This window comes from Streptococcus orisasini (assembly GCF_001431045.1).
GTDB lineage: Bacteria > Bacillota > Bacilli > Lactobacillales > Streptococcaceae > Streptococcus > Streptococcus orisasini.
Map to the genome: position 1 here is coordinate 1 of NZ_BCLE01000008.1, position 42649 is coordinate 42649.

Consider the following 42649-nt stretch of genomic DNA (forward strand, 5'->3'; position numbering starts at 1 on the left):
AAGCTTTAAGAGCTTGATGGCTTTTGAACTCAAAACTTATTTCAAAATTCTTCTTAAAAAAGAAAAAACTTGGCTGCCTTTGTTTTTTAGGCTCTCAAGCAAATTAAAAAAACCGCTAGAATCGTTGATAAGTCAACATTTCTAACGGTTTTTATTATTTAATCATCATCTAATATATGAGAGATAAGCAGGACTCTTTTATTTTAAGAGCAATTATTCTAAGTTTTCCCACTGCCACTGATTAACTTCTGGAATATCATCGCCATGCTCCCGAATATACTGTCTGTGATAAGAAACTTTCTCATCCATTGCTTGGGCAAATTCAGAAGCCCTATCTCCTAAGGCGGCCAGTGCGGCATCCTGAGCTAAGTGGAAACGGTCCAGTTCGGACAGCACCCGCATATCAAACGGCGTGGTGATATCTCCGTTTTCGCGGTAGCCGTGAACGTGAAGATTATGATTGTGCCGAGTGAAAAAGATATCCCTAATCATACCTTCATAGGCATGGAAAGCGAAAATGACAGGTTTATCTTTGGTAAAGACAGCATCGAATTCTTCATCGCTCAGACCTCTGGAATCTACGCTAGGATGGCGAAGTTTCAGGATATCAACAACATTGACAAAACGAATTTTCAGCTCTGGAAATTCCTTGTGCAGAATGCTGATAGCTGCTAATGCTTCTAGGTTTGGTTCCGTTCCTGCAGCTGCAAAGACCACATCAGGTTCCTGCCCCTTATCGGTAGAGGCCCAGTCAATCACCTTGTAACCTTTTTGAACCAATTCCTCAGCCTCCTGAGCAGAATAGAATTGCGGACGAGGATGCTTAGAAGTCACGACTAAATTAATTTTATCTTCTGATTTCAAGGCCTTGTCCATAACAGCCAGCAAGGAATTGGTATCTGCTGGCAGGTATTCACGGATAAATTCTGGTGTTTTTTCAGACAAGTGCGTTAAAATACCTGGATCCTGATGGGTATAGCCATTGTGATCTTGCTGGAAGACAGTTGAGGTTGAAATTAAATTCAAAGATGGGTAATTTTTGCGCCAAGTAGTGTGCGTTTTGGATTTACGCAACCATTTAAAGTGCTGGGTAATCATTGTATCAACCACACGCAGGAAGGATTCATAGGAAGCAAAGAAGCCGTGGCGTCCTGTTAAAACATAGCCTTCCAAGAAGCCTTCTGCCTGATGTTCTGACAGCTGTGAATCAATCACACGCCCAGCAGGACTGAGCCATTCATCATAGCTTTCATCCCGGCGAGCCAGCCATTGACGGTCAGTCTTTTTAAACACTTCATTGAGACGATTGGATTTGGATTCGTCAGGACCAAAAATACGGAAATTATCAGGATTGGCTTCAACCAAATCAGCCGCATACTTCCCAAATTCTATCATGTCCTGAGCAACTACAGCACCTGGTTTTGTGGTATCTATAGCAAATTTCTTCCAATCGGCAGTGTTCATTGGTTTAAGGACACCTGCATTGGTGATTGGGTTGGTTGACATCCGCCGATCACCTTTTGGCGAAATAGCCGCAATTTCAGGCACTAAACGGCCAGTTTCATCAAACAGCTCTTCGGGCCGGTAAGATTTCAGCCATTTCAAGAGAGCATCGACATGTTCCATGTGATGGGCATCGACCGGAATAGGGACTTGGTGAGCACGGAAACCGCCTTCGATAGGGGCACCTTCCCACTCTTTCGGACCTGTCCAGCCTTTAGGAATGCGAGCAACTAGTACTGGCCATGCTGGCATAGCTGCTTGGTCTGCCCGATTTTTGCGAGCTTTAGCCTGAATAGCTTTGATTTTTTCAACAGCTTCATCCAGTTTTTCAGCCATAAGTCGATGTGATTCAAGAGTTGGCTCCTTGACCTCAACAAAAATTGGATCCCATCCCAGACCTTGGAAGAATTGCTGCAGTTCCTCATCTGTGCGGCGAGACAGAATGGTCGGATTGTGAATTTTTCCGCCGTTGAGATACAGGATCGGCAGAACCGCACCATCATTAACAGGATTGATAAAGGTATTGGACAGCCAGCCGGCCATCAAAGGACCCGTCTCAGCCTCGCCATCACCAACAACCGTCGCAGCGATAACATCAGGATTATCCAGCACCGCACCTGTCGCATGTGACATGGCATAACCCAACTCACCACCTTCATGGATAGAACCCGGTGTTTCAGGAGCTGCGTGCGAAGCAATGCCGCCTGGGAAAGAGAAGATTTTACAAAGTTTAGTGAAACCTTCTTCTGTCTGGGTGATTTCAGGATTTAATTCAGTATAACTGCCATCCAAATAAGAATTAGACACCATGACCTGCCCGCCGTGTCCAGGTCCTTCAATATAAAACATGTCTAAATCATACTTGTTAATGGCACGGTTCAAATGCGCATAGATAAAATTTTGTCCCGGAACAGTGCCCCAGTGCCCGATAGGATGGACTTTGAGGTCATTTTGGGTCAGTTCTCTTTTTAACAGCGAATTATCCTTCAAGTACATCTGAGCTGCTGAGAGATAATTGGCTGCACGCCACCAAGCATCTACTTTCTTTAAATAGTCATCTGATTCAAAATTCATAATCCTTATTCTCCTTGTGATTTTTTGAGCATATATGCCTTTAGAAAAAGGGTCTGGAGTCAGTCGAGTAAGAGGGATTCACCTCACCTTTATAATCTAAGGATAAGTCAAACTGAAATCAGCCAGCCTTAACTCTATTTCCAGACCCTTTTTGACCTTGTTCTCTTCAAAAATCAAAACTATAGCTTGTCGTCTAGTCTATTTTTGATTTTGATTGAGTATTAGTCTAATTCTCCGGGATTAGAAGCAATGAGAACTTTCAGCTCCTTACCGGCCATCATGGCTTCAAAAGCATCCCGCCAATGTTCCAAATCAAAGACCGCAGTTACCATTTTTTCTTCATTAATAGCACCCTTGCTTTCCAAATGAATCGCTATTGGCCAGTCATAAGGATTTTGTGACCGCGATCCTTGATAAGTGATTTCATGCTGAATGATGGTTCTTTCATCAAGTTCATTTAAATCTTTGGCAAAAAGTCCTACTTGCTGCAGTACGCCGCCTTTGCGAATCAGAGGAAGCGCCGCATTGACAGCAGGAATGGCACCTGAGCAGTCATAAACCTTGTCTACTCCCACACCATTAGTAACATCTGCTATAATTTGAGCCAGATCTTCTTCTTGTGTGTTGACAACAATATCGGCACCTAATTCTTTAGCAATTTTCAGCCGGTCGGCATCCTTGGTAACACCTGAAACGATGGTAAAGGCACCGATTTCTTTGGCAATCTGCAAGGACAAAAGTCCCATAGGCCCAGGACCGATGATGAGAATGGTATCGTGGAAGTCAAGCGGCGTCAATTGATACATGGCATGTACGCAGGAAGCCAGCGGTTCTGACATGGCTGCCAATTTATAGCTGACATTATCCGGAAGAATATGCACACTTTCTTCGCGTGTCAGAACATAATTAGCCATGCTGCCAAAAGCTTTTGTACCAATTCCGGAGCGTTTTTCACATAAATTGTATTTTTTCTCTTTGCAGTAAGCACATTCGCCACAGGTATCAAAAGTGGTCTCGCTGGTAACGCGGTCACCCACTTTGACCTTTGTCACATCCTCACCGACAGCCACGACCTGTCCGGAAAATTCATGTCCCAGTACTAAGGGAGTGACAGCATTTTTATATTCGCCTTTGTAGGTATGAATATCTGTCCCGCAAATACCCGTATAGGCTACCTTCATCAAGACACGATCCCCTTTGACCTCTGGAACATCAATTTCTTCCAAAGACATATGATCGAAACCGGGAGCTGATTTTAAAACAGCTTTCATCTTTTTGGGAACACTCATTTAAATCTCCTCCATATCTAATGATTTATAGTAATAATGAAATGACTTTTAAAAAATTGATTTAACTAACTCTGATAGCTTAAGGAAGATCCAGTTAAGCAGATTTCCGCCCGTATCAAAGTTGGAAATTTGCGAAGCGCCTTTAGGGAATTTGACAACCCCTTCTGCCATTTTTGTCATAACAGGTGCATAGTCAGTTGCCATCCACAAAGCAAAGGTAATAACAACAGTCAAGGCAATAACTGAATGCAGGATATTTCCTTTTCGAGTTGGGACAACCAAGGCAGCAAAGAAAGGAATTGTTGCTAAGTCGGCAAAAGGCAGCACGCGGTTACCCGGCAGCAAAACAGCAATAAGCAGTGTAATAGGAACCATCAAGAGACCTGTTGACAGTGCTGCTGGAGAACCTGTTGCAAGAGCTGCATCCATTCCCAAGAAGATTTCACGGTCAGCGTAACGTTTTTGTAGCATTGACTGAGCAGCTTCCTGAATAGGAATGAGTCCTTCCATAAGAATCTTAACCATGCGCGGCAGAATAAACATAACCGCACCCATAGCCATGGCTGTTTGAAGGATTTTGGTAACGTTATAGCCGCCTAGAATTGCGAGCGCTCCGCCAATAATAATTCCCATGATCATTGGTTCACCAAAGATGCCAAAGCGTTTTTGAATGGTTTCGGGTTTGACATCAAGTTTGCCGATACCAGGAATTTTGCTGACAGCCCAGGCAATAGGAATACCAAGAATGGCATAGCCTTGAGCAGAACCTGTTGATATCGAAACCCCTTCAAGTCCATAATATTCCTGAACATAAGGAGCTGTTTTATCGGCAATAATCTGAACAATGATGGTATAGCCAATCCCGCAGACAATGCCCCAGAAAAAGCTCTTAGTCACGATATAACCAGTGGCTGCTGCCGCACTCATATGCCAGTAATTCCAAATATCAATATTGAGTGTTTTGGTCCAATTGAAGGCCAGCATGATGAGGTTGACAAGCAAGATGACCGGTATCATTACCGCCGCAATCGGATGAGCCCAGGTTGCTGCTGAGACTGCTGGCCAGCCGGCATCCACAATGGTAAGTTCCAAGCCAAATCTCTCAACCATGGCCTGCGCTGCAGGACCAACATTGTCGGACAAGAGTCCTAATACCAGACTAATCCCTAACATACCGATCCCTACAGTCAAGCCTGATGTAATAGCATTGCGCACCGGAACTCGAAAGATAACTGCCAAAGTAAAAATGATTATCGGCAGCACTACGCTTGAGCCCATATTCAAAATACCTTGAACAACAGTTGTTAATGTATCCATAATCGTCTCCTTTTAAATAATAATGAAGTACTGCAAATTATTGATTAGCCTGTATTTTAGCCACTTCTTCCAAAATTTGAGCTTCAACCTTATCCTGTCCGATTCCTGTTAAGAAAGCCATTGCTTTGATAGCAGGGATTTTATATTCTGTCGGCAGCATAGTTGTCGTAATCAATAAATCGTTTGAATCCTGCTTAGACGCGGCTTCTGCGATTTTAATCTGCGTGATTTGGGCATCAATATGATTGCGTGTAAACAAATCTTCAATCTTTTTCATAACAACGGTAGAAGTTGCTATTCCTGCACCGCAGGCTACCAATACTTTAATTTTTGACATAATGCGTCTCCTTTAAATGTTATTTGTTTTTACAATAGTTACAATGGCTTCTGCAGAACGAGCCTTCCTTATTTGAGCTAATATTTCTGAATTCTGCAGCAACCCCATCAGCGACTGGAGCATTTCAAGCTGAGCGTGAGGCTCTTTCAGCCCCAAAACAAAGACAATCTCAGCAGCCACCGATTGATTAAAATCTTCCATACTTACAAAAGTAACTGGATGTGTTGTGACAATGGCAACGAATTCTTTTTTGATGCACTCAGCATCGGTATGAGGAATGGCAACGCCCATTTTTTCCAGCTGCAGACCTGTTGGAAAATTCTTTTCCCGTTCTATAATTTTTTCCAGAAAAGTATTATGGACATAACCCAAATCCAAGGATTTTTCATAAATGGTTGCAAACATATCATCGCTTGATTCAAAGTTTTCATTAACAAAAATGAGCTTTGGCGTTATATAATCTTCAAGTTTCATTTTTTCAGTCATTATGTTAACTCCTTTCATTCTTATCGGCTTTTTTACAATAATTCTATAAAGTCAGAGACAGTCGAGGAATGCCACAATTTATCGATATATTCCGAACTGTCTATCTTAGAATAAATGCTTATTAAAGCATCCTTGTAAAAAAATTCATCCTCCTGAGACATCGAAATTAACATAATCACCTTAACCATATTACTTCCCCAGCGAATAGGTTTTTTCAACGTCATCATCACTAACTGAGATTCACTCACAGCAACCGGCAAAGCATGAGGAAGCGCTATTCCGGTATAAACACTAGTGCTTCCTAGATCCTCACGAATCAATATAGATTGGTGATACAGTTGATTCTTGCGGTTCTGATCTGTTGACTTCTCAACAAGAAAATCAATGCAGTCATTGACTGTCCGTTTATCAACTTTTAAAAAGACATTCTTTCCGATCAGCTGATGAATCAGAGATTTGGTATAAACCTCCTTGTTTTCTATAACAGACAGAACCCGTCTGTTGCCCTTTTGAAGCTGTAGATATTGATTTTGTAAATTTTCCAAATCAGCATCGGTTAAGACAGGACTGATAAAAACAACCTTGGATTCATCAACCTCTATATCTGACAGTGAAATGGAACTGATAATCATATCTGCCTGTTTAATCTTGGCCTGTGTCAGTTCACTGGCATCAATTTTTATCAGGTGATCAAAATTTGAGATGACATGCGACAAAGATGTCATAATCAGCTCAGTTGTCGCTAATCCCTGAGGACAGACCACATAAATCATCAAAGGTTTAGCCAGTTTCTCAATAGCTATTTCAAAATGCACCGTCAAAAAGGCCATCTCACCATCTGTAATATCGATAGAAAAGGCATCTGACAATTCACGGCAGGACAGCCAAACGATATTGTAAAGAACACTGTATTTCTTTTTAATTTCCTCAGTGATATCACTGTTGACCATAATCTTATTTTTCAGACGAAAAATCATGGGCTGCACGTGACTGACAAGCATTTTAAAAAGATGGTGATCTCCTCTCAGATCAATACTGAGGAGCTGACTGACGCGATCAATCAGATTGTTGATGATATTATTAATCTGATCGCCGACAATCAAGTCATTGGTCTCATAGCCAACCGAAAGCAAGGTATAGGAGAGATTAATAATCTCTAATAAGGGCATGGACTTATCTTTTAAGCAGACAAATTCTCTGAATAAATCGCCGGCAAAGGTATAGACTTCATAATAAGAAAGGTCATTGACGAAGTGGAGCATCTCGCTTGATACGATTGCATTACCGTTTAGATAGCGCATCTTGGCAATCAGCAAATCAACAATTAAATAAATACTGTACTGCTCACTCAGAATAAAATGATAAGTCGCTGCATAATGATTGACAATTGAAATCACACGCTCTATTTCTTCTTTTGAGAAAAAATAGGTAAACTGACTAGTATGAGTGATGGTATGCCGACTTAAGTGAAACTCTGTTATCAAGTAATTTCTCAGAAACTTTCTTATTTCCTGTTCCTGTCCGACAATTCTATACTTGCCGTTATGGCGCTCCATGTGAATCTTATAAACTGCAAACTTGTTTTCTAATTTATCAATATCCCTCCTTACTGAGGTTTCGCTGACGAAATACTGAACAGACCAATCAACGATGTCTATCTCTTTTTCATCAAAGAAAAGAGATTTTAACAATAGATACTCTCTAGAAATATCATTCATTTCCTCAGTATGAAAATGATTTAGCAACTCTGCCAGATGTTTCTTTTCATTGGCATTAACAGCCAAACGTATCCCGCGCCTAGGAATTTTTTCGATTTTATTAGATAGCTCTTCTATCTCTCTATTTAAGAAAGATAAATCTGAATAAATGGTTTTTGTCGAGACCGAATACTTATTAGCCAGTGTTTTGCCGGCCATAAAATCATCTGTCAGCAGCAAATCTCGTAAAATACTTACCTGTCTGTAATTCACACCTTATCCCCCTTTCTTTGATATTTTCATTATAAATGTTTGCGCTTACAAAACAAAGCCAAATTAGTTCCTCATTAATGTGGAAGCGCTGCTAAATCCATTGTTATTGCTTTATCACCCTATTATCAGATTTTTCATAACTGTTTAATTTAATTAAAGCAGAAAGCTAAAAGCGCTCAAATAAAAAAGACCAAGAACTACTCTCAGTCTCTAAACTTATAAAATTTATTCTTTGCGGATGATAACTTTACCATCATGGCTGTCTTTCCCATGTCTATTCTTTAGGAAATTTGATTGAAATTAAATTTATCTCTATTTTTAGTCAAAGCTAAAATTATTCTCATTTAAAAACGATTGAAATCTAATTTTTTTTCTTTTTTCGCAGTAGTAACGTATTTTTTTCGTTTTTCTAACAATGCCGCTTTGGGGGTTCACAAGCAGATGACAAGATTGTAAAATGACCATGTCAGGCAAAAAACCTGCAATAAAAAAGAAAATAGAAGGGGTATACTATGACAACTCAAGCATTGGAACAATTTGAAAACATGAACGCTCAAGCACTCGCTGCTGTAGAAGGTGGTAATTGGCTTAGTAATGTCGGTCGATGGGCTTATAACAATCCTGGAGAAGCTGCTCTTGTGACTTCTTGGCTCATTAGTCCAGCAACTGGAATAATTGGTACAGGTGTTTACAACGGTTACCATTCAACTCGGTAGATTTAACGACAATTCAAAAAAGATTAATGTGAAAGAAAGAGGTTTATCATATGACAAATGCAATTATGAATTATCCTGAAATGACAAATGAAGAGCTAATGAACGTTGAAGGTGGTGTTCTTCCCCTTGTGTTTGGTGCTATAGGAGCTGTTGGAGCTGTTTATGCAGTATCATACGGTATTGGTCAAGCTATTGGTTATGCAACAAAATAATAATTAGCCATTTGATTGACGGATGAGCATAACTTTATTTTGTACCTTAGAGGCAAATGGACTGTGCAGGAGAAACTCCAAGTTAGCTAAAGCTACTTGGTTACCTCAAAACGTCCACGGGATGTTTTGAGTCCTAACCACTGCATTATGATATTAAAACGAACTCTAATTGAAGAGGTTAGACTTTTGTACTGACCTCTTTTTGTGTGTTATTTTGCGTTTTACAATGACCGTGTTGCTTAAAAGAGCTGCTTGCCAACTGTAGTGGGTGACGAACACGACAAATGCATGAAGAAAAAGTCTGAACCTTTTCTTCAATTTGCAGTTTTTATTTGCAAGTCTGCTGTGTTTCTTTTTTCACAATAAAAAGCATTGAAATGCAGGCTTCACAAAAGCTGGCTGGTCTTTCCAGCTTTTATGAAACTCATACAAAATCAATGCTTCTTCACATTTATATCATGGTATTTAACAATTAATATTAAATATTTGCCCAAACGCTTTCTAAAATATTGGTCTGATCACGATCCGGTCCAACAGAGAAAGTTGAGATGCGGACACCGACAAGCTCGCCGACACGGCGAACATAGTTGCGAGCATTTTCTGGCAGGTCTTCTAGGCTGCGCACCCCTGTAATGTCTTCTGACCAGCCTGGCAGCTCTTCATAAATTGGTTTACAGCGCTTGAGCTGCTCAAGGCTGGCTGGATAGTGGTCAATGCGCTGACCGTCAAGATCGTAGGCTACACAGATTTTAACCGTTTCAAGTCCTGAAAGAACATCGATACAGTTGAGACTGAGATTGGTAATGCCTGACACACGGCGGCTGTGGCGCATAACGACTGAATCAAACCAGCCGACACGACGCGGACGTCCTGTTGTCGTGCCATACTCATGACCGATTTCACGGATACGGTGACCAACCTCATCAAAAAGTTCAGTAGGAAACGGTCCATCACCAACACGGCTAGTATAAGCTTTACAAACACCGACAACCTTGTTGATTTTACTTGGACCCACACCTGAACCAATGGTCACGCCACCCGCAACCGGATTAGATGAGGTTACAAAAGGATAGGTTCCTTGATCAATATCCAGCATGACACCTTGTGCACCTTCGAAAAGAACACGTTTTCCTTTATCTAGAGCATCGTTTAAGATAACGGAAGTATCGGTGACATATTGCTTGATTTCCTGACCGTAGGCATAGTACTCTTCAAAAATATCTTCAAAAGCGATTTCTTCGCATTCGTACATCTTGCTAAAGAGGCGGTTCTTCTCTTTTAGATTAGCTCGCAGGCGCTCTGCAAAGATGTCCTTATCCAGCAAATCCGCAATCCGAATACCGACACGTGCTGCCTTGTCCATATAAGCAGGACCGATTCCCTTATTGGTCGTTCCAATCTTATTGTCGCCTTTGGCCGCTTCCTGCAGCTGATCAAGTTTAATATGATAAGGCAGGATGATATGGGCACGGTCAGAAATACGCAGACTGTCTGTCGCAACACCTTCTTCATGAAGATAGGTCAGCTCCTTAACCAAGGATTTAGGATTGACCACTACGCCATTGCCAATGACTGAAATTTTTTCTGGAAAGAAAATCCCTGACGGAATCAAGTGCAGCTTGAATTTTTTACCATCAATCACGATGGTGTGGCCTGCATTGTCACCACCTTGATAGCGCGCAATCACTTCGGCATCTGCTGACAGAAAATCAGTGATTTTTCCCTTGCCTTCATCTCCCCACTGAGTTCCAACTACTACTACTGATGTCATATACTGATACGAACTCTAATCAAAAGAGTCCTCATCCTTTCTTCAAAACTATAGCCTTTCTAAAAAAGCAGACGCTTGAACTTTTTGTAAATCGCACTGTTCCCAAAAACAAAATGCAATCAGGACAGTAAAAATTCCTGCCAAAAAGCAGTATCTCAACTTTATTTAAATAGCTATAACACGGCAGGAATCTCACCTGCAAGTTTGCCTTACAATTTATTATAAGAAATTTATGATTGTTTTTCAATATTTCGTATCGGAATCCTGCGTTTTTCCGAACATTCTTGTAAACTAGAACTAGATTATCTTTTAGGAGAAAGAATATGGCAAACATTGATCGTATTTTACAAAAAAGTCCACAAAGTCTCCCCATCTTACAAGCCACCTTTGGGTTGGAAAGAGAGAGTCTGCGCATTGATCAAAAAACTAACCGTCTAGCACAGACACCGCATCCTGCAGTGCTCGGTTCCCGTAATTTTCATCCCTATATCCAGACCGATTACAGCGAACCCCAAATAGAGCTCATTACCCCAGTAGCCCAGTCCAGTAAGGAAGTGCTCCGCTTTTTAGGAGCTATCACTGATGTAGCAGGGCGCAGCATAGACAAAGACCAGTACCTTTGGCCCTTGTCCATGCCGCCTAAAATCAGCGAAGACGAAATTGAAATCGCCCGCTTAGATGATTCCTTTGAACTAGCTTACCGTCAGCATTTAGCCGAGAAATACGGCAAGAAACTTCAATCCATGTCGGGTATTCATTACAACATGGAACTAGGCAAGAATTTGATGAGGGAACTTTTTAAGCGCAGCGCTTATCAGTCGTTTATCGCTTTTAAAAACGACCTCTATTTAAAGGTCGCCCAAAATTTCTTAGTCTACCGCTGGTTTTTAACCTATCTCTACGGTGCTAGCCCGCTGGCAGAAAAAGGATTCTTAAATGAAGAACTCAGTCAGCCTGTTCGCTCCATCCGAAACAGTCATTTGGGCTATGTCAATACTGAGGATGTCAGCGTACCTTTTGACAGCCTGGAAAATTATGTCTCAAGCATTGAACATTATGTTAAGACGGGTTCCCTGTCAGCGGAAAAAGAGTTTTATTCAGCCGTCCGCCTGCGCGGCAGCAAGTACAGCCGTGATTACTTGACCAAGGGAATTACCTATTTAGAATTTCGTTGTTTTGATCTGGATCCTTTTGAAAACTGCGGGATTGCTCAAGAAACTATCGACAGCGTCCACCTCTTTATTCTAGCTCTGCTGTGGCTCGATTCACCAAAACAGATTAATCAGGCACTTGAAAAAGCCCACAAGCTAAATGATAAGATAGCACTGTCGCATCCTTTGGAAAAACTTCCTGAAGAAGCTCCCTACCAAGATATTTTGACAGCTATGAAAGAAGTCATCAAGCACTTTCAACTGCCTACCTACTATGAACAGCTTTTGACTGATATCAAAAAACAAATCACCGACCCTCATTTGACCATCTGCGGCCGTCTCTTTGAGCATATCGATAATCTATCTTTAGAAACATTTGGACGCCAAAAAGGACAAAAATACCATGACTACGCCTGGCAGGCTTACTACGCTCTTAAAGGCTATGAAAATATGGAACTGTCAACTCAAATGCTGCTGTTTGATGCCATTCAAAAAGGAGTTCATTTTGATATTTTAGATGAGAACGATCAGTTCCTCAAGCTCTGGCATGGTAGCCATATTGAATATGTCAAAAATGGCAATATGACTTCTAAAGACAACTATGTTATCCCCTTGGCCATGGCTAATAAAGTTGTAACTAAAAAAATCCTAAGAGAGCATGGCTATCCGGTTCCTGCCGGAGCGGAATTTGACAATAAAGACGAGGCACTCCGCTATTATACACAGATCAAAAACAAGGCAATCGTTGTCAAACCCAAGTCTACTAATTTTGGTCTAGGTATTTCAATTTTTGAAACAGCAGCCAGTCAAAAGGATTATGAAAAAGCGCTTGATATTGCCTTTCTTGAAGATTCTTCTGTCCTTGTGGAAGAGTTTGTCTCAGGTACAGAATACCGCTTTTTCGTTCTGGATGGCAAATGCGAAGCTGTTCTCCTACGAGTCGCTGCCAATGTGGTTGGTGATGGCCATCACACTATCCGGCAGCTGGTTGAGCAAAAAAATCAAAATCCACTTCGCGGCCGCGATCATCGTTCTCCTCTTGAAATCATTGACTTAGGTGACATTGAATTACTGATGCTGCAGCAAGAAGGCTATAAGCCCGAAGATGTCTTGCCTAAGGGAGTCAAGGTCAATCTCCGTGGAAATTCCAACATCTCAACTGGCGGTGATTCTATCGATGTCACAGAAACTATGGATTTCAGCTACAAACACTTAGCGGCTGACATGGCGACAGCAATGGGAGCCTGGGCCTGCGGTGTTGATTTGATTATTCCGGATACCCAATTAACAGCCAGTAAAGAGCAGCCAAACTGCACCTGTATTGAGCTTAATTTCAACCCTTCTATGTACATGCACACGTATTGCTATCAAGGACCGGGCCAAATCATAACAGGAAAAATTCTGGCCAAACTTTTCCCTGAAATCATAAGCAATATATAAGCTATTATCGATAGAAAAGAAGCGTGAGACAAAACGAGCATCTCCAACTGCGGAAATGCTCTTTTTTTGTGTACAGAGACCAGTTTTTGCCTAGTCTCCCTTCTTCTTACAGAGCAGCTTTGTTTTTACTGCTGCACCTAAGTTCGTTATTACAACAAGATATTTTAATCAGCTATAACTCGTGTTCCTGCGTTTTCGGAAATAAGACTAGCTACATTTTCTAAAGAAGTAATAATCGCTTTCCCCTTAGGGTGGGACTCAACAAAAGACGCTGCTGCTTCTACTTTTGGCAGCATGCTGCCGGCTGCAAACTGACCCTGTTTTATCAAGTTTCTCAGTTGACTAACTCTTATTTCCTCTAATTTTTCCTGACTAGGCTGGCCATAATTAATATAAACGTACTCAACGCCTGTTAGAATAATGAACAAATCAGCCTCAACTTTTTCAGCCAGTAACTGGCTGGCCAAATCTTTATCAACAACAGCCTCTACACCTTTTAAATCTTTTGTTTTAGGATCCTCAATAACAGGAATCCCACCACCGCCAGCTGTAATAACAACTGTTCCCGAATTAATTAAGGCTTTAATCGTTGCGACTTCCTGAATGGCAATCGGTCTAGGAGAAGCAACGACTTTTCGCCATCCCCTGCCTGCATCTTCCCTGTAAACAGCACCAGTCATCTTTTCTTGCAAATAAGCTTCTTCCTCACTTAGAAAGGGACCGATAGGCTTACTTGGCTTCTTAAATGCTGGATCGTCAGCTGATACAAGTACTTCTGTAACTACCGATACAACTTCTTTATCAATAGCGTTTTTTCGTAATTCATTCAATAAAGCCGTCTGAAGCCAATAGCTAATGGAGCCCTCGGTCATAGCTACCAGAGTGTCTAAGGGAAGGGCTGGATTTTCATAAGAATCGGCAGCTGTTTGCTGCAGCAGCAAATTTCCCACCTGTGGACCATTTCCATGTGTGATGATTAATTCATCACCGTTTTTGATGAACTCAATTAAATATTTGGCTGTCTGTGCCAGTGCAGCTTGCTGTGCCCTTGCAGAAGCGTCTTTCGATATAATTGCATTTCCTCCTAATGCAATGACAATTTTTCTTTTTGCCATACATTTTCTCCCACCAGTTATTAAACTAAACAGCAGGTTCCTGCTGAGTAATACAATGAATATTTCCGCCGCCGTAGGCAATTTCTTCCGTTCTTACGCCGACAATTTTCCTATCTGGAAACATTTCCTGTACCTGTTGTAGGGCTAGCTGATCATTGTCATCACCATATTGAGGCAAAATAATCCCACCATTAACAATTAAAAAATTCAAATAAGAAGCAATCGCTATTTCACCTTCTTCCCGCGGAATGCTGCCCTCACCATAATCAATGGTATCAGCTGCTTTTAGGTAGCAAGGTTCTTTAGTGACACACATTTTATGGACCTTTAAAGGGCGTCCCTTGGCATCTGTCTGCTTAGATAAAAAGTCATAGGCTGCTTGAGCTTCCTTGTAAAAAGGATGATTTTTATCATCTGTATAAATGCAAGCAACTTCTCCCGGCCGGATAAAACAAGCGACATCATCAATATGACCGTTGGTTTCATAAGGATCGATCCCGTCTTTCACCCACAGAACCTTGTCACAATTCAAATAATCTTTTAATTTATTTTCAATGTCTCCTTTAGTCATATGAGGATTACGGCTAGGATGCAAAAGGCACATTTCTGTTACCAAAACCGTTCCTTCGCCATCCACATGGATGGAGCCGCCTTCTAACACAAAATCTTTTGTTTTATAAGAATCCACATTTTCTATTTCACAAACTTTGCGAGCGACTAAGGCATCTTGATCCCAAGGAAAATAGAGGCCATCAACTAAACCGCCCCAAGCATTGAATTCCCAGTCTACTGCCCGCAAATCTCCCCTATCATTAACCAGGAAAGTCGGTCCGCAGTCGCGAATCCACGAATCATCATTGGTCATTTCAAGGACTCGGATATTATCCCTAGCTAGTTCTGATACACGTGCCAAGGCATTTTCATACTGCAGCGGCGGAACGCAGAGGGAAACTTGCTCAAATTCACTGATGGCCTCTGCTACCTCTAAAAACGCCTTTTGGGCAGGCTTTGCTCCCAGTCTCCAATTGTCATTGCGCCAGGGCCAGAGCATCCAAACTTGTTTTTGCTTTTCAAATTCACCCGGCATTCTAAAGCCATCTTGCTTAGGTGTCGTAGCTGTGATACGTTTTGCCATTTGTTTGCCTCATTTCTTTATTTTTTTAATAATGATAATCAGCTCGCCTATTGCTATACAAATAAGAGAACCAATCGTTATGGGTAATTTTGCAGCTAAGGTCTCAGAATCAAATGCCAACGGCAAAGCCGTAAAAATCAAGGAAATCACAATTAAAATCATTGGTAAGACGACAAGCACTTTTAAGAAACCTTCGCTGCCGCTAACCTTAAAAGGGCGTGGTGCTGCAGGATCTATTTTTCTTAATTTGAAAAAAGCTGGAAATACTGGAACATAAGATAATAAGAACATGACTAAATTCAAAGAGAAGAAGGCCCAAAATAAATCCTGATTGGGCAAAAGCGGTGCAATGATAATGACAATACTGGCAACGAGGCCATTAGCAAGAGCTGAACCAATGGGCATATCTCTTTTGTGACTTCTTTTAGCAAAAAACCGAGGCATATCCCCATTTTCTGCCGCATAAGAGGCTGTATTATTGACGCCCAAAGACCAAGAAATCATATTACCAAAGAGGGTCAATAAAAACAGAAAGGCCATAGCCATGATAAACCAGCCGCTGCTAGAGCCTGTCAACAATTTAAAGCTGTCTATCATGCCGCTGCTGGTTGAAATCTTATCTGTCGGAATCGAAACACCAATACCAAAAGCAGAAAAAATATAGATGGCAGCAATGACGAGACCAGCAACAATAATAGATTGAGGAATCTGTCTCTTAGGATTTTCCATGTCTCCTGCAAAGGTACAAATGACTTCAAATCCAAGCAGATTAAAAATAATGACAGAAATATAAGACAGACTGTTCAAATTGAAGGAAGGCAAGAGGGATCTTAAGGTCATTTCATTTGCCATGCCCTTAGTCAGAGCCACATAAAGTCCTAAACCGCCGACCAGCAATGCCAAAAGCATTTTAATAACAGCTGCACCATTTAAAATCCAAATACTGTCACTGACTGGATAAAAGCTGATCCAAACCACCAGCCAAGTAAAAATAAGCTCAATGATGATAGCTTCAAAGGTCGAAAAGGAATGCCCGGTCACCGTTGTCAATAAACCCGGTGTCATAACCGCTAAAGAGGCCAACCAAAGCGGAAAATTGATCCAGTAATACCAGGCCACCCGAGCTCCCCATTTATGGCCAAAAGCCTTAGTCACCCAATCATAAATACCACCATCACCAATATAGGTTGTTCCTAACTCAGAAGAAATCAGACCATACGGCAAGAGAAAGGCAATCAGCAAAAAGAGCCACCAAAAGAACTGCGAGTTGCCAATGGCAGCTACCGGAGCAGCTGCCTCAGCGACAAAAACAACACAAATAACAGAAAGTACTGCGCTAAATAAACTGAATTTTTTCTTTGTTCCCATAGAAACCTTCCTTTCCCTTATAAGCGAAAATAAAGAAAAATCCAAGTTTTTTCTGCACCGCGCCTATAAGTTCAACTGTTCCTTCCCAACTTATTGAAATTAGTACATGCTCATCTTATAGCTTTTGTTTTTCTGCTACTTAGTTTGTCTCTAAAAAGGTTTTTAAATCTTCTCTGGCAGTTTCTTGTTTGATCAGATCATAAGGATTTTTTTCAGCCCAATCTCTCAAAAGATAAACAAGCAGCCCCCTAATAGAAGTCAAGCGATTTTCTGCCTCATCAAAGCAGATAGAATGAGGCCCGTCCATCACGTCATCTGTCACTTCTTCACCGCGAGTTGCTGGCAGACAATGCATGAATTTACAATCAGCACCAACTCTGGCCATCATTTGACTGTTCACTTGGTATTTAGGGAAGAAAATTCGCATCCTCTCCTCCTCAGATAATTCTGCCTCATACAAACCATACCAAACGTCCGTATAAAGAAAATCTGCTCCTTCAACCGCATATTCATCATCTGTAACAGTATATTTTCCACCTGATAATTCACAAATCTTATCCAGTTTTTCCTTATGCATGTCATTTAGCTGAAAGCCCTTAGGACCAAAGTGAACAAATTCCATGCCCATCTTTGTCGTGATTAGAGCCAAGGAGAAACAAACCTGAGTTGCATCACCAACAAAAACTACCTTACAGTCTTCCAATTTTTTACCAATTGGCAGATGTTCTATCATGGTACATAAATCTCCAAGTTCCTGAGTAGGATGGTTATAGTCAGACATCCCATTAATGACTGGCACATCAGCACATCGAGCCAGATCCACCACGCTCTGGTGACGTTCAACACGCGCCATCAAAATATCATCCAATCTGGAAAGAACTTTCGAGGTATCTTCAATGGTTTCATGACCACCGAGCTGAATTTGTCCAGGTGCCAAATACTGAGCATGGCCACCAAGCTGGCTCATAGCCGTTTCAAAGGAAACACGGGTTCGAGTTGACGACTGCTGAAAAATCATCCCTAAATTTTTATGCTCTAATAAAGGCGGATAATAGCCATTTTTGATACAGGCCTTGATTTTTAAAGAGAGATCTGCAATTTTTAGCAATTCTTCTTTAGAAAATTCCTCAGTGGTAATATAGTCTGTTTTAGTCATCATGAAGTCCTCCTTCTTTTTAGCCCTATCATATGTTTTTAAAAGACAGTTGACTATAAACCTTAGGTTGTAAACGTTTTCAAACAAGGTTTAGCTGCCTAAACCTTCTGAAATCTTCCACATTAAAAAAATAAACCCAAGGTTTAGACCTTTTTAACAAAGCCGTTAAAATAAAAGTTTATTTGAATGATATAATTATGATAAATGTTAAAGAGATAATTGAAAGGATGGTTCTTCTATGAAAACTGAACTCATCTATATTTATAATCTGCTGCTAATGATGCTTTATGCTGTTACCATGGCCTTCTCGGTAAGCCTTTTCATAAAAGAAAAAAACAGAAAAAGGAAATCACTTTACTTAGTCATTTCTCTTTATCTGCTCTTTTTTATCCTAGATAATTCCATCATTTCAATGACTGAAATTATTTCAAGTTTTGCTTCTCGTTACAACACTTCCTTTCAGGGAACTTCTTTCATTAAAACAGCTATTTTCCTCGTCAATAATTTTTGTCAGTTATGGATTGTTCGTTTTGTGAGTAAAAAGCAGATGCCTTGGTGGGAATATCTTATTTTACTGGCTGTTTTTCTCTTCATGCTCTTACCATCGCTGCCAAATACGGCCACCAAAGTATATCTGTATTATTTACCCAATCAGCTGTTGCTGTTTTATACAGGTCTCATCGCTCTTTTAAACATTAAGAACAAAAATCTAGCCGCCTTAAATAGGAAATACCTCAAATGGTTAGCTATACTAGCCATAAGCTCCAGTTTGGCTATTTTAATTGAGGACACTTTCGTTATCTTCACTGTTGATCAGTACAATGTTTTCAACACGAAAATTATGAACAGAAATGTTTCAGAGGACCTTTTTTCCATCGCTGTCTGCTGGCTTTTACTCTATTATTTCTTAAAAGATTACCCTATCTTGGAAAGAAGACTTCAGCACCTACAAAGCGATCTTCCATCCAAAAATGCCAGTCAAGCCTTTTTTGACCATTACCATCTCACCGAACGAGAACAGGAAATTTGCCAGCTCTTGCTCGAACACAAACAAAATCAAGAGATTGCTCAGGAACTCTATCTCTCAGTCGGTACAGTCAAAACACATATTCACAATATCTATATCAAGATGGCTGTCAATAAAAGAGAACAATTCTTTTCCTTATACAAGGACTACCTCGCAGATTACTCCTAAAAATGAAGACTTTCATAAAAATCATTAGACTTTTTAAAGTTTGAACCATTAAAAAAGCGCGGGAGTGGGAAAGAACCCAAAAATTGAAAATTTTGGTTCGTCTTCCCACCCCCGCACAGTTGGCTAGGTTTTCCGCTTTGGCCTTGTGGCAAAAGGAAAGCCAGCCAACCACTGCGCCAAGTACTTATCCCAAAACAGGAATACTGGACGAGTTTTTTCCCAGTCTCGGTCTTTTTGTCTTATCTTATTTTAACTTAATAACTAATCACCAAATACTTTAAAGCGATCTTGATCTGCCATGAATTCTTTTTCGCCTGCAGGCGCTTCAATAGAACCAAAAGGTATTTGCGCACGCAGTTTCCAGTTAGCTGGCAAATCATATTTTGCAGCAACCTGAGCATCGACCAGCGGATTATAGTGCTGAACACTCATACCAATATTTTGCTCAGTTAAAGCTAACCAAGTCGCATAAAGAGCAATACCATGAGCTTGTTCAGACCAAGGCTGAAAATTGTCTGCATAAAGAGGGAAGTTTTCTTCCAAGTTTTTGATGACATCTTGGTCTTCAAAAAGCAGAATGGTTCCGACACCAGCTGCAAAACTTGCCAATTTGGCTTTGGTATTCTCAAAAGCCTCTGCCGGAGTTACCTTTTCCAATTCACTATAGGCAATTTTGTTCCAGAAATCATCAGACTCCTGTCCGAAAAGGATTAGAGCACGGCTGCTTTGAGAATTAAAAGCTGATGGTGCCTGCTTAATAGCATTTTGAATCACTTCAGTCAGTTCAGCCTTTGATAAATCAATATTTTTGCCCAAGGCATAAATGCTGCGGCGCTGTGTTTGTAATTCTAAAAAATTTGACATCATAAAATATGTCCTCCATTTATAATTGTGATACCATTATATGTTTATTACTAATTAGTAGCAAATATTTTGCTTATTTCCTTAATGTCAGTAAAAATTTATTGACAAGATCTTTAAATAATCACTTTCTTTAATTTATGTTAAAATAAAAGGTATGGATAAACTTATTAAATCAATTGCAGCATCAGGTTCTTTTCGTGCTTATGTGCTTGACAGCACTGAGACGGTCAGAATAGCTCAGGAAAAACATCAAACTTTGTCAAGTTCAACAGTCGCTTTGGGACGTACACTCATTGCTAACCAAATCTTAGCAGCCAATCAAAAAGGAGACAGTAAGGTCACTGTCAAAGTCATCGGTGACTCCTCCTTTGGCCATGTCATCTCAGTTGCCGATACTAAGGGTAATGTTAAGGGTTATATTCAAAATACCGGTGTTGATGTCAAAAAAACGGCAAGTGGTGAGGTCATGGTAGGACCCTTTATGGGGCAAGGACAGTTTGTTGTCATTACCGACTATGGTACTGGCAATCCTTATACGTCATCAACTCCGCTTGTTTCAGGGGAGATTGGTGAAGATTTGGCCTATTATCTGACCGAAAGCGAACAAACTCCATCTGCTGTCGGACTCAATGTTCTTTTAGACGAAAATGATAAGGTCAAAGTTGCTGGTGGCTTTATGTTGCAAGTGCTTCCCGGAGCTTCTGAAGAAGAAATCGCTCGTTATGAGAAACGCATTCAAGAAATGCCTGCCATCTCAGCTCTGCTAGAATCTACTGACCATGCTGCCGCTCTTTTGAAGGCTATTTATGGCGAGGACGACTACAAAATCTTGGCTGAGGAAAATTTACAGTTTTCCTGCGATTGCTCACGTCAGCGCTTTGAGGCAGCCCTTAGGACACTGGCCAAAACAGATCTAGAGGAAATGAAAGAAGAAGACCATGGCGCAGAGATTGTCTGCCAATTCTGTGGCAAAAAATACCAATTTACAGAAACTGATTTAGAGGAGATGATTCATGACAAAGCTTAACAGCTCATTTATGATTGGTGATGTGGAAATCCCTCACCGCACCGTCTTAGCCCCGATGGCAGGAGTAACGAATTCTGCATTTCGAACTATCGCTAAAGAATTCGGAGCCGGACTCGTTGTGATGGAAATGGTATCAGACAAGGGTATTCAATACAACAACGAGAAAACACTGCACATGCTCCATATTGATGAGGGAGAACACCCTGTTTCCATTCAGCTTTTTGGCAGCGACGGTGACAGCCTGGCACGCGCAGCTGAGTTCATTCAGGCCAACACACAGGCTGATCTCGTGGATATTAACATGGGCTGCCCGGTGAATAAAATCGTTAAAAATGAAGCCGGTGCCATGTGGCTCAAAGACCCTGAAAAGATTTATTCAGTGGTTTCAACTGTTAAATCAGTCCTTGATATTCCCCTGACGGTCAAGATGCGCACTGGCTGGGCTGAGCCTTCCTTGGCTGTTGAAAATGCTTTAGCAGCTGAGGCTGCTGGAGCTGCTGCCCTCGCTATGCACGGGCGCACGCGTGAACAAATGTATACCGGACATTGCGATCATGAAACACTGGCTAAGGTTGCCAAAGCCATCACTAAGATTCCTTTTATCGCTAATGGTGACATCCGTTCTGTCAAGGACGCTCAGTTTATGATTGATGAAGTCGGTGCAGATGCAGTCATGATTGGCCGAGCTGCCAGAAGCAACCCTTATATTTTCACCCAGATAAATCACTATTTTGAAACAGGAGAAATCATAGACAATCTGCCCTTTGCTAAAATGCTGGAAATTGCCCAAGACCATCTTGGACGTTTGGTCGAGCTGAAGGGTGAAAAAATCGCAGTTCGTGAATTTCGCGGTCTTGCTCCTCACTATCTTCGCGGAACATCTGGCGCTGCTAAAATCCGGGCTGCCGTATCACGGGCAGAAACTTTGGCAGATGTGAAAACTATTTTTGCCCAAGTTCACTCATAAATACCATTAAACCAAAAGCTTCTTCTTAATCGCTGCAGCTAAAAGCTTTTTGTAAGGCTGGCTGTAGCACTCCTTTGTTAGAGGAACTCGTGAATTAATAAAAAATAGATAAAAGCCTGATTTCTGAAGCACATAGAAATCAGGTTTTTTACTGCTTTCATCTATTTTTAAGTACCAAAAAACTCTTTTGCTTCAGTTTGAAACAAGAGAGTTTTGCTTTTAAATAATATCAAATTTCAATTTTTCTTTTTGAATGCCAATTTTCAGCGTTTGACCGCTGGTTAATTCTCCTGAAAGAACGAATTCTGCCAGCTTATCTTCTACTTCTGTCTGAAGCGTTCTGCGCAAAGGCCGTGCACCCATTTCAGCATCGTAGCCTGCCTGAGCCAAGTGTTTTAGAGCTGAAGGCTGAAATTTTAGAGTAATTCCCTGATCAGCCAAATGAGAAATCAGGGGCTGTACCATAATTTTAACGACATCGCGCATATTTTCTTGAGTGAGATTATGAAAGACAACTTTCTCATCAATACGGTTGATAAATTCAGGACGGTAGGTTTTCTTTAATTCTTCCAAAATACGGTTTTCCATGGCCTTATAATCCTGAGAAAGATCTTTGGCTCCAAAGCCTACTGTCTTATCATCACGAAGAGCTGTTGCACCAAGATTTGAAGTCATAATGATGATAGTATTGGAAAAATCAACCTTGCGACCACGGCTATCGGTCAAGACGCCATCATCCAGTACCTGCAAGAGAACATTGAAAATATCAGGATGAGCCTTTTCAACCTCATCAAAGAGCAGTACAGAATAAGGCTTATTACGAACCTTCTCTGTCAGCTCGCCGCCTTCTTCATAGCCAACATAACCTGGAGGAGCACCGTTGAGGCGGGAAGCTGCAAATTTTTCCATATACTCACTCATATCAAAACGAATGAGAGCTGATTCATCATCAAAGAGAATTTCAGCCAGAGCCTTGGCCAATTCCGTCTTACCGACACCAGTCGGTCCCAAAAACATAAAGGAACCAATCGGACGCTTCCCAGTCCGAATTCCGGACTGATTACGACGGATGGCACGGCTGATACTTGAGACAGCATCCTCTTGGCCAATAACGCGCTTGTGCAGTTCTTTTTCCAGATTGAGGTACTTCTTGCTGTCTGCCTGTGTCAGCTTGCTTACTGGAATTCCAGAAAGCTTGCTCAAGGTCTCTAAAATTGCTTCTTCACTAACGGTCACTCGTTTTTTAAGCAGAGGCGTTTCCTCTTTTTTTAATAAACGACGGGCAGCCGTTATATCTTTGTCAATAAGAGCCTGATCCAAATCCGTTAAAAAGGCGGGAGCCTGTTTTTTAACTAAACCTTGCACCGTAGCACTAGCCTCATCCAACAAATCAATAGCTGAATCAGGCAGATTCTTTCCAGTCAGATAGCGGTGAGCTCCCTTAACCGCTGCTTTCACAGCCTCATCAGGAATCAGCACATGGTGATAATCTTCATAACTTTTCTTTAAGCCAAGAAGAATCTGATAAGCTTCTTCTTCGCTGGGCTCTTCAATGGTTACCTTGGCAAAACGGCGGGACAGAGCCGCGTCCTTTTCGATATGCTTTTGATATTCTTCCTGAGTTGTGGCACCAATGGTTCTAAGGGTGCCGCGTGCCAAGGCCGGTTTGAGAATGTTGGCTGCATCAAGTGTACTGTCAATGCCGCTTCCAGAACCCATTATCGTATGCAGTTCATCAATAAAGAGGATTATGTGGCCGTCTGCCTCAATATCAGCGATAATCTGATTCATGCGTTCCTCAAAATCTCCCCGGAAACGGGTTCCTGCAACAACACTCATCATATCAAGCTCTAAGACTTTCATATCTGCTAATTCAAAAGGAACAGCACTATCAACAATACGCTGAGCCAATCCGTAAGCTAAAGCTGTTTTGCCGACTCCAGCATCACCAACTAAAACAGGATTGTTTTTTGTCTTACGGCTTAAAATTTGAACCATTCGAGAAATTTCCTGCTCTCGGCCAATAACAGGTTCCAAGCGGCCTCTGCGAGCCAAAGCTGTCAAATCTCGCGTAAAATCTGCTAAATCACCTGTCATACTGGGCGGTTTCATTAAATCAGAAAAATTGCTATTACTCTTAGCTTTCTTAGGCTTACGCATTTCAAAGATAGCTTTAATATCTTCTTTTGAGAAACCTGCATAGCGTTCAACAGCCTTGCGTAAGTCCAGCAAACGAACAGACTCGCCATCGTCCTTGATTTGAAAACCAACTAGCTCTAAAATCCGTGTTGCCAGCAGATTAGGATTGAGCAGCATAGCAAACAAAACATGCTCCGTCCCGACTTCCTTGGCACGAGTCGCCTGACTGATAGCATAAGCTTCTGCCAAGGTTTTACTCAAAGCCTTTGATTGTTCCAGCAAAACAATATCGCCGCTTGGTTTCTTAGGCTTTTTTCCAACAGCCAAAATAGCAGCAGCTTGATAATCTTCAAACTGAACGTCATCTTCAAACTCAGCAAAGCTTAAACCGGCCACTGAGCTGTCAATCTCAACCATAGCAAGAAGGACATGCCAGCTTTCAAGATAGGAGCTTTCAAAACGGGCGGCTTCAAATTGAGCCAACCGGAAAACTTCCTGCATTTTCAATGAATAATCGGTCATAGATGGTATCCTTTTCTGTCTAAACGTTGTAGTATCTTACGAAGCATGCGGGCACGAATGTGAGGACTGTTTACACCTAGAACTTCATCTCCTGCCGCTGCCAAAATAATATTGCCTTCACGCTCACTGATAATTTTTTCATCAAAGAGCAATTGAATAATATCGGCGAAAACCTGTTCACTGATCTGTTCACCAATATTGGCTTCCAAATTATTAAGCATTTGATGCTGATCAGAAAAACGAATTTTAGCAATGCGAATATAACCACCACCGCCGCGTTTGCTTTCAACAAGGTAACCGCGGCTCTCTGTAAAACGCGTTTTAATCACATAATTGATCTGACTGGGAACAACGCTGAAACTGTCCGCTAAAGCACTTCTCTTAATTTCTGCAAAGCCAGACTGAGCCAGTATCTTTTTGATATATTCTTCAATACTGTCAGATGTATTTTTTGATGTCATGATATCGACTCCTTCCCAGTCACTTTGACTATAACTGACCTTATTATACCGAAAAATAATGCTTTTGGAAAGCAAGAGACTTGGAAGTGAAGAGGTTTGTCATTCGAAAGTGATAATGTCTAAAAGCAGAAAAATTTAGGGCCTTTAATGACAATCAAGCACTAACTATAAATTTTTCAGCAGCTGTCTGCTCAAGCTTTTATATTGCAGACAAGCAAAAAGCACTCCAAGATAAGACTTGACAGCCCATCTTAAAGTGCTCTTAAATAAAGGTTTACTTGTTTAAAGCAGCGGCCATTGTTGCAGCAACTTCGTTTTCAAAGTCATTAGCTGCTCTTTCAATACCTTCACCGACTTCAAAGCGGACAAAGCTGACTGCTTTAGCGTTTACTGATTCAAGGTAAGCTTCAACAGTCTTGCTGTCGTCCATAATGTAAACTTGGGACAGCAAGGTATATTGTTGGTCAACCTTAGTGTTATCAAGCATGAAGCGAGCCATTTTACCAGGAATGATTTTATCCCAAATCTTTTCTGGTTTGCCTTCAGCCTTAAGTTCTTCCTTGATGTCTTCTTCAGCTTGAGCAAGTATTTCATCTGTCAATTGCAGTTTTGAACCGTATTTAAGAAGTGGAAGCGCTGGCTTATCAACCATGGCACGGCTTTCGTTGTCTTGTTCGATCTTATGGTTCATTTGAGCCAATTCATCATGAATGAATTCCTCATTCAATTCTTTGTAAGAAAGAACAGTTGGGTTCATTGCTGCTACGTGCATTGCTACTTGTTTAGCAAGAGCTTCATCTGCGCCTTCAAGCACTGTGACAACGCCAATTTTACCGCCATTATGTTGGTAAGCACCAAATACTTGGGCATCTTCTTTTTCAACAAGGGCAAAGCGGCGGAATGAAATCTTTTCTCCGATAGTTGCAGTTGCGTTCACGTAAGCTGCTTCCAAAGTTTCTCCTGAAGCCAAAGTTACTTTAAGAGCTTCTTCATTGTTAGCAGGTTTTTGTGCAGCAATAGCTTTTGCTGTTTCGTTAACCAATTCAACAAATTGAGCATTTTTTGCAACAAAGTCAGTTTCTGCATTAACTTCAACGATAGCTGCAACATTGCCATCAACATAAAGGCCAGTCAAACCTTCAGCAGCAATGCGGTCAGCTTTCTTCGCTGCTTTAGCTATTCCTTTTTCGCGCAGAAGTTCGACTGCTTTTTCCATATCGCCTTCAACTTCAACCAATGCTTTTTTGGCGTCCATAACACCAGCACCGGTCTTTTCACGCAATTCTTTAACAAGAGCTGCCGTAATATTTGCCATGATAATTCCTCCAAATTTTAATTGTAAAAGGGGAGGGCTTAGCCCCGCCCCTTAGGTTACTAGGTTATTTTGATGAGTAAAGACTGATAAAATAAAGTCTTTTAGCTGTTTGATTATTTTACGTCTATTACTTAGTCTTCGTTTGAACCTTCAACAACTTCAACGATTTCTTCGATTGAATCTGCTTGAGTATCGTCAGCTGCAAGTTCTGCTTCAACAGCTTCAACACTGTCTTCACCTTGACGGCCTTCAATAACAGCATCAGCTAATTTGCTTGTGATCAATTTAACGGCACGAATAGCGTCATCATTTGCTGGGATGATAACATCGATATCATCTGGATCAGCGTTGGTATCAACCATAGCAACAACCGGAATACCAAGTTTTTTAGCTTCTTTAACAGCGATTTGTTCTTTATGCGGGTCAACGATGTAGATAACATCTGGAATGCGAGGCATATCTTCGATACCGCCCAAGAATTTTTCAAGGCGGGCACGTTGTTTATTCAGAAGGGCTACTTCTTTCTTAGGAAGCACTTCAAATGTTCCATCAGCTTCCATTTGTTTGATTTCTTTAAGACGAGCGATACGTTTTTGGATAGTATCCCAGTTTGTCAAAGTTCCGCCCAACCAGCGATGGTTAATATAAAATTGACCTGCGCGTTCAGCTTCTTCTTTAATAGCTTCTGAAGCTTGTTTTTTCGTACCGACAAACAAGATAACCGCATCATTAGCTGCTGCATCGCGAACAAAGTCGTAAGCTTGATCAGCTAATTTAACTGTTTGCTGAAGGTCGATAACGTGAATGCCGTTACGTTCTGTGAAGATGTACTTAGCCATCTTAGGGTTCCAGCGGCGTGTTTGGTGACCAAAGTGAACACCAGCCTCAAGAAGTTGTTTCATTGAAATTACTGCCATGAGTATTTCTCCTTTATTGTTTTTTCTCCTCTCTCAGACTTCAGCTTGCAGCCCAACCCAAAAAGGCAACCAGACCACAATTCATCTAAGATGAGTATTATCACATTTCTGCGACTTTACTATCATAACAAAATTAAAGGTAAAATGCAAGGGAATTCTACTTGACCAAAAGGCAAATTTAAGGTAGAATAATTACTGTTATGGCGGTATAGCCAAGTGGTAAGGCACGGCTCTGCAAAAGCTTGATCGTCGGTTCAAATCCGTCTACCGCCTTTTAGTTCAAGAAAGGGGCTGAAACACAAGGTTCAGCCTCATTTTGAATATCTCAGAAATAATTGTTTTTCACACAGTTGGTGAGTACTTTAATATCCGCACTGCTGATTGGAATAGTCCCATCTGGACTTTCGATTCAAACAGCTGGGGAAACTTTTTTCTGGGAATAAGACTTGCGCAAGCCAGTATTTAAAATGGTTTGGGGGCCGTTTCAAACCGGACACATAGAAATGAGAAAGTGGATCCAATCGATTGCTAAGAAATCACGATTGAGTCCCACTTTCTTTTATCTATTTTTATACGGTTAGGGGGATGAAGAAAAGATTTATGAAAAAATTAACTTATGGCGATCACATCAGGATTCTCAGTCCATCGAGCTCCATTGAACTTTTAGGAGGATTCAAGGCTAATTTATCAGCCAAAAGGACTTTAGAAAAGTTAGGATTTACAGTATCATTTTCCAACAACTATATGGAAAATGATCTGTTGCATTCAAGTTCTATTGCCAGCCGCGTATCTGATTTGCACGATGCCTTTCAGCAAGAACATGTTAATGCTATTTTAGCTACTGTTGGCGGGTTTAATGCCAATGAGCTTTTGCCTTACCTGGATTATGATTTAATCAAAAAGCACCCTAAAATTATCTGTGGCTATTCTGATACTACTGCTCTTTTAAATGCCATCTATGCCAAAACCGGTATGGAGACCTACATGGGACCTTCTTATTCAAGCTTCAAGATGGAAGAAGGTCAGGACTATCAAAGCCGGATGTGGCTCAATGCTGTGACCAGACGTTCTTACAATCTCGTTCCCAGCAAGGAATGGTCCAGCGACGCTTGGTACGACCCCAGTAAGCCGCGGCATTTTAAGCCGACTAAATGGAAGGTTTACACTGATGGCAAAGCTCAAGGAACCATCATCGGCGGGAATCTCTCTACTTTCGGACTTTTGCGTGGAACAGAATTTGCTCCTAAACCTGAAAACTATGTTCTCTTCTTGGAAGGGGCTGAGGAAGAGCATTATACAGAGTTTGCCCGCAATCTGGCTGCCCTTTTGCAGGTCTATCCGAACCCGCAGGCAGTGGTCTTTGGGCGTTTTCCTAAAGAGGCACAGATGACCGAGGACATTTTGCGCTTTATCCTGGATAAACATTCAATTCTTAAAAAAGTCCCTGTCATGTACGACCTTGATTTTGCCCATACGCAGCCGCTCTTTACCTTTACCATCGGCGCTCAGGTAACCATTGATACCACTCAAAGACAGCTCTCAGTAATGACGACTTAAAAAATCGAAATTCATTGACAGGCTTATGAAATAAGTACCGCAATAGTCAAATAAATTTTAAAACCAAAAAGTGAGGCCAGAACCGTTTCTTTTGCAACGATTCTGATCTCACTTTCTTTTTTATAATGCAGTCAAAACATTACTGCAATTTTTGCCCGTTTACCAATTCATAGTAGCGTGCAATGGCTGAATGGTCGTCTGAACCATAATCGTGAGCTTTAAGCACTTGCAGAATTTCCATGGCTTGAGCTGTAAATGGTGTTGACACATTGTAGGAATGCGAAGCATCCAAAGCATTTTGCAAATCTTTGATATGCAAATCAATACGAAAACCAGGGGCAAAATCGCCATCAAAGATTTTTTGCGATTTTTGATCCATAACAGTTGACCCAGCAAGACCGCTGCGAATGGCTTCGTAAACTCGTGATGGATCAACTCCGGCTTTTTTAGCCAAAGAATAAGCTTCTGATACAGCAGCAATATTGACCGCAACAATCATTTGGTTCGCTAATTTCGTTAAATTACCAGCACCAACTTCACCGACGAGAGTGACGCTGCTAGCCATAGCCTGCAGAACATCCTTATATTGTTCAAAGACCTTTTCATCACCTCCGACCATAACAGCGATAGTCCCGTCAATAGCCTTGGGTTCACCGCCAGACACAGGCGCATCCAAGAAGGAAACAGATTGTTCCTTCAGTTTTTCATAAAATTCCTTACTAGCTACCGGAGAAATAGAGCTCATATCAATGACTGTCTGGCCGGCGCTTAATCCCTCAGCAATACCGTTTTCATTAAACAGAGCCGCCTTAACATGCGGTGAATTGGGCAGCATGGTGATAACAATATCACCTTTTTGAGCAGCATCCTTACCGCTTTCTGCAGCATGGCCGCCAGCTGCGACTAAGGCATCAATGCTCGCTTGATTAAAGTCAAAACCATAAACCTCATGACCAGCTTTTACCAAATTGATAGCCATTGGTTTTCCCATAATACCTAATCCGACAAATCCGATTTTCATCTTTAATACATCCCTTCTAAATTCTTACCTTACATTGTAGCAGACCTTTATTTCAAGATAAATAGTCTATGGACCACAATTATAAGGTATTGTAGTCAATTATTTGGTCAATGTACCAAATAAACTGATAAGATTACGACTGGTCGAAGCGACTAAATTCCTCGTATCAGTCATAGCTTCTTCTAAGTTCATTGGGCGATTAACAACATCAAAGACACCTGCTATACCCTGGCGGTAAACTTCATCCAAGTCTAAAGAACGACTACCAACAATAGCTACCGTAGGGACATGATATTTCTGAGCAATGACAGCAATGCCAATAGGGGCCTTACCATTGATTGACTGACCATCCATACGTCCTTCGCCAGTGATAACCAAATCAGCCGTTTTGATGTCCTCTTCAATGTGAATCATCTGGAGAATCTTATCAATTCCGCGCTGACATTTACCGTTTAAAAAGGCCATTAAACCTGCTCCAAGGCCGCCAGCTGCTCCTGCACCGGGGATATCTTTGATGTCCTTATGCAGAGTCTCTTTAATAACCCGAGCAAAATTAGCAAGCCCCTCATCCAAGACTTCCAGCAATTCATCACTAACACCCTTTTGAGGTCCATATATTGCCGTTGCACCATTGCTGCCACAAAGCGGATTTATCACATCAGACAAAATAATCAATTCTGCAGTATCCGCATAACTTGCTATAGCGGTTGCATCTAAACTGGCTATACTCCCTAAATTTTCAGCGTTAGCGGCTAATTCTTTTCCTTGTACGTCAAAGAACTTGACACCAAGAGCTGCTGCCATTCCCATACCGCCATCATTAGTTGCCGAACCACCAATACCAATATAGATGCGCTCAACTCCATGTTCTAAAGCACTCTTAATCATTTGCCCAGTACCATAGGTTGAAGCCTTCATAACATCTAATGCAGTCGGCTCAACCAAAGTAATACCGGATGCTGCTGCCATTTCCAAGATAGCCGTTTTTCCACCATCAATAATAGCATAAGCCGCATTGACAGAATCTCCAAGCGGTCCTTGAACAGGGATAGTGACTCTTTTACCTTGATTGACCTCAAGAATAGCATCAACAGTTCCCTCACCGCCATCAGCAATGGAAAAAATTTTAGTTTCATAGTCAGGGTATAAGCTGTGGATGCCTTCAGAAATATAGGTTCCAACTTCTTTGGAACTAGCACTGCCTTTAAAAGAATCTGATGCAATGACAATCTTTTTCCCCATACTCATCCCTCCTACTAATCATTCGGCAGCAGAAATCCACCTTTACGCATTTCGACTTTCATTGCTTCTAATGCCGAACCAGTCGTAGTTTCAGTCGGCAGGACAGATTTGCCCACATCCATTCCCATAAGATTAGCCATATCCTTGGTTGCTGCCGGGAAGCTTGCTGCATCCTGAGACAGACGAATCGGATTTAGTTTAAACTGAGCTTCCAGCGATTTTTCAAAATCACCGGCAGCATAGTAATCATAGATACTGCTGACCAGCTGCGTGTACATATTGGCTGTAGAGCAGACACTGCCGACAGCGCCTACGCAGAGGCCGGGATAAATAGTAGTGTCTTTGCCTGTCAGAACTCTGAAATCAACATCATGTGTCTGACGAACCAATTCACTGCAAAAGGTGATATCACCGCTTGAATCCTTGATACCGATAATATTTGGCACATCGTGAGCCAAACGGACAATAATGTCCAGCGGAATCGTATAGCCGGAGCGCCCCGGGTTATTATAAAGCAGCATAGCCGTATCAGGGATACTGTCAGCAATAGCTTTAAAATGATGATACAGGGCTTCAGGAGTTGGCTTAATGAACATAGGATTCAGCACTGAAACAGCGGCAATATCCCGTTTGGCAGCTTCCTGAGCGAGCTCAATACATTTGCGAGTGCGAATGGCTCCGATACCGAAATAAATTGGAACACGGTCGGCAGCCTCTTCCAGCATGACATCCAAAGCGTGAAACATTTCATCGGGCTCAAACATATAAAATTCTGAATTACTACCGAAGGCCAAAATGCCATGCACCCCGTTTTCAATCACATGACTGACAATTTTTCTAAGCCTCCTGTCATCAATGTTTTCATCATCATCAACAGGGGTAATAATCGGAACAACAATTCCTTTTACATTTTCTCTCTTAAACACTGAATTCTCCTATCTTACTAAGCTTGGTTTTTTATTATCAAATATCCAGCCCGGAATCAAATACTGCATAGCAGCTGCATCGTCACGTGCACCCAAGTTCTTGTCAATATAGAGTTGATGGGCTTTTTTAATGGCTTCCAAGTCAGGCTTGATACCCAAGCCAACAGAATCTTTGGCAATATGAATGACACCATCTCTGATAATATGAGGATTTTCGGTCAAAGCTTGGCCATCCTGCCAGATATAATGTGTGTCGCAGGCATTGATTTCACCTGGTGCTGCAGCAGCCGCATGGGCTACCATAGCCAAGGAAATATCGAAGTGGTTATTGGAGTGAACGCCCCAAGTCATACCAAAGTCATGGCACATCTGAGCAACACGGACAGAACCCTGCATAGTCCAGAAATGCGGATCCGCAAGCGGAATCGTTACAGAATGCAGGGCAACCGAATGCTGCATCTGTCGCCAATCCGTCGCAACCATGTTGGTAGCTGTTGGAATACCAGTCGCCTTGACAAACTCAGCCATAACTTCACGGCCGCTAAAGCCATCTTCAGCCCCGCAAGGATCTTCAATATAGGCAGCAATGCCTTTTAAATCCTTACCAATTTCAATGGCTTCTTTCAATGACCAAGCACCATTTGGATCAAGGGTAATACGGGCATTTGGAAATTCTTTTTTCAAAGCCTTAATAGCCTTAGCTTCTTCTTTGCCTTCCAAGACGCCGCCTTTAAGTTTGAAATCCTTGAAACCATAGCGCTTATAGGCAGCCTTGGCCAAGTCAACAATAGCTTCTGGTGTCATTGCTTCCTTACGGCGCAGGCGGCCCCAGTCATCGGAATCATCATCTCCTTGTAAGTAAGAGAGGTCTGTTTTATTAGGGTCAGCGACGTAAAAGAGATAGCCTAAGAAAGGCACATCTTCTCGAACCTGTCCGTCTCCTAAAAGAGCAGCCACTGGTACTTGCAGATGCTGACCCAAAAGGTCAAGTAAAGGTGTTTCTACTGCAGTCTGAACATGGACAGTTGTCCGTAAGTCAAACGTTTGGAGACCGCGGCCGCCTGAGTCGAGCTGGCCGAATTGCTGGCCGATTTCTTTGACAATATTTTTGTACTCTCCGATGCTGCGTCCAACAACTAAGTCTTTAGCCTTTTCCAGAGTATCCGTAATTTTTTGACCACCCGGAACCTCACCGACACCCAGATTGCCTGAACTGTCTTCTAAAACCACTACATTGCGCGTGAAATAGGGAGCGTGAGCTCCACTTAGATTTAATAGCATGGAATCATATCCTGCAACTGGATAAACCTCCATTTTAACAACTGTAGGTACTGCCATTTTTATCCTCCAAAATTAATTTCTTTAGCTAATACTTTACTGAAACACCTGAGCATCTACTTGTAAGTCCGGCAAAACATCTTGATTGAGCGTTAGTCCGAGACCCGGACGTGTCGGCACTTTCATCTTGCCATCAACTAATTCTACCTTTTCTTCAAAAAGTCCAACTGTTTCAAACCACTCAAAGTGTTCTACCCAAGCCTCGCCGCTGTAGCAGGCTGCAAGTGGCAAATGGAGCTCCATACTGTAGTGGGGTGCCAGTACCACATGATTTTCTTCAGCCCGCTGAAGCACCTTTTGAAACTGTGTAATACCACCAATCCGCGGTGCATCAAGCTGACAGACATCAAAAGCACGTTTATCAAAGAAAGGAAGACCTTCTTCATAACTGGTCAACATTTCTCCTGTTGCAATCGGTGTCCCCAGAGCTTGTGATAAGCGCAGATGGCCTTCAACATCATGGCAGGTCACAGGTTCTTCAAACCAAACCAGATTGTAGTCGTCAAAATATTTACCAGCCTTAAGCGCTGTTGAGACATCCCACTGCTGATTGGCATCAATCATAATAGGCACATCATCCCCCAGCGCCTTTCTCAAAGCGGCTACACGTCTGACATCTTCCTTATAATCTGGCTGACCGACCTTGATTTTTACGCCGCCGACACCTTCTTCCAAGACTGTCTGCGCATGGGCAATGACCTCTTCAATGGTATCTTGCAAAAAACCGCCGGTTGTATTGTAACAAGGGACGTATTCCTTGTACTGACCCAAAAGCTTACTTAAAGGAAGACTAGCACGTTTAGCCTTAATATCCCACAGGGCAATGTCGAAAGGCGTGATTCCTTGAACAGCAACACCGGTATTGCCAATCGAAATACTGGACCACAGTAATTTATTCCATAAGCGACTGATATCGTTAGGATCCTGCCCCAACAACAAGGGCGCATACTCTTTAGCTAGAGCGTACTGGGCAGGGCCGCCGTTTCGTTTGCAATAGGTATAACCTAGACCCGTATAGCCGCCTTCTGTCTCAATAACAGCAGCTGTAATCATAACCTCTTTCAGCGGTGTCTGTTTGCCTTGAATAACCTTGGCATCACTGACAGGCTTTTTAAGGGGAACACGAATTAATTTCACCTCAACTTTTATAATCTTATCTATCATACAGTCAAATCCTCATATTTAGCGATGACAAAAGACCGGTCGGTTGGGATCAAACTGCCAACCTTCTTCTAAATACTGCATAGCAATAGTATCGTCACGATCTTTAAACTCCATTTGATGATACAGAGCATTTTGTTTTTCCAGTTTATCCAAATCAATATCAACACCTAAGCCGGGTTTATTCGGAAGCTTGATTTTTCCATCAGCAAAGCTTAGCGGTTCTTTAAGCAAGGACTCGCCGTCTTGCCAGATCCAGTGTGTATCAACCGGAGCAATGTTACCCGGAGCTGCGGCTGCAACCTGTACAAAGGTCGCAAGTGTAATGTCAAAATGATTATTGGAATGCGATCCCCAAGTTAGCCCCCACTCATTCAAAAGATAGGCCATGCGAACACTGCCGTTTAAGGTCCAAAAATGCGGATCCGCCAAAACAATATTGACACTGCGCAGAGCTGCAGCATGGTGGAACTGACGCCAATTGGTCGCAATCATATTAGTAGCTACAGGAATTCCCGTTACATCGCGGTATTCTGCCATGATTTCCCGACTGGAGAAGCCTTGTTCCGGACCGCAAGGATCCTCAATATAGGTCAACACATTTTTACGATCTCTTGTCAGAGCAACTGCTTCGTCCAGTGTCCAAGCGCCATTTGGATCAATGTTAATGCGAGCATCTGGGAAGGCTGCCTTCAAAGCGTCAACAGCCTGCATCTCTTCTTCGCCAGCTAAAACGCCACCCTTTAATTTAAAATTGTTAAAACCGTATTTGTCTTTGAGCACGCGCGCCTGTTTAACAATCGCCTCAGGGGTCATCATTTCAGTTCGGCGCAGCGATTCCCAACTATCGCTGCCATCTCCCTTTTCGTAAGGCAAATCAATTTTATGGGAATCCGCTGAATAAAAGAGATAGCCTAAGAATTCCACAGCTTCCCGCTGGATGCCGCCTTCACCCAACAAGGCAGCAACTGGCAGCTCTAAGAATTTCCCCAGCAGATCCAGCATGGCGCATTCAATAGCAGCCTCAGACTGGACAACAAATTTTAAGTTAGAGAGATTTAGCTGCTGCAGACCCTCGCCAGTATCTTGTGCAGCCCTTTGACGGCTGCGACGAATATTCGTTAAAACCTTACGGTACTCACTGACCTGCTCACCAAGGACAAAAGGCTTATAGCTCTCAAGCTGCTTGGTAATATGCTCTCCGCCGTGTATTTCTCCGATACCAAGATTACCGCTGTCATCCCTTAAAACAACAACATTTCTCGTAAAATAGGGAGCATGGCAGCCGCTCAGCGTTAACAGCGGACTGTCATGACCAGCTACAGGATAAACAGTCATTTCAATGACTTTTGGTGCTTTACCCATACTTTTCTCCTTTGATTGATCCTAAACAATACCCATGGATGCAATAACAGCAATGAAAACAGAGTTAACCAACGGGAAGGCTGCTCCCAGCCAGAATTCGTGATAATAACCTTCCTTATGTGTCAAATGGGTGTAGTTGAGACGATTAATAACCGAACCATTGTGCGGCAGGGAATCCAAACCGTAACAAGAAATATTAACCATCCGGTGCAATACATCTGCGCTGATCCCTTGTTTCAAGAACCGCGGAGCAAAGACATTGAGCGAGATGGCTTCACCACCTGAAGCTGAACCGGTAATACCAGCAACCAAGTTAGTAGCAACAGCTAGCTGAATTAGCGGCGGTCCAGGAATCTTATCCAAGTTATCGACCAAGTATTCAAAGCCCGGTGCCGCCGCAACGACACCACCAAAGCCAACAACCGCCGCAACATTCATAATAGACTTCATAGTTGAATTGACACCGTCAGCCATAGTATTTTTGAAATTCGCAAATTTATTATAATAAAATGCGAAGCAGACCAAGCAACCCATGGTCAAAGAAAGGTAAGGAGGCACATTAAAGACATTCATAGCAACAATCAGGGTAATAGATGGCAGAAGTGCTTTGACAAAGTCCCAGTTACTTGTCTTTTTATCCATAGCTTTTAGGGCTAAAATTTGTGAAGCCTCTTCCATCTTGTGACCGGTCTTTTCAAACCCTTCCCCGCGTTTTTCATTGCGTTTGAGCATCCACCAGATGTACCAGGCACCAAAGATAATAGACACTCCGGCAGCGATAATACCAAGTATGGGCGCCGCAGTTGGTTTGGTTCCCAAAGTTTTCATCGGAATCAAATTCTGAATGGCTGGCGAGCCTGGCAAAATTGCTGTCCACATGGAGCCGCCGTAAACCGCAACGGCAATAATGAAATGCCAAGGAATATCCAATTCCTTAAAAATACGGAAGCAAATTGGAGCAATTGTAAAAATAACAACAAAACCGCTTACACCGCCGAACGAAAGAATAGCCGTAATCAGCGAAAGCCCCATCAAAACCCAGAACTTCGCATTTCTATTTCCCATTTTCAAAGACCATTCAGCAATTTTATTAGCAATATCTTGAGCTGCACCGCAGTCCCCCAACATAGAACCAAGAACAGTCGCTGGAAGGAAAATCAAGAAATTATCTTTTGCAAAATCGGCAAAAGCTGGAGCATACTCATCCGCTAAACTTTTGGTCAAAGGCAGACCAGATAAAAAAATAACAATAATAGAGGCAACAGGTCCTAAGACAAGAATCGGAAACTGCTTATATGAGCCCCAAATAAGGAAAGCCAGGGCAAATAAGATACCCAGTAAACTAATTAATCCACCGTCCATAATGAACTCCTTTTATGAAAATACATCATATGAGAAAATACAATTCTAAACTGAGCATTGAACAGCCTGCAGTATTTCTGCCAATTATTCTCAGCCTTATTGTTACTCCCATTGAATTAGTGCTTGCTAAGAGCAGTCAGTCCTTAAAATATTAATTGACGCTAGCTTCAATCAACTAGACTGATTTAGAAATCGATTCTTTTGCCTTCTTAGTCTCGGCTTTTTCATCTTATCACATTAAGTTTCTTATGTTCAATGTTTCACAAACTATAGTTTAAAAGACTTTTGCCAATATTTTTTTGGTACTTGTAACAATGATAGGTCCTTAGAGCCTTTCTTTCGATAATGACTCTAAAAAGAGAAAACAAGTCTTTCTTTCTAGACCAATAATTCAAAATCCAGGTTGTAGACAAACTCTATAGTTAGCATTTCACAAGCACACACATCTTAGGATAGTATCAATTCACAATCTATAAGAAAAATAGGCGAATTGAAGAAGCCTGGTCCAGATACTTTCCGCTGTAGCAAATCATAACACAATAGTTCTTTTGATAAAAATTGACTTTTTCTTCAGTCTGAATCTTTTATATTTTTGAATTTAGAAAAATATCTAAATTAAAATTGGTCTAGTCAAAAACAAACCAAAGTTTCAAAAATAAAGAATAGCAGTATTTTTTAAAATAATTATTTTTATTACAAAAAACAAAGCCAAAAATAGTATAATGACTTTAGCGGCTATATAAGGAGGACCTTTTATGATTGAAGCAAGTGTTGTTCAGGACATTCTTACTCGGATGAAGGAAATTATTCATCAGGAATTAAATTTCTTTTCAACAGACGGGATTATTATTGCCAGTACGGATCCCAGCCGCATTGGACAAGTTAATCACGAAGGCGCTCAGTTTGTTCTTGAAAAAAACCAGCCCATTGTCATCGAATTTGATAATCAGTACCAAGGCGCTAAGCAAGGTATCAATATGCCAGTTGATATTGACAACCAAATCGTCGGTGTTATTGGAATTACCGGTAAAAAAGAAGAAGTTTCTCAATTTGGTCAAATCATTAAGGAAATGACCAAAATCCTTATCCTTAACAATGCAGCTAAAGAATTGGTTTACAACAGGCGTAATGCCCATAAAAATATTCTTGACTATATCCAAAGCGATGACAGCTATAATGATAATTTTTCAGTTGAGATGCTCTACGGCATTAACCTCTCATCAAAAGAATACACAGCCATTGTCGGCTTGCCCAGCAGCAATCTTACTGAGCAGTATTTTGACGACATCTCTAATGTTTATCTTGATCTGGAACTCCTGCTGGGTGACGGTAAAACGATTTTTGAAGTCCGAGGCAATATGATTTTAGCCCTCCTGCAGGACAAGCGCCCACAAGCTATTTCTAAAATTATTCAGAAAATCACGAAAATCATTGAAAAGAAATACAATACGGTTCTGCTCTTTGGAGTCGGAACTCCAGGCCGAGGCAAGGAAGAACTAAAACAGAGTATTCGCCAAGCCAAGACCGCTCTAAGCTGGAATAAGACCTTCCATCAAAGAAGGGAGCTCTTCTTTACCAATATGGAATACGGTTTAATTCTGCACAATGTTGCCGACACTAACAAAAATTATTTTTTAGACAAAATTTTTGCCAACCTTTCTCAAAAAGAAATTGATGAGATGATTCCGCTCCTAGATACCTACGAAGCTTGCAACGGCAGCATCAAACAATGCGCAGAGAATCTCTTTATCCATAAAAATACCGTTCAGTACAAGCTCAACAAAATTACTGAAAAAACCGGACATGACCCGAGAAAACTTTCTGACTTCTTTGTCCTAAAATTAGCCTCCATTCTTTATAAAATTCAGAAATAATTTTTTAGTCTCTATACCATGCCCTTTGCGGACAGATTATGTTAAGCTTTAGTCATAGAACCTTTCATCTCTTAATTGAAAGTCTGCTCTTATGCAGCTGAAAACACCTTGATTGGAGGAGTTATCATGCAAAACACGTTATTATTGCAGCCAAGTTTGGGAATTGGCACCTGGTTTTTGGGAGAAAATCCTGCTGCTGAAAAAGAAGAACTGGCAGCCCTGCAGTATGCCTTGGATAAGGGTATAACCATCATTGACACTGCCGAAATGTACGGCCACGGCCTGGCTGAGAAACTTGTAGGCAAGGCTATCAAACCTTTTGAACGTGAGAAACTCTATCTCATTTCTAAAGTTCTTCCCACAAACGCCAACAAAAAACGCATGGAAACCAGTCTTGACGCCTCACTCAAAGCCCTGCAGACAGACTACTTAGACCTTTATCTCTATCACTGGCGTGGCAATACACCGCTGGCTGAAACCGTTGCTGAACTGGAACGGCTGAAAGGCAAGGGTAAAATCCGTGCTTGGGGAGTCTCCAATTTTGATTTGGAAGATATGCAAGAATTATTAGCTCTTCCGGACGGAAAAAACTGTCAAGCCAATGAAGTTCTCTATCATTTAGGTTCCCGCGGCATTGAGTACTGCCTAAAGCCGTTTCAGGATCAGCACAATATTCCGACCATCGCTTACTGTCCTTTAGCTCAGGCTGGAACACTGCAGCGAAAACTCCTTGATAATAAGGAAATAGTTGAACTGGCAGACGAACTCAATATCAACATTTATCAGCTGCTGCTTGCCTTTACGCTGGCCCAGCCTAATATGGTTTCAATTCCAAGAACAGGACAGTTAAAGCACATGAAGGAACTGATTGCCTGCCGAGACATCCATCTCAGCGCTGAACAGCTGGATCGCCTTAATCGGTTGTTCCCGGCACCTGATCACCGAGTGCCTTTGGATATTGAATAAAGAAAAGATAAAAACGCGGCTGGATATTCCAACCGCGTTTGAGCATTAAGCTGTTACAGCACTGTTAGTGCTCAGCTTTTTGGCATTCTTTCATCTAAATTTTTTAAAGCACACTACCAAATAATCACGCGCTCATTTTTATCACGCCACATGCCATCTCCCTCTTTGACATCAAAAGCTGCAAAGAAGTCATCAAAGTTAGCAACTTGAACATTGGTTCTTAATTTACCAGGTGCATGAACATCAATGGTAGCCAGCATTTGCATGTATTCCGGACGAGCTTTCATCCGCCAGATAGTTGCAAAATTAATAAAATAATCGCGGGCTGAGAAATCAGCCTCTTTTTTAGCCGCTTCTAAAGCACAGGCCAAGCCACCCAAATCAGCAACATTTTCAGACACAGTCAACTGACCGTTTACTTTAGCACCGTAGGAATCAAGCCCATCAAACTGCTCAACTACCTTGTCTGTACGCTCTTTAAAGGCCTTATAGTCCTCATCTGTCCACCAGTTATTAAGGCTGCCGTTTTCATCAAAGGAAGCACCATTGGTATCAAAAGCGTGAGAAATCTCATGAGCAATTACAGCACCGATACCGCCATAATTAGCAGACGACGATTGTTCCAGCGAATAAAACGGTGCCTGTAAGATAGCTGCTGGAAAGACGATTTGATTTTGCTGTGGATCATAATAGGCATTAACCATATGAGCCGGCATATGCCATTCCTTGCGATCAACAGGCTGGTTCCATTTGCTCCAGCTGTAGGCAACGGAAATTTTAGCCAGATTTTGGGCATTTTCAACCAAACTCAGCTTGTCATCAATAATCTTTTGAGCATAGGTCTTAGGCAATTGCTCGGGATAGCCGATATGCGGCGTGATAACATTGAGTTTAGTGATAGCCTTATCACGCGTTTCAGGAGCCAGCCAGTCCGTCTTACTCAGGCGCTCTTTATAAACATCAATCATGGTCGCCACTTTAGCTTCCACATCAGCTTTCGCTTCCGGCGAGAATTTCTCCCCAGCATACCAAAGACCGAGCGCTTGATTGTAAGGCCCTTGGGCAAGGTAAAAGGCCGCTTTTTTCTTGTCCATAGGCTGCGGTGTTCCCGACAAAGCACGACTGTAGCTGCCAGAAAGGATACGAATATCATCCGTCAGATAAGAATTCCAAGCACCAGCCGCAGCGAGAACTAATTTCGCTTTTAACGGCTCCCAATTGCTTTCAGAATAAAATTCCTTGGCAAAACCAGTCCAGAATCGTTCTTCAGGAACGATGACTTTATCCGGCTTTTGACCCAAAATCTGTGTGAAAATCGCATCCAAAGGCAGCTCCGGTACCAGTTTGGTAAAATCAGCCCAGTCATAAGGATGATAAAGCTTGACATATTCTGACGATTCTTCGCTGGAAAGCACATATTGAGCCAATTTCGCATCCAGCTCAATAACCTTATCTAAAAGATCTTTGATCTCTGCTGCTTCAAAACCAAACTTCGGCAAAAGCTCCTCTTGCATGGCACGCCACTTAGCAAGCAGTGCTTTCCCTTTTTCATTACCTTCAGCATAATAAGTCGTATCTGGCAAGATAAGACCAGGCGCCTCAGCCCAAAGCACATTCATCTGCGCATTCATGAAGTCTGGTGCCACACCAAAGGGCAGCAAATTAGGCTTAGCAGCCATCTCATAATCAGCAATTTTTGAAGCAAATTCTGCAAAAGATGACAGATTCTGATATTCCTCAATGAGCGGCAAAGCAGGTTCCACACCCACTTTTTCACGTTTCTCATAATCTGCTATCTGACGGTGAAACTTAACAAAGTTTTGCAAGATACTGTCTTCCGGCAGATTTTCTCCTGCCAACCACTTATCCGTAGTCGCAAGCATCAAATCTTCAATTTCATCCGCCAAATCCGAAAAGCCACCCGTCCGGGGTTTATCATCAGGAATGACAGCTGTCTTTTCCCACTCGCCGTTGACTGCATCATAAAAATCATCTTGTAATCGTGTCATAAACATTTCTCCATTTCTATACGCCTTCTATTGTAACAAAAAAGTCTGATTTAAGCAGTATCGGATGTGTTAAAGCCTTATTTGAAAAATTTTTTTACTTTACTAGATACCAGCTAATAACTTCACACTAGCAATTTGTTTAGCATCATTTATAATCCTTCGTAAATCACAATTTCCAGAATGGTTGATAAGATGTTTTCTTCCTAAATAGGCTAATCTTAACTTACAACAGTGGTATTTAGCCAACCTTTTTACATTGTAATTTTAACAGCAATGATGATATTTTAATTTTAAACCATAACGAGAGTATTCCTTTTCTGACTGTATCAAAATTATAAGGCAAAAAGCATCTATTGCCACAATAAAAAAGCCCAATTAAAA

General features: G+C 41.6%; 34 protein-coding genes and 1 tRNA gene. 11 read left to right on the forward strand and 24 right to left on the reverse strand.

Annotated elements, in window-relative coordinates:
* Positions 1 to 213: 213 nt before the first annotated feature.
* The 6 genes from SCSH_RS01325 to SCSH_RS01350 all read right to left on the reverse strand — a co-directional run bounded on the left by SCSH_RS01325 (position 214) and on the right by SCSH_RS01350 (position 7976).
* Positions 214 to 2577, reverse strand: a complete 2364-nt coding sequence (locus tag SCSH_RS01325; RefSeq protein WP_057490103.1) for a phosphoketolase family protein — start codon at positions 2575 to 2577, stop codon at positions 214 to 216.
* A 221-nt stretch (positions 2578 to 2798) separates the two neighbouring features.
* Positions 2799 to 3866: a zinc-binding dehydrogenase gene (locus tag SCSH_RS01330; RefSeq protein WP_057490104.1), complete on the reverse strand. Its 1068-nt coding sequence runs from the start codon at positions 3864 to 3866 to the stop codon at positions 2799 to 2801.
* Between the two features lie 48 nt (positions 3867 to 3914).
* Positions 3915 to 5183: a PTS galactitol transporter subunit IIC gene (locus SCSH_RS01335; RefSeq protein ID WP_057490105.1), complete on the reverse strand. Its 1269-nt coding sequence runs from the start codon at positions 5181 to 5183 to the stop codon at positions 3915 to 3917.
* A gap of 37 nt (positions 5184 to 5220) precedes the next feature.
* Complete coding sequence (locus SCSH_RS01340) at positions 5221 to 5520, reverse strand: PTS sugar transporter subunit IIB (RefSeq protein ID WP_057490106.1); 300 nt, start codon at positions 5518 to 5520, stop codon at positions 5221 to 5223.
* Positions 5521 to 5532: 12 nt separating this feature from the next.
* Positions 5533 to 6006: a PTS sugar transporter subunit IIA gene (locus SCSH_RS01345; protein WP_057490107.1), complete on the reverse strand. Its 474-nt coding sequence runs from the start codon at positions 6004 to 6006 to the stop codon at positions 5533 to 5535.
* 32 nt (positions 6007 to 6038) lie between these two features.
* Positions 6039 to 7976 (reverse strand): BglG family transcription antiterminator, encoded by a 1938-nt coding sequence (locus SCSH_RS01350; protein ID WP_057490108.1) that lies wholly within the window; start codon positions 7974 to 7976, stop codon positions 6039 to 6041.
* A 512-nt stretch (positions 7977 to 8488) separates the two neighbouring features.
* Here SCSH_RS01350 and SCSH_RS01355 point away from each other — a divergent pair.
* Positions 8489 to 8692 (forward strand): ComC/BlpC family leader-containing pheromone/bacteriocin, encoded by a 204-nt coding sequence (locus tag SCSH_RS01355; RefSeq protein ID WP_057490109.1) that lies wholly within the window; start codon positions 8489 to 8491, stop codon positions 8690 to 8692.
* Positions 8693 to 8742: 50 nt separating this feature from the next.
* Positions 8743 to 8904 (forward strand): class IIb bacteriocin, lactobin A/cerein 7B family, encoded by a 162-nt coding sequence (locus SCSH_RS10830; protein WP_082581924.1) that lies wholly within the window; start codon positions 8743 to 8745, stop codon positions 8902 to 8904.
* Between the two features lie 478 nt (positions 8905 to 9382).
* On the opposite strand, the gene SCSH_RS01360 is transcribed toward SCSH_RS10830, so the two are convergent.
* Positions 9383 to 10675: an adenylosuccinate synthase gene (locus SCSH_RS01360; protein ID WP_057490110.1), complete on the reverse strand. Its 1293-nt coding sequence runs from the start codon at positions 10673 to 10675 to the stop codon at positions 9383 to 9385.
* A 323-nt stretch (positions 10676 to 10998) separates the two neighbouring features.
* Between SCSH_RS01360 and gshAB the strand changes: the two genes are divergently transcribed.
* Positions 10999 to 13266, forward strand: a complete 2268-nt coding sequence (gshAB, locus tag SCSH_RS01370) for a bifunctional glutamate--cysteine ligase GshA/glutathione synthetase GshB (protein WP_057490112.1) — start codon at positions 10999 to 11001, stop codon at positions 13264 to 13266.
* 164 nt (positions 13267 to 13430) lie between these two features.
* On the opposite strand, the gene arcC is transcribed toward gshAB, so the two are convergent.
* The 4 genes from arcC to ptcA all read right to left on the reverse strand — a co-directional run bounded on the left by arcC (position 13431) and on the right by ptcA (position 18043).
* Positions 13431 to 14381, reverse strand: a complete 951-nt coding sequence (arcC, locus tag SCSH_RS01375) for a carbamate kinase (protein WP_057490113.1) — start codon at positions 14379 to 14381, stop codon at positions 13431 to 13433.
* Positions 14382 to 14406: 25 nt separating this feature from the next.
* On the reverse strand, positions 14407 to 15516 hold the full coding sequence (gene aguA / locus SCSH_RS01380; protein WP_057490114.1) for an agmatine deiminase: 1110 nt from the start codon (positions 15514 to 15516) through the stop codon (positions 14407 to 14409).
* A 9-nt stretch (positions 15517 to 15525) separates the two neighbouring features.
* On the reverse strand, positions 15526 to 16884 hold the full coding sequence (locus tag SCSH_RS01385; RefSeq protein WP_057490115.1) for an APC family permease: 1359 nt from the start codon (positions 16882 to 16884) through the stop codon (positions 15526 to 15528).
* Between the two features lie 139 nt (positions 16885 to 17023).
* Complete coding sequence (gene ptcA, locus SCSH_RS01390) at positions 17024 to 18043, reverse strand: putrescine carbamoyltransferase (RefSeq protein ID WP_057490116.1); 1020 nt, start codon at positions 18041 to 18043, stop codon at positions 17024 to 17026.
* A 235-nt stretch (positions 18044 to 18278) separates the two neighbouring features.
* On the opposite strand from ptcA, the gene SCSH_RS01395 reads away from it, so the two are divergent.
* Positions 18279 to 19235, forward strand: coding sequence for a response regulator transcription factor (locus SCSH_RS01395; RefSeq protein ID WP_057490117.1), 957 nt, complete (start codon positions 18279 to 18281; stop codon positions 19233 to 19235).
* Positions 19236 to 19496: 261 nt separating this feature from the next.
* On the opposite strand, the gene SCSH_RS01400 is transcribed toward SCSH_RS01395, so the two are convergent.
* On the reverse strand, positions 19497 to 20099 hold the full coding sequence (locus SCSH_RS01400; RefSeq protein WP_057490134.1) for a nitroreductase family protein: 603 nt from the start codon (positions 20097 to 20099) through the stop codon (positions 19497 to 19499).
* A gap of 154 nt (positions 20100 to 20253) precedes the next feature.
* Here SCSH_RS01400 and hslO point away from each other — a divergent pair, with 154 nt between their 5' ends.
* Together hslO and dusB are read left to right on the forward strand one after the other, a co-directional pair.
* Positions 20254 to 21126, forward strand: coding sequence for an Hsp33 family molecular chaperone HslO (gene hslO, locus SCSH_RS01405; RefSeq protein WP_057490118.1), 873 nt, complete (start codon positions 20254 to 20256; stop codon positions 21124 to 21126).
* Positions 21113 to 22093 (forward strand): tRNA dihydrouridine synthase DusB, encoded by a 981-nt coding sequence (gene dusB, locus SCSH_RS01410; RefSeq protein ID WP_057490119.1) that lies wholly within the window; start codon positions 21113 to 21115, stop codon positions 22091 to 22093. The genes hslO and dusB overlap by 14 nt, the downstream gene beginning before the upstream one ends.
* 219 nt (positions 22094 to 22312) lie before the next feature.
* Here dusB and SCSH_RS01415 read toward each other — a convergent pair whose 3' ends face one another.
* The 4 genes from SCSH_RS01415 to rpsB all read right to left on the reverse strand — a co-directional run bounded on the left by SCSH_RS01415 (position 22313) and on the right by rpsB (position 27447).
* Positions 22313 to 24754: an ATP-dependent Clp protease ATP-binding subunit gene (locus SCSH_RS01415; RefSeq protein ID WP_057490120.1), complete on the reverse strand. Its 2442-nt coding sequence runs from the start codon at positions 24752 to 24754 to the stop codon at positions 22313 to 22315.
* A complete protein-coding gene (locus tag SCSH_RS01420) occupies positions 24751 to 25215 on the reverse strand; it encodes a CtsR family transcriptional regulator (RefSeq protein ID WP_057490121.1) in 465 nt (154 codons plus the stop codon). The genes SCSH_RS01415 and SCSH_RS01420 overlap by 4 nt, the downstream gene beginning before the upstream one ends.
* Before the next feature lie 274 nt (positions 25216 to 25489).
* Positions 25490 to 26530 (reverse strand): translation elongation factor Ts, encoded by a 1041-nt coding sequence (gene tsf / locus SCSH_RS01425; RefSeq protein WP_057490122.1) that lies wholly within the window; start codon positions 26528 to 26530, stop codon positions 25490 to 25492.
* Between the two features lie 131 nt (positions 26531 to 26661).
* Positions 26662 to 27447, reverse strand: a complete 786-nt coding sequence (gene rpsB / locus SCSH_RS01430; RefSeq protein WP_003089767.1) for a 30S ribosomal protein S2 — start codon at positions 27445 to 27447, stop codon at positions 26662 to 26664.
* A gap of 202 nt (positions 27448 to 27649) precedes the next feature.
* On the opposite strand from rpsB, the gene SCSH_RS01435 reads away from it, so the two are divergent.
* Together SCSH_RS01435 and SCSH_RS01440 are read left to right on the forward strand one after the other, a co-directional pair.
* Positions 27650 to 27720, forward strand: a tRNA-Cys gene (locus tag SCSH_RS01435).
* Positions 27721 to 28047: 327 nt separating this feature from the next.
* A complete protein-coding gene (locus SCSH_RS01440; RefSeq protein ID WP_057490123.1) occupies positions 28048 to 29004 on the forward strand; it encodes a S66 family peptidase in 957 nt (318 codons plus the stop codon).
* A 139-nt stretch (positions 29005 to 29143) separates the two neighbouring features.
* On the opposite strand, the gene garR is transcribed toward SCSH_RS01440, so the two are convergent.
* From garR to SCSH_RS01475, 7 genes are all read right to left on the reverse strand, one after another.
* Entirely contained in the window at positions 29144 to 30025 is an 882-nt protein-coding gene (gene garR, locus SCSH_RS01445; protein ID WP_057490124.1) for a 2-hydroxy-3-oxopropionate reductase, read from the reverse strand.
* Between the two features lie 99 nt (positions 30026 to 30124).
* On the reverse strand, positions 30125 to 31267 hold the full coding sequence (locus SCSH_RS01450) for a glycerate kinase (RefSeq protein WP_057490125.1): 1143 nt from the start codon (positions 31265 to 31267) through the stop codon (positions 30125 to 30127).
* A 14-nt stretch (positions 31268 to 31281) separates the two neighbouring features.
* Positions 31282 to 32193 (reverse strand): dihydrodipicolinate synthase family protein, encoded by a 912-nt coding sequence (locus SCSH_RS01455; protein WP_057490126.1) that lies wholly within the window; start codon positions 32191 to 32193, stop codon positions 31282 to 31284.
* 9 nt (positions 32194 to 32202) lie between these two features.
* A complete protein-coding gene (locus SCSH_RS01460) occupies positions 32203 to 33531 on the reverse strand; it encodes an enolase C-terminal domain-like protein (protein WP_057490127.1) in 1329 nt (442 codons plus the stop codon).
* 36 nt (positions 33532 to 33567) lie between these two features.
* On the reverse strand, positions 33568 to 34695 hold the full coding sequence (locus SCSH_RS01465; protein ID WP_057490128.1) for an L-talarate/galactarate dehydratase: 1128 nt from the start codon (positions 34693 to 34695) through the stop codon (positions 33568 to 33570).
* 18 nt (positions 34696 to 34713) lie between these two features.
* Positions 34714 to 36057 carry an enolase C-terminal domain-like protein gene (locus SCSH_RS01470; RefSeq protein WP_057490129.1) on the reverse strand — a complete coding sequence of 448 codons (1344 nt, stop codon included), beginning with the start codon at positions 36055 to 36057 and terminating at the stop codon, positions 34714 to 34716.
* A 21-nt stretch (positions 36058 to 36078) separates the two neighbouring features.
* Positions 36079 to 37419, reverse strand: coding sequence for a GntP family permease (locus SCSH_RS01475; RefSeq protein ID WP_057490130.1), 1341 nt, complete (start codon positions 37417 to 37419; stop codon positions 36079 to 36081).
* A gap of 29 nt (positions 37420 to 37448) precedes the next feature.
* On the opposite strand from SCSH_RS01475, the gene SCSH_RS11410 reads away from it, so the two are divergent.
* The 3 genes from SCSH_RS11410 to SCSH_RS01485 all read left to right on the forward strand — a co-directional run bounded on the left by SCSH_RS11410 (position 37449) and on the right by SCSH_RS01485 (position 40259).
* The gene (locus SCSH_RS11410; protein WP_274518958.1) at positions 37449 to 37574 is read left to right on the forward strand and encodes a hypothetical protein; all 126 of its coding nucleotides are present in this window, start codon (positions 37449 to 37451) and stop codon (positions 37572 to 37574) included.
* A gap of 600 nt (positions 37575 to 38174) precedes the next feature.
* A complete protein-coding gene (locus tag SCSH_RS01480) occupies positions 38175 to 39293 on the forward strand; it encodes a CdaR family transcriptional regulator (RefSeq protein ID WP_057490131.1) in 1119 nt (372 codons plus the stop codon).
* 126 nt (positions 39294 to 39419) lie between these two features.
* A complete protein-coding gene (locus SCSH_RS01485; RefSeq protein WP_057490132.1) occupies positions 39420 to 40259 on the forward strand; it encodes an aldo/keto reductase in 840 nt (279 codons plus the stop codon).
* A gap of 113 nt (positions 40260 to 40372) precedes the next feature.
* Here SCSH_RS01485 and SCSH_RS01490 read toward each other — a convergent pair whose 3' ends face one another.
* Positions 40373 to 42268 carry a M13 family metallopeptidase gene (locus SCSH_RS01490; RefSeq protein ID WP_057490133.1) on the reverse strand — a complete coding sequence of 632 codons (1896 nt, stop codon included), beginning with the start codon at positions 42266 to 42268 and terminating at the stop codon, positions 40373 to 40375.
* Positions 42269 to 42649: the final 381 nt, after the last annotated feature.

What these genes read in the sequence shown, in the direction of transcription:
- SCSH_RS01325 (WP_057490103.1), bottom strand. Translation starts at nt 2,577, where the DNA reads ATGAATTTTGAATCAGATGACTATTTAAAGAAAGTAGATGCTTGGTGG.
- SCSH_RS01330 (WP_057490104.1), bottom strand. Translation starts at nt 3,866, where the DNA reads ATGAGTGTTCCCAAAAAGATGAAAGCTGTTTTAAAATCAGCTCCCGGT.
- SCSH_RS01335 (WP_057490105.1), bottom strand. Translation starts at nt 5,183, where the DNA reads ATGGATACATTAACAACTGTTGTTCAAGGTATTTTGAATATGGGCTCA.
- SCSH_RS01340 (WP_057490106.1), bottom strand. Translation starts at nt 5,520, where the DNA reads ATGTCAAAAATTAAAGTATTGGTAGCCTGCGGTGCAGGAATAGCAACT.
- SCSH_RS01345 (WP_057490107.1), bottom strand. Translation starts at nt 6,006, where the DNA reads ATGACTGAAAAAATGAAACTTGAAGATTATATAACGCCAAAGCTCATT.
- SCSH_RS01355 (WP_057490109.1), top strand. Translation starts at nt 8,489, where the DNA reads ATGACAACTCAAGCATTGGAACAATTTGAAAACATGAACGCTCAAGCA.
- SCSH_RS10830 (WP_082581924.1), top strand. Translation starts at nt 8,743, where the DNA reads ATGACAAATGCAATTATGAATTATCCTGAAATGACAAATGAAGAGCTA.
- SCSH_RS01360 (WP_057490110.1), bottom strand. Translation starts at nt 10,675, where the DNA reads ATGACATCAGTAGTAGTAGTTGGAACTCAGTGGGGAGATGAAGGCAAG.
- gshAB (WP_057490112.1), top strand. Translation starts at nt 10,999, where the DNA reads ATGGCAAACATTGATCGTATTTTACAAAAAAGTCCACAAAGTCTCCCC.
- arcC (WP_057490113.1), bottom strand. Translation starts at nt 14,381, where the DNA reads ATGGCAAAAAGAAAAATTGTCATTGCATTAGGAGGAAATGCAATTATA.
- aguA (WP_057490114.1), bottom strand. Translation starts at nt 15,516, where the DNA reads ATGGCAAAACGTATCACAGCTACGACACCTAAGCAAGATGGCTTTAGA.
- SCSH_RS01385 (WP_057490115.1), bottom strand. Translation starts at nt 16,884, where the DNA reads ATGGGAACAAAGAAAAAATTCAGTTTATTTAGCGCAGTACTTTCTGTT.
- ptcA (WP_057490116.1), bottom strand. Translation starts at nt 18,043, where the DNA reads ATGATGACTAAAACAGACTATATTACCACTGAGGAATTTTCTAAAGAA.
- SCSH_RS01395 (WP_057490117.1), top strand. Translation starts at nt 18,279, where the DNA reads ATGAAAACTGAACTCATCTATATTTATAATCTGCTGCTAATGATGCTT.
- SCSH_RS01400 (WP_057490134.1), bottom strand. Translation starts at nt 20,099, where the DNA reads ATGTCAAATTTTTTAGAATTACAAACACAGCGCCGCAGCATTTATGCC.
- hslO (WP_057490118.1), top strand. Translation starts at nt 20,254, where the DNA reads ATGGATAAACTTATTAAATCAATTGCAGCATCAGGTTCTTTTCGTGCT.
- dusB (WP_057490119.1), top strand. Translation starts at nt 21,113, where the DNA reads ATGACAAAGCTTAACAGCTCATTTATGATTGGTGATGTGGAAATCCCT.
- SCSH_RS01415 (WP_057490120.1), bottom strand. Translation starts at nt 24,754, where the DNA reads ATGACCGATTATTCATTGAAAATGCAGGAAGTTTTCCGGTTGGCTCAA.
- SCSH_RS01420 (WP_057490121.1), bottom strand. Translation starts at nt 25,215, where the DNA reads ATGACATCAAAAAATACATCTGACAGTATTGAAGAATATATCAAAAAG.
- tsf (WP_057490122.1), bottom strand. Translation starts at nt 26,530, where the DNA reads ATGGCAAATATTACGGCAGCTCTTGTTAAAGAATTGCGTGAAAAGACC.
- rpsB (WP_003089767.1), bottom strand. Translation starts at nt 27,447, where the DNA reads ATGGCAGTAATTTCAATGAAACAACTTCTTGAGGCTGGTGTTCACTTT.
- SCSH_RS01440 (WP_057490123.1), top strand. Translation starts at nt 28,048, where the DNA reads ATGAAAAAATTAACTTATGGCGATCACATCAGGATTCTCAGTCCATCG.
- garR (WP_057490124.1), bottom strand. Translation starts at nt 30,025, where the DNA reads ATGAAAATCGGATTTGTCGGATTAGGTATTATGGGAAAACCAATGGCT.
- SCSH_RS01450 (WP_057490125.1), bottom strand. Translation starts at nt 31,267, where the DNA reads ATGGGGAAAAAGATTGTCATTGCATCAGATTCTTTTAAAGGCAGTGCT.
- SCSH_RS01460 (WP_057490127.1), bottom strand. Translation starts at nt 33,531, where the DNA reads ATGGCAGTACCTACAGTTGTTAAAATGGAGGTTTATCCAGTTGCAGGA.
- SCSH_RS01465 (WP_057490128.1), bottom strand. Translation starts at nt 34,695, where the DNA reads ATGATAGATAAGATTATAAAAGTTGAGGTGAAATTAATTCGTGTTCCC.
- SCSH_RS01470 (WP_057490129.1), bottom strand. Translation starts at nt 36,057, where the DNA reads ATGGGTAAAGCACCAAAAGTCATTGAAATGACTGTTTATCCTGTAGCT.
- SCSH_RS01475 (WP_057490130.1), bottom strand. Translation starts at nt 37,419, where the DNA reads ATGGACGGTGGATTAATTAGTTTACTGGGTATCTTATTTGCCCTGGCT.
- SCSH_RS11410 (WP_274518958.1), top strand. Translation starts at nt 37,449, where the DNA reads ATGAGAAAATACAATTCTAAACTGAGCATTGAACAGCCTGCAGTATTT.
- SCSH_RS01480 (WP_057490131.1), top strand. Translation starts at nt 38,175, where the DNA reads ATGATTGAAGCAAGTGTTGTTCAGGACATTCTTACTCGGATGAAGGAA.
- SCSH_RS01485 (WP_057490132.1), top strand. Translation starts at nt 39,420, where the DNA reads ATGCAAAACACGTTATTATTGCAGCCAAGTTTGGGAATTGGCACCTGG.
- SCSH_RS01490 (WP_057490133.1), bottom strand. Translation starts at nt 42,268, where the DNA reads ATGACACGATTACAAGATGATTTTTATGATGCAGTCAACGGCGAGTGG.